At 67.3% G+C, this 55446-nt stretch carries 54 protein-coding genes and 4 tRNA genes (1 of these 58 only partly in view); 30 read left to right on the top strand and 28 right to left on the bottom strand.

The features are described 5' to 3' along the window. On the top strand, positions 1-596 hold the 3' portion of the coding sequence (locus tag H4O10_RS19120) for a UbiH/UbiF family hydroxylase (protein WP_049453909.1). Its footprint begins 586 nt before the window's first position; the window shows 596 of its 1182 coding nt (coding positions 587-1182); its start codon lies off the left edge, out of view; it ends in the stop codon at positions 594-596. 310 nt (positions 597-906) lie between these two features. On the opposite strand, the gene H4O10_RS19115 is transcribed toward H4O10_RS19120, so the two are convergent. The 6 genes from H4O10_RS19115 to H4O10_RS19090 form a co-directional block, all read right to left on the bottom strand. Beyond that, positions 907-1302: a hypothetical protein gene (locus H4O10_RS19115; protein WP_005408148.1), complete on the bottom strand. Its 396-nt coding sequence runs from the start codon at positions 1300-1302 to the stop codon at positions 907-909. Positions 1303-1353: 51 nt separating this feature from the next. After that, positions 1354-2421 (bottom strand): 23S rRNA (cytidine(2498)-2'-O)-methyltransferase RlmM, encoded by a 1068-nt coding sequence (gene rlmM / locus H4O10_RS19110; RefSeq protein WP_033834177.1) that lies wholly within the window; start codon positions 2419-2421, stop codon positions 1354-1356. Continuing rightward, positions 2405-2965, bottom strand: a complete 561-nt coding sequence (locus H4O10_RS19105) for a nucleoside deaminase (RefSeq protein WP_033834176.1) — start codon at positions 2963-2965, stop codon at positions 2405-2407. Before H4O10_RS19105 ends, rlmM begins: the two co-directional genes overlap by 17 nt. Before the next feature lie 97 nt (positions 2966-3062). Then, positions 3063-3785: a DUF6348 family protein gene (locus H4O10_RS19100; RefSeq protein ID WP_033834175.1), complete on the bottom strand. Its 723-nt coding sequence runs from the start codon at positions 3783-3785 to the stop codon at positions 3063-3065. 51 nt (positions 3786-3836) lie between these two features. Beyond that, the gene (locus tag H4O10_RS19095; protein ID WP_033834174.1) at positions 3837-4490 is read right to left on the bottom strand and encodes a membrane protein; all 654 of its coding nucleotides are present in this window, start codon (positions 4488-4490) and stop codon (positions 3837-3839) included. Between the two features lie 43 nt (positions 4491-4533). Then, the gene (locus H4O10_RS19090; RefSeq protein ID WP_049454333.1) at positions 4534-6282 is read right to left on the bottom strand and encodes a glutamine--tRNA ligase/YqeY domain fusion protein; all 1749 of its coding nucleotides are present in this window, start codon (positions 6280-6282) and stop codon (positions 4534-4536) included. 258 nt (positions 6283-6540) lie between these two features. On the opposite strand from H4O10_RS19090, the gene H4O10_RS19085 reads away from it, so the two are divergent. The 3 genes from H4O10_RS19085 to H4O10_RS19075 all read left to right on the top strand — a co-directional run bounded on the left by H4O10_RS19085 (position 6541) and on the right by H4O10_RS19075 (position 8169). Continuing rightward, complete coding sequence (locus H4O10_RS19085; RefSeq protein WP_005408153.1) at positions 6541-6804, top strand: DUF2007 domain-containing protein; 264 nt, start codon at positions 6541-6543, stop codon at positions 6802-6804. A 30-nt stretch (positions 6805-6834) separates the two neighbouring features. After that, the gene (gene msrA / locus H4O10_RS19080; RefSeq protein WP_033834185.1) at positions 6835-7500 is read left to right on the top strand and encodes a peptide-methionine (S)-S-oxide reductase MsrA; all 666 of its coding nucleotides are present in this window, start codon (positions 6835-6837) and stop codon (positions 7498-7500) included. A gap of 291 nt (positions 7501-7791) precedes the next feature. Further along, positions 7792-8169, top strand: a complete 378-nt coding sequence (locus H4O10_RS19075) for a hypothetical protein (RefSeq protein ID WP_152904947.1) — start codon at positions 7792-7794, stop codon at positions 8167-8169. Positions 8170-8205: 36 nt separating this feature from the next. On the opposite strand, the gene H4O10_RS19070 is transcribed toward H4O10_RS19075, so the two are convergent. From H4O10_RS19070 to ahpC, 5 genes are all read right to left on the bottom strand, one after another. Then, positions 8206-9162 (bottom strand): transaldolase, encoded by a 957-nt coding sequence (locus H4O10_RS19070; RefSeq protein ID WP_033834172.1) that lies wholly within the window; start codon positions 9160-9162, stop codon positions 8206-8208. Between the two features lie 50 nt (positions 9163-9212). Continuing rightward, positions 9213-9617: a nucleoside diphosphate kinase regulator gene (gene rnk / locus H4O10_RS19065; protein WP_005408156.1), complete on the bottom strand. Its 405-nt coding sequence runs from the start codon at positions 9615-9617 to the stop codon at positions 9213-9215. Positions 9618-9740: 123 nt separating this feature from the next. Further along, complete coding sequence (locus tag H4O10_RS19060) at positions 9741-10703, bottom strand: LysR substrate-binding domain-containing protein (protein WP_049453900.1); 963 nt, start codon at positions 10701-10703, stop codon at positions 9741-9743. An 85-nt stretch (positions 10704-10788) separates the two neighbouring features. After that, entirely contained in the window at positions 10789-12381 is a 1593-nt protein-coding gene (gene ahpF / locus H4O10_RS19055) for an alkyl hydroperoxide reductase subunit F (protein ID WP_033834171.1), read from the bottom strand. 223 nt (positions 12382-12604) lie between these two features. Then, complete coding sequence (gene ahpC / locus H4O10_RS19050; RefSeq protein WP_005408159.1) at positions 12605-13168, bottom strand: alkyl hydroperoxide reductase subunit C; 564 nt, start codon at positions 13166-13168, stop codon at positions 12605-12607. Between the two features lie 354 nt (positions 13169-13522). On the opposite strand from ahpC, the gene prmC reads away from it, so the two are divergent. Together prmC and pip are read left to right on the top strand one after the other, a co-directional pair. Next, positions 13523-14380, top strand: a complete 858-nt coding sequence (gene prmC, locus H4O10_RS19045; RefSeq protein ID WP_033834170.1) for a peptide chain release factor N(5)-glutamine methyltransferase — start codon at positions 13523-13525, stop codon at positions 14378-14380. 48 nt (positions 14381-14428) lie between these two features. Beyond that, positions 14429-15370, top strand: coding sequence for a prolyl aminopeptidase (gene pip, locus H4O10_RS19040; protein WP_014646006.1), 942 nt, complete (start codon positions 14429-14431; stop codon positions 15368-15370). A 274-nt stretch (positions 15371-15644) separates the two neighbouring features. Here pip and H4O10_RS19035 read toward each other — a convergent pair whose 3' ends face one another. Beyond that, positions 15645-16529: a LysR family transcriptional regulator gene (locus tag H4O10_RS19035; protein WP_033834184.1), complete on the bottom strand. Its 885-nt coding sequence runs from the start codon at positions 16527-16529 to the stop codon at positions 15645-15647. A 105-nt stretch (positions 16530-16634) separates the two neighbouring features. Here H4O10_RS19035 and H4O10_RS19030 point away from each other — a divergent pair, with 105 nt between their 5' ends. Then, a complete protein-coding gene (locus H4O10_RS19030; RefSeq protein ID WP_049402842.1) occupies positions 16635-18053 on the top strand; it encodes an MFS transporter in 1419 nt (472 codons plus the stop codon). Between the two features lie 138 nt (positions 18054-18191). Here the strand turns inward: H4O10_RS19030 and H4O10_RS19025 are convergent, their stop codons facing one another. From H4O10_RS19025 to H4O10_RS19010, 4 genes are read right to left on the bottom strand one after another with little or no spacing between them, the layout of a single operon-like run. Then, positions 18192-18989 carry an N-formylglutamate amidohydrolase gene (locus tag H4O10_RS19025; protein ID WP_049402841.1) on the bottom strand — a complete coding sequence of 266 codons (798 nt, stop codon included), beginning with the start codon at positions 18987-18989 and terminating at the stop codon, positions 18192-18194. Next, positions 18982-19536, bottom strand: a complete 555-nt coding sequence (locus H4O10_RS19020; RefSeq protein WP_005408165.1) for an NUDIX hydrolase — start codon at positions 19534-19536, stop codon at positions 18982-18984. Before H4O10_RS19020 ends, H4O10_RS19025 begins: the two co-directional genes overlap by 8 nt. Next, on the bottom strand, positions 19533-20468 hold the full coding sequence (locus H4O10_RS19015) for a 5'-3' exonuclease H3TH domain-containing protein (RefSeq protein WP_005408166.1): 936 nt from the start codon (positions 20466-20468) through the stop codon (positions 19533-19535). Before H4O10_RS19015 ends, H4O10_RS19020 begins: the two co-directional genes overlap by 4 nt. After that, positions 20465-21046, bottom strand: a complete 582-nt coding sequence (locus tag H4O10_RS19010) for a nitroreductase (RefSeq protein ID WP_005412319.1) — start codon at positions 21044-21046, stop codon at positions 20465-20467. The genes H4O10_RS19015 and H4O10_RS19010 overlap by 4 nt, the downstream gene beginning before the upstream one ends. A gap of 331 nt (positions 21047-21377) precedes the next feature. On the opposite strand from H4O10_RS19010, the gene H4O10_RS19005 reads away from it, so the two are divergent. Both H4O10_RS19005 and H4O10_RS19000 read left to right on the top strand, forming a co-directional pair. After that, a complete protein-coding gene (locus H4O10_RS19005; protein ID WP_033834166.1) occupies positions 21378-23699 on the top strand; it encodes a DUF1631 domain-containing protein in 2322 nt (773 codons plus the stop codon). Positions 23700-23750: 51 nt separating this feature from the next. Beyond that, positions 23751-24830, top strand: a complete 1080-nt coding sequence (locus tag H4O10_RS19000) for an NAD(P) transhydrogenase subunit alpha (protein WP_033834165.1) — start codon at positions 23751-23753, stop codon at positions 24828-24830. Positions 24831-24951: 121 nt separating this feature from the next. Here H4O10_RS19000 and H4O10_RS18995 read toward each other — a convergent pair whose 3' ends face one another. Genes H4O10_RS18995 through H4O10_RS18985 form a run of 3 tightly spaced genes read right to left on the bottom strand, consistent with a single transcriptional unit; the run spans position 24952 to position 26324 of the window. Continuing rightward, complete coding sequence (locus H4O10_RS18995) at positions 24952-25413, bottom strand: DUF3106 domain-containing protein (protein WP_012479217.1); 462 nt, start codon at positions 25411-25413, stop codon at positions 24952-24954. 3 nt (positions 25414-25416) lie between these two features. Beyond that, positions 25417-25743 carry a hypothetical protein gene (locus H4O10_RS18990; protein WP_012479218.1) on the bottom strand — a complete coding sequence of 109 codons (327 nt, stop codon included), beginning with the start codon at positions 25741-25743 and terminating at the stop codon, positions 25417-25419. Then, on the bottom strand, positions 25740-26324 hold the full coding sequence (locus H4O10_RS18985; protein WP_005408172.1) for an RNA polymerase sigma factor: 585 nt from the start codon (positions 26322-26324) through the stop codon (positions 25740-25742). The genes H4O10_RS18990 and H4O10_RS18985 overlap by 4 nt, the downstream gene beginning before the upstream one ends. Positions 26325-26422: 98 nt before the next feature. On the opposite strand from H4O10_RS18985, the gene H4O10_RS18980 reads away from it, so the two are divergent. Together H4O10_RS18980 and H4O10_RS18975 are read left to right on the top strand one after the other, a co-directional pair. Beyond that, the gene (locus H4O10_RS18980; protein ID WP_033834162.1) at positions 26423-26743 is read left to right on the top strand and encodes an NAD(P) transhydrogenase subunit alpha; all 321 of its coding nucleotides are present in this window, start codon (positions 26423-26425) and stop codon (positions 26741-26743) included. Further along, positions 26740-28200, top strand: coding sequence for an NAD(P)(+) transhydrogenase (Re/Si-specific) subunit beta (locus H4O10_RS18975; RefSeq protein ID WP_005408174.1), 1461 nt, complete (start codon positions 26740-26742; stop codon positions 28198-28200). The genes H4O10_RS18980 and H4O10_RS18975 overlap by 4 nt, the downstream gene beginning before the upstream one ends. A 211-nt stretch (positions 28201-28411) precedes the next feature. Here the strand turns inward: H4O10_RS18975 and H4O10_RS18970 are convergent, their stop codons facing one another. Further along, positions 28412-28831, bottom strand: a complete 420-nt coding sequence (locus H4O10_RS18970) for a hypothetical protein (protein WP_033834160.1) — start codon at positions 28829-28831, stop codon at positions 28412-28414. Positions 28832-28953: 122 nt separating this feature from the next. Between H4O10_RS18970 and sufT the strand changes: the two genes are divergently transcribed. The 3 genes from sufT (at position 28954) to H4O10_RS18955 (ending at position 32853) form a co-directional block, all read left to right on the top strand. Beyond that, the gene (sufT, locus tag H4O10_RS18965; RefSeq protein ID WP_012479222.1) at positions 28954-29505 is read left to right on the top strand and encodes a putative Fe-S cluster assembly protein SufT; all 552 of its coding nucleotides are present in this window, start codon (positions 28954-28956) and stop codon (positions 29503-29505) included. Positions 29506-29564: 59 nt separating this feature from the next. Beyond that, positions 29565-30659, top strand: a complete 1095-nt coding sequence (locus tag H4O10_RS18960) for a branched-chain amino acid aminotransferase (protein WP_033834158.1) — start codon at positions 29565-29567, stop codon at positions 30657-30659. A 451-nt stretch (positions 30660-31110) separates the two neighbouring features. Continuing rightward, positions 31111-32853 (top strand): S8 family peptidase, encoded by a 1743-nt coding sequence (locus H4O10_RS18955; RefSeq protein ID WP_005408178.1) that lies wholly within the window; start codon positions 31111-31113, stop codon positions 32851-32853. A gap of 121 nt (positions 32854-32974) precedes the next feature. Here H4O10_RS18955 and H4O10_RS18950 read toward each other — a convergent pair whose 3' ends face one another. The 3 genes from H4O10_RS18950 to wrbA form a co-directional block, all read right to left on the bottom strand. Next, entirely contained in the window at positions 32975-33460 is a 486-nt protein-coding gene (locus H4O10_RS18950) for an asparaginase domain-containing protein (RefSeq protein WP_010481766.1), read from the bottom strand. Between the two features lie 79 nt (positions 33461-33539). Then, positions 33540-33875, bottom strand: coding sequence for a DUF2069 domain-containing protein (locus tag H4O10_RS18945; RefSeq protein ID WP_005408180.1), 336 nt, complete (start codon positions 33873-33875; stop codon positions 33540-33542). Continuing rightward, positions 33872-34465, bottom strand: coding sequence for an NAD(P)H:quinone oxidoreductase (gene wrbA / locus H4O10_RS18940; protein WP_005408181.1), 594 nt, complete (start codon positions 34463-34465; stop codon positions 33872-33874). Before wrbA ends, H4O10_RS18945 begins: the two co-directional genes overlap by 4 nt. A gap of 77 nt (positions 34466-34542) precedes the next feature. Here wrbA and H4O10_RS18935 point away from each other — a divergent pair, with 77 nt between their 5' ends. Then, positions 34543-35817, top strand: a complete 1275-nt coding sequence (locus H4O10_RS18935; protein WP_005408182.1) for a YihY family inner membrane protein — start codon at positions 34543-34545, stop codon at positions 35815-35817. Next, entirely contained in the window at positions 35814-36383 is a 570-nt protein-coding gene (locus H4O10_RS18930; RefSeq protein ID WP_049453185.1) for a TlpA disulfide reductase family protein, read from the top strand. Before H4O10_RS18935 ends, H4O10_RS18930 begins: the two co-directional genes overlap by 4 nt. A gap of 517 nt (positions 36384-36900) precedes the next feature. Here the strand turns inward: H4O10_RS18930 and ppk2 are convergent. From ppk2 to hemA, 4 genes are all read right to left on the bottom strand, one after another. Next, entirely contained in the window at positions 36901-37683 is a 783-nt protein-coding gene (ppk2, locus tag H4O10_RS18925; protein ID WP_033833057.1) for a polyphosphate kinase 2, read from the bottom strand. 218 nt (positions 37684-37901) lie between these two features. Beyond that, positions 37902-39614 (bottom strand): tetratricopeptide repeat protein, encoded by a 1713-nt coding sequence (locus H4O10_RS18920; protein WP_049454311.1) that lies wholly within the window; start codon positions 39612-39614, stop codon positions 37902-37904. A gap of 5 nt (positions 39615-39619) precedes the next feature. Continuing rightward, a complete protein-coding gene (gene prfA / locus H4O10_RS18915; protein ID WP_024957328.1) occupies positions 39620-40702 on the bottom strand; it encodes a peptide chain release factor 1 in 1083 nt (360 codons plus the stop codon). Beyond that, positions 40680-41963, bottom strand: coding sequence for a glutamyl-tRNA reductase (gene hemA / locus H4O10_RS18910; RefSeq protein WP_005408187.1), 1284 nt, complete (start codon positions 41961-41963; stop codon positions 40680-40682). The genes prfA and hemA overlap by 23 nt, the downstream gene beginning before the upstream one ends. 63 nt (positions 41964-42026) lie before the next feature. Between hemA and H4O10_RS18905 the strand changes: the two genes are divergently transcribed. From H4O10_RS18905 to ychF, 8 genes are all read left to right on the top strand, one after another. Beyond that, positions 42027-43712: a tetratricopeptide repeat protein gene (locus H4O10_RS18905; protein WP_172958434.1), complete on the top strand. Its 1686-nt coding sequence runs from the start codon at positions 42027-42029 to the stop codon at positions 43710-43712. Next, positions 43709-44368, top strand: a complete 660-nt coding sequence (gene lolB, locus H4O10_RS18900; RefSeq protein ID WP_033833052.1) for a lipoprotein insertase outer membrane protein LolB — start codon at positions 43709-43711, stop codon at positions 44366-44368. Before H4O10_RS18905 ends, lolB begins: the two co-directional genes overlap by 4 nt. Next, positions 44365-45234 carry a 4-(cytidine 5'-diphospho)-2-C-methyl-D-erythritol kinase gene (gene ispE / locus H4O10_RS18895; protein ID WP_033833051.1) on the top strand — a complete coding sequence of 290 codons (870 nt, stop codon included), beginning with the start codon at positions 44365-44367 and terminating at the stop codon, positions 45232-45234. The genes lolB and ispE overlap by 4 nt, the downstream gene beginning before the upstream one ends. An 11-nt stretch (positions 45235-45245) precedes the next feature. After that, positions 45246-45322: transfer RNA gene (locus H4O10_RS18890), tRNA-Gln, on the top strand. Positions 45323-45462: 140 nt separating this feature from the next. Beyond that, positions 45463-46422 (top strand): ribose-phosphate diphosphokinase, encoded by a 960-nt coding sequence (locus tag H4O10_RS18885; protein WP_005415400.1) that lies wholly within the window; start codon positions 45463-45465, stop codon positions 46420-46422. 109 nt (positions 46423-46531) lie between these two features. Continuing rightward, entirely contained in the window at positions 46532-47149 is a 618-nt protein-coding gene (locus H4O10_RS18880; RefSeq protein ID WP_005415401.1) for a 50S ribosomal protein L25/general stress protein Ctc, read from the top strand. Between the two features lie 48 nt (positions 47150-47197). Beyond that, a complete protein-coding gene (gene pth / locus H4O10_RS18875) occupies positions 47198-47776 on the top strand; it encodes an aminoacyl-tRNA hydrolase (protein WP_049454315.1) in 579 nt (192 codons plus the stop codon). Between the two features lie 141 nt (positions 47777-47917). Beyond that, positions 47918-49009, top strand: coding sequence for a redox-regulated ATPase YchF (gene ychF / locus H4O10_RS18870; protein WP_005408193.1), 1092 nt, complete (start codon positions 47918-47920; stop codon positions 49007-49009). Between the two features lie 592 nt (positions 49010-49601). Here the strand turns inward: ychF and H4O10_RS18865 are convergent. Continuing rightward, positions 49602-52340: a TonB-dependent receptor gene (locus H4O10_RS18865; protein ID WP_049454317.1), complete on the bottom strand. Its 2739-nt coding sequence runs from the start codon at positions 52338-52340 to the stop codon at positions 49602-49604. A 170-nt stretch (positions 52341-52510) separates the two neighbouring features. Here H4O10_RS18865 and H4O10_RS18860 point away from each other — a divergent pair, with 170 nt between their 5' ends. From H4O10_RS18860 to H4O10_RS18835, 6 genes are all read left to right on the top strand, one after another. Further along, positions 52511-53530: a cyanophycinase gene (locus tag H4O10_RS18860; RefSeq protein ID WP_005408200.1), complete on the top strand. Its 1020-nt coding sequence runs from the start codon at positions 52511-52513 to the stop codon at positions 53528-53530. Positions 53531-53635: 105 nt separating this feature from the next. After that, complete coding sequence (locus tag H4O10_RS18855) at positions 53636-54652, top strand: isoaspartyl peptidase/L-asparaginase (RefSeq protein WP_049430290.1); 1017 nt, start codon at positions 53636-53638, stop codon at positions 54650-54652. A gap of 137 nt (positions 54653-54789) precedes the next feature. After that, positions 54790-54875, top strand: a tRNA-Tyr gene (locus tag H4O10_RS18850). Positions 54876-54899: 24 nt separating this feature from the next. Beyond that, a tRNA-Gly gene (locus H4O10_RS18845) sits at positions 54900-54973 on the top strand. A gap of 49 nt (positions 54974-55022) precedes the next feature. Further along, a tRNA-Thr gene (locus H4O10_RS18840) sits at positions 55023-55098 on the top strand. 41 nt (positions 55099-55139) lie between these two features. Next, the coding region (locus H4O10_RS18835; protein ID WP_235304032.1) for a GTP-binding protein at positions 55140-55446 on the top strand (307 nt) is incomplete at its 3' end.

Genomic DNA, 55446 nt, shown 5'->3' with positions numbered 1-55446 from the left:
ATCTTCCCAACCAGGCCACCGCCTGGCAGCGTTTCCTGCCGAGCGGGCCGCTGGCGCTGCTGCCGGTGGCCGAGCGCCGCAGCTCGATCGTCTGGACCCTGCCCGAGGACGAGGCGGCGCGCGTGCTGGCGCTGGACGAAGACAGCTTCAACCGCGAACTGACCCGCGCCTTCGCGGCGCGGCTGGGTGAGCTGCGGCTGGCATCACCGCGCGCAGCCTTCCCGCTGCGCCGCCAGCTGGCACGTCACTACGTGGCCGGCCGTGTGCTGGCATTGGGTGATGCCGCGCACGTGGTGCATCCGCTGGCCGGGCAGGGCGTGAACCTGGGCCTGCGCGATGTGGCCGCCCTGCAGCAGTGGCTGGCGCCGTCGGCCGAGCGCCGTGGCCAGCCGCGGCTGTCGCCGCAGCGCCTGCAGCGCTGGGCACGCGAACGGCGCAGCGACAACCAGATCGCCGCCTACAGCTTCGATGCGATCAACCGCCTGTTCTCCAACGACGAAATGCACCTGACCCTGGCCCGCGGACGCGCGCTGGGCTGCGTCGGCAAATGGCCGCCGATGGTGCAGGCATTCTGGAAGCGCGCCGCCGGGGTGTAGCCGGAGAGCGAACCGCACGTTGCTGGGGGGCACCGCTGGCGCGTTAGCAACCACGGGATCCCGCTCTGGTAGGTGCCAACCTTGGTTGGCACGTCTGCCAGGTCACGTCGGTCCAGATGGGGCGACGGCGTTTCCGATGCTGTGCCAACCAAGGTTGGCACCTACCGGAAGCGGACTCCGCTACCGCTACCGCCGTTGCTCCAGTAGATCCACGCCATGCGTGGATGAAGATCGCGCTGGATCAAAAAAGGGGACGGAGGGGATTAAGTCGTTTGTGCCACAAACGACTTAATCCCCTCCGTCCCCTTTTTCAGTCGACCAGCCAGCCGGCCAGGTCGGCACGATCCAGCTTGCCGCGACGCTTCACGTCCAACGCATTGAACTCATCGGCCAGCGCGGGATTCGCCTGCGCTTCCTCGCGGCTGATGAAACCATCGCCGTTCACATCCAGCGCAGCGAAGTGGATGCGGTACTGGCCAACCACGCTGCTCGGTTCCAGCGAACGCACGGTCACCTGCGCCTCGCCGGCCGGCTGCGGAATCTCGACGCTGCCGCTGACCCGGCCCGCATCCAGCGGTTGCTGGCGGATCGCGCCGCCGGTGGGGCCCAGCGGCTGGCTTTGTGCCGGGGTGTGCGGCAATTGCTGGGCCACCGCTGGTGCGGCGGCCAGCAGGGTGATCAGCAGCGGAATCGTTCGATGTCGCATGGATGCTCCTCCCTCTGCAGCGCCGGGGTATGCCCGGCGGACGTGATGGCCTCAGCGCAACGGCGAGGCCAGTACGGTGATCTCCTCACGGTCGTGATAGAGCTGCTTGGCACGCACCACCAGCGGTTTGCCGGCCTGGTCCTGGAACAGGTCCAGGCACAGGCGGGTTTCGTCCCAGCGCTTCTTCATCGGCAGCTTCAGGTTGAAGATCGCGTGCCGGCACCAGCCTTCGCGGAACCAGGTGGCCATGCGTTCGGCCACGCGGCGCGGCTGCTCGACCATGTCGCAGACCATCCAGTCCAGCGGCTGTTCCGGGTGCCAGTGGAAGCCATCGGCGCGCAGGTGCTCGACCAGGCCGGTGTCCAGCACGTGCTGGCGCAGTGGGCCGTTGTCGATGCTCAACACGTGCATGTGCTGGCGGGTCAGCACCCAGGTCCAGCCGCCGGGGGCGGCGCCCAGGTCGGCTGCACGCATGCCGGGCTTGGCCAGTGCTTCGCGTTCTTCCGGCGTCAGCAGGGTCAGCAGTGCTTCGTCCAGCTTCAGCGCCGAACGCGAGGGTGCTTCGGGCAGCAGCTTCAGGCGCGGGATGCCCAGTGCCCACGGCGCGCTGTCGGTCGGGTCGGCCACGCAGACGAAGGCGTGGGTGCCGTCGACGAACACCACATGCAGGCGCGGCAGGCGGTTGTTCGGCTTGTCAGTCAGCTTGCCGGCCTTGCGCAGCGCCGGGCGCAGTGCGTTGCCGAAGGCGCGGGCCAACCCGGACAGCGGCTTGCCGGCGTCCGAGTCCGGGTGTTCCACCCACAGGTCGCCGAAGCGCGGCGCATCGGCCAGCACGTCGAGCATCGGGGTAATACGGTCGGCCGGGTCCAGCTGCGGCAGCTCGGCCAGCACCACCAGCTTCTGCCGCGCGAAAATCAGCTCGCGCCAGCGCAGGCGCGGCGCCAGCGCGGCGGCTTCGTCGCACATGAAAAGCACGTAGCCATCATTGCGCTGGGTGCGCGCGTAGCCGGCGAAACCGGCTTCACCGGCGCGGAACTGCAGCTCGCCGGCCAGCTCGGGCTCGAAGCCCTGCCGGCACAGGCACAGCAGGCCGATGCCGGTCTCAGTAACGGGCGCCATCGCTTTCCCCGTAGGTGCGCAGCACGCTGCGCGCGGCGTCGCGGTTCAGGCCCTGCACCACTTCGATGCCACGCTTGTTGAGCTCGCCCACCCAGTCGGCCGGCAGCGGGCCTTCATCGAACGGGGTCAGTTCCTCGACGTCGGCCGAGTTGGCACCGATCAGCAGGCGGTCGATGCCGGCCCACACGGTAGCGCCATAGCACTGGCAGCACGGCTGCGAACTGGTGGCCAGGGTGACCGGCGACAGCACCGCGTTCAGGCGCGGGGTCTGCAGGCGCTGCTGGGCCAGCATGTAGGCCATGTTCTCGGCGTGCGCCAGCGAGGTCGCGTGCGGCATCACCCGGTTCACGCCGGCGGCGATGACCTTGTCGTCCGGTCCGAACACCACGGCACCGAACGGACCGCCACTGGCGTGCTCGACGTTCAGCCGCGACAGCTCGATCGCCAGCGCGACCTTGGCCTCATCGCTCGGATATCGACGATCCAGGTCGATCTGGTCGTGGATCCAGGCGGGAAGGGTCAGGTGGACTTGCGCGTACAGCATCGCGGGGGTGCCTCGTGTGGGATGGGAAAAAGTGAGGTTGCTTGGGGAACCGGCGCGCAGTGTAGCCGCACGGGCCTGTACCGGGTGTGGGCGTGGGTCAGCCCGGCGAGCCGGTGCGGATCACCACGTACTGCTTACGGAACTCCAGCCCGGCCTGCGGCCAGCTGGCCGCGTAGGCGCGCAGCAGGGGCAGGGCGGCGGCGAAGTCGTGGCCGTTGACCCGGCAATCGGCCTCGCACAGGCCGTCGGCATCGCGCGAGGCGAACAGGCGGATGGCGAGGAATTGGCGGGCTTTCAGCAGCTCGTCGAAGGCCTCCATGCTGCGGGTGAACAGGCAGCAGGGGCAGGAGCCATGATCGTCTTCGCTGCAGGTGGAGGCATCCACTTCCTGTGCACGGTAGTGCGCCAACGGCCCCAGCACTACAGTGCGCTCGTGTTCCTCGCCATTGTCACCGGCCGGATAGGTCAGGCCCATCATCGGCAGGCCCTGTGCGTCTTGGGCGCCGATCGCGGTCTGCAGGGTCACCAGGTCCACCCGGGCCCAGGCCTGGAAGCCGGACAACAGCGATGCCTGCTCATCGGCACCATTTGCGTGCTGGTACTCGAACAGACCATCGGCGAACAACTGCGGATGCTGGCTTTCAATGACGGTGGAGGTCTGCCAACCACCGTTGTCGCGCGCGTGTGCGGCCATTGCATGCGGGGTCAGGCGCAGGCCGCTGTCCAGCAGCAGCGCGTTGCCGTCGACGTGGCTGGCGACGCCCGCGTCCTGAAGGACCTGCTGCAGCAGCGGGAGGAGAGCGGCGGAGGTCGTGGTCATGTCAGGCCTGTGGGGTGGATGGGGTGGAACATCCAGGCAGGGCCTGGGCATCTAGCGGTCGAGCGCGTCGAGTTCGGCGCGATATCGCTGCGCGTCGGATTGCTGCTGCGGATCGTTGCCGTGGTCGCGCAGCCAGCTTTCCAGCTCGCGGCGATAGTCCGCGCGGAACTCGGCATTGCCCGGGCTGAAATGCAGCTTGCGTGCCGCCACCTCCACCCGCTCGCGCGCGCTGGCCCGGGCCTGGGCGACGCCGTGCGGGGATTCATTGGTGAGGATGACGAAGTTGCGTGGGAAGCCCGGCGTGTACTTGACCACGAACGGCTGGTCGCGCGCCGGGATACGGATGGCGTTTTCCAGCGGCCACAGCGAAGCGGTGTTGGTGTGGAACACCACGTCCACGTCGCGGCCCTCGGCGGTACGCAGCACCCCTTCGTAGCGCCAGATGTACTGCTCGTTGAGCGTGGAGCTGGTTCGCTCGGCCTTGACGATCACCGCTTCACCACGCTCGCCCACCACGTTGAGGAAGGTGGCGTTGAGGAAGTGGCCGAAGAACATGTTGAGCATCGCCAGCGGGAACACCACGATGGCGTAGCCCGGAAAGCGCCGCCACCACGAGACCAGCCCGGCCAGCACCATCGCTGCAAAGAACGTCAGCAGCGGATGCTGCGAGATGAACCAGAACAGGACGGAGAGGGCGGTGATCATTGTCGATGGCGTGCGGGCGCCGTGCTGGCGCCCGCGCAGGTCCTCAGGCCGACCAGGTATCGCGCAGGGTCACGCTGCGGTTGAACACCGGCGTGGCTTCGGTGTGGTCGCGGCGGTCGGCGACGAAGTAGCCGGTACGTTCGAACTGGAACGACTGCTCCGGCGCGGCGCTGGCCGCGGCCGGCTCGACATAGCCGGTGACGGTGCGGCGCGATTCCGGATTGAGGTAATCGCGGTAGGTCTTGCCTTCCGATTCATCATCCGGGTTCGGCACCGAGAACAGGCGGTCGTACAGGCGGATCTCGGCCGGCACACCATGCACGGCGCTGACCCAGTGGATGGTGCCCTTGACCTTGCGGTTGGCGCCTTCCATGCCCGGACGCGATTCCGGATCCAGCCAGCCGCGCAGCTCGGTGATGGTGCCGTCGGCATCCTTGATCACTTCGTCGCAGCGGATGATGCCGGCGCCGCGCAGGCGCACTTCGCCACCCGGCACCAGGCGCTTCCAGCCCTTCGGCGGCACTTCGGCGAAGTCCTCGCGGTCGATCCACACTTCGCGTGCGAACGGCACGTCGCGGCTGCCGAAGCTCTCGTCCTTCGGGTGGTTGCTGAAGGTCAGCTGTTCTTCATGGCCCTCAGGCAGGTTGGTCAGCACCAGCTTGACCGGATCGATCACTGCCATGCGGCGCGGCGCGGCACTGTCCAGGTCTTCGCGCAACGCGCCTTCCAGCACGCTGAAGTCGATCAGCGAGTTCTGCTTGCTGATGCCCACGCGCTCGGCGAACAGGCGCATCGCGGCCGGGGTGTAGCCACGGCGACGCAGGCCCTGCAGGGTCGGCATGCGCGGGTCTTCCCAGCCGTCCACCAGCTGCTCGGTGACCAGCGCCATCAGCTTGCGCTTGCTCATCACCGTGTAGTTGATGTTCAGACGCGAGAACTCGATCTGGCGCGGCTTGGCGGCTTCGCGCGGCATGCCGGCATCGACCAGCGGCTGGGTCAGCGCGTCGTCATGGGCGAAATCGACGTTGTCCACGCACCAGTCGTACAGCGGGCGGTGGTCTTCGAACTCCAGCGTGCACAGCGAGTGGGTGATGCCCTCGATCGAATCACCCAGCGCGTGGGCGAAGTCGTACATCGGGTAGATCGGCCACGCGTTGCCGGTGTTCTGGTGCTCGACGTGCTTGATGCGGTACAGCGCCGGATCGCGCAGGTTGATGTTGCCGCTGGCCATGTCGATTTTCGCGCGCAGGGTGCGCGCGCCATCCGGGAACTCGCCTGCGCGCATGCGGCGGAACAGATCGAGGTTTTCCTCGACGCTGCGGTCGCGCCACGGCGACGGGCGGCCCGGTTCGGTGAGGGTGCCGCGGTAGGCGCGCACTTCCTCGGCCGACAGGTCGCAGACGTAGGCCTTGCCCTGCTCGATCAGCTTCTCCGCGGCCAGGTAATAGGCCTGGAAGTAGTCCGAAGCATGGCGCAGCTCGTTCCACTCGAAGCCCAGCCAGCGCACGTCGTCCTGGATCGCGGCCACGTATTCCGGGTCTTCCTTGGCCGGGTTGGTGTCGTCGAAGCGCAGGTTGCAGACGCCGCTGAATTCGCCGGCGATGCCGAAGTTCAGGCAGATCGACTTGGCGTGGCCAATGTGCAGGTAGCCGTTCGGCTCCGGCGGGAAGCGGGTCTTGATCGCCTGGTGCTTTCCGCTGGCCAGGTCCTCGCGCACGATCTGGCGGATGAAATCGCGCTTCTCGTGGCTGTCGGCGGGGGTCTCGGGGCTGGCGGGGGTGTGCTCGGACATGAGTCTGGGGCGAAAAAGGGCAGAAAGACCAACAGTCTAGCGCGTACGGGGCAGGGCTGCCCGGTGGGGTGTGGGGATGCCGGCCAGCGGCCGGCACTACCCAACTGCACGGCGATCCACATTCCGCAGGCCCGCTGCCGGCGCTACCGGAAGGTGGATGGGTAGTGCCGGCCGCTGGCCGGCAGAACGGTCATGCGCCGTCACCACCACCATTCAGCCCCCGGGCGTATGCTGGAACCCTGTCCCACGGAGCCGCGCATGCACATCGTGTACAAGGCCGACAACCTGTTCGACGCCCACCTGGTCAAGCACGCGCTGGAAGATGCCGGCATCCCGGCCTTCGTGTTTGGCGAGCAGCTGCTGGGCGGCATGGGCGAGCTGCCGCTGTTTGGTGTGCTGCGGGTGGGAATCCCCGATGCGGCACGCCCGCAGGCCGAGGACATCGTGGCGGCGCTGGACTTGGGCCACGCGCCGGACGCCCCCATTTCAGATGCAGACGACATAGCCGGACTTCCGGCGTAGGAGCGCATCATGTTGGGAATTGGCCAGGGCATCCTCGGCATCGGCGCCTTCAAGCAGCGCCTGCCACGCCCGGAAGAGGCGCTGCCGGGGCGTGACCAGCCGCTGCCGCTGCACAGCAACCAGCACTTCGTGAACAGCCATCCGCTGAAGGACCGTTTTGCCGGCCTGCAGCAGATCCGTTTCGCGCTGGGCTGCTTCTGGGGCGCCGAGCGCAAGTTCTGGACCGAACCGGGCGTGTACAGCACCTCGGTGGGCTATGCCGGGGGCATCACCCCGAACCCGACCTATGAAGAGGTCTGTTCGGGCCTGACCGGCCACACCGAAGTGGTGCAGGTGGTGTTCGACCCGGCGGTGGTGAGCCTGGAGCGCCTGCTGCAGCTGTTCTGGGAGAGCCACGACCCGACCCAGGGCATGCGCCAGGGCAACGACACCGGCACCCAGTACCGCTCGGCGATCCACGCTACCGACGAGGCGCAGTACAAGGCCGCGCTGGCCAGCCGCGAGGCCTACCAGGCGCAGCTGGATGCGGCCGGCTACGGCCCGATTACCACTGAGATCATGTACCCGGCACCGGCGTACTACTACGCCGAGGATTACCACCAGCAGTACCTGGCGAAGAACCCGAACGGCTACTGCGGCATCGGCGGCACCGGCGTGAGCTGCCCGATCGGGTTGGATGTGGAGGCGCCGCGCTGACGCGCGGTGGTCCGCCTGCGGCGGGCAACGTCAACGGCTGAAAGCCAAAGCGGCTCTGGGTTTCTGCGGGTTGGGTGGGGCGGTGTGGGTTGGCAGGACACGCCGTGAACCCCGCTCCGCGGTCCGGCCCAGCCGCTGGCGGCTGGGCGTTCGGGCGCTTGCGAAGCAGTGCTTCGCAAGCAAAGCGCCCTCACCCCTGGGGGCTCGATGGCGCCATCCATGGCGCCAACGGTCCTGCCAACCCACACCGCCCCACCTCCGAGAGTTTCCCGGTGACGGTGGGCGAGAGCATTGGTTACTGACGAACTGAAGAAAAACAAAAAGGACGCGGCGTTCGCCGTGTCCTTTTTGTTTGGTCCTGCAGTGCTTTCTGTAGAGCTGAAGGCAGCGGCAGGAGCCGCTGCCAACGTCGCTTGCGACGGCCCGGAGGGTGCCGGTCAGGACGACCGGCATAGCCATGCTCCGATCCAAGCAAGCGAAGCGCGCGACCCGCTTTTGCTCTTCTTTCTTTCTCCCGTGGCGGGCGGCCACAGGAAACTGTCAGAGGGCGGGCGGGTTGGGTTCGCGGGAGTGTCCGCCGCATGGATGCGGCGGCCAAGCCTCCAGGGATGGATTCACGGCGTCTCCCGCGAACCCAACCCGCCCGACCCAGCACGGCTTTTGCTCTGAGCCCCCCGCCACGAGGGGCTCAGCCGTTGGCCGGAATCACAGTGCCGCGCGGATCCGCTCGCGCAGTGCTTCCAGATCCTTGGCAAACGCCTCGATGCCGGTCACCAGCTTCTCGGTGGCCATCGGATCGGCCGCCAGGTCCGCCGCGAACTTCGCCGCATCGATCGGTGTCACCACCGTGCCATCGGCGGCGCCGGCCACCAGCTTGCGCGGCAGCTCGCCGTGGTCGGCGTCCAGCTTTTCCAGCAGGTCCGGCGAAATCGTCAGGCGGTCGCAGCCGGCCAGCGCTTCGATCTGCGCGGTCGAACGGAACGAGGCGCCCATTACCACCGTCGGCGAACCGCGGCGCTTGAACTCGGCGTACACGCCACGCACGAACTTCACGCCCGGGTCTTCGTCGATGGTGGCCGGGGTCTGGCCGTTGGCCACGTACCAATCGAGGATACGGCCGACGAACGGCGAGATGAGGAACGCGCCGGCTTCGCTGCAGGCCAGCGCCTGGGTCGGGTTGAAGATCAGGGTCAGGTTGCAGTCGATGCCCTCGGCCTGCAGGATGCGCGTGGCTTCCACGCCTTCCCAGGTCGCGGCGATCTTGATCAGGATCTTCTCGCGCGGCACGCCGGCATCGGCGTACATCTGGATGAACTGGCGGGCCTTGGCCACGGTGGCGGCGGTGTCGTGGGCCTGGTCGGCGTCCACTTCGGTGGACACGCGGCCCGGCACCAGCGTGCTCAGCAGCGCGCCGACGCCGATGGTCAGGCGGTCGGCCACGGCGTGCACCACGGCTTCGCGGTCGCCACTCTGCTGGCGGCCCCAGGCCAGTTCGCGTTCGATCAGCTCGGCGTAGACCGGCAGGTCCAGCGCCTTCTTCACCAGGGTCGGATTGGTGGTGCAGTCCACCGGCTGCAGGCGCTTGATCGCCTCGTAGTCACCGGTATCGGCAACGACCACGGACAGTTCGCGCAGCTGGGACAGTTTGGACGGGGTACTCATTACGGCTCCTGGTGCAGGGGGATCGAATCGCGCGCGGTGCGCAGCGGTAATCAGGGGCGGTCGTTGTGGACCGCAGTCACGCGCAGGCGCAGCTTGCGGCCGCCGGGCGCGTTCCAGTCGATGCTCTGGCCGATCGAAAGGCCGAGCAGGGCACTGCCGACCGGGGCCAGCACGGAAACCTTGCCTTCATCGACGTTGGCTTCGCGGGGGAAGACCAGGGTCAGGACGTGCTTCTCGCCCGACACTTCATCTTCGCACTCCACGCGCGAATGCATCATGACGATGCCTTCGGGAATCTGGTCCGGTGCCAGCACGGTGGCCCGGTTGAGTTCTTCAGCAAGCGCGAGCGCGGCAGGCGTCTGGCTCAGCGCAGGGGATTCGAGCATGGCGTCCAGGCGGTCCATGTCGAAGGTGGAAACGGTGATCGACGGCGGCAGGCCGCTGGCGGTACTCATGGTGAAGCTCCTTGGTTGAAAGCCATGCAAAAGGCGGCACCTGCTGGCGCCGCCTGTCTGTATTGTGGGGACAAATGCGGCCGGAATCGACTCCTGCCGATTCCAGGCCGGTGCTGCGGGGGTTCAGCCGTTCAGGGCGGGGCCGGGCAGGGCGGTCGCTTCGCCGGTGGCATTCACCGCATCAAGGGTGAACAGCGCCTGCGGCAGGCGCTTGAACTGGTCGGCCAGTTTCATCAGGAAGTCGTTCATGGCCGAGCTGCGGCGCCAGATCATGGCGATGCGACGGCTGGGACGGCCCTCGCCGGTGAAGTCGAGCAGGCGGATGTTGTTCGAGCGCGGCACCGGCGGCTGCACCGACAGGCTGGGCAGCAGGGTGATGCCGACATCGGCGGCAACCATCTGCCGCAGCGTCTCCAGGCTGGTGGCGCGGAACTCGGACTTCTCGTTGGCGCCGAACAGGCGGCACACTTCCAGCGCCTGGTCGCGCAGGCAGTGGCCATCTTCCAGCAGCAGCAGCTTCTGCGTGGCCAGTTCCTGCACATCCAGGTGTTCGCGGCGGGCTAGCGGGTGGCGCCCGGACACCGCCAGCAGGAATGGTTCCTCGAACAGGAACTCGGCGTGCAGCTGGTCGTCGATTACCGGCAGCGCCAGCAGCGCGGCGTCCAGCTTGCCTTCGCGCAGGCGGTCCAGCAGCACATCGCTCTTTTCCTCGACCAGCAGCAGTTCCAGCTCCGGGAAGCGCTCGCGGATGCGTGGGATCACATGCGGCAGCAGGTACGGACCGAGGGTCGGGAAGATCCCCAGGCGCACCGTCCCGGCTTCCGGGTCGCGGCTGCGTCGCGCCGCTTCCTTCAGCTGCTCCACTTCGGACACGATCACCCGTGCCCGTGCCGCCGCTTCCTGGCCGGCCGGGGTCAGCATCACCTTGCGCGGTGCGCGTTCCACCAGCGGCAGGCCCAGTTCTTCTTCCAGCTTGCGGATCTGCGTGGACAGCGTGGGCTGGCTGACAAAGCAGGAGGCGGCAGCCCGGCCGAAATGCTTGTGGTCGGCCAGGGCTACCAGGTACTTCAGATCACGTAGGTTCATCCTTACACCCCAAGGGTAACGGACCGGCTGACGGCGTGGTTACCCGACAGGCAGACAATGTTCCCGGTGATCTGGGAACGGTGGATCAGGCCGCTTCAGCAACGGCACCGCTGCTGTTGCTCACCGACGAGCGGATCAGGTGGTCGAACGCGCTCAGTGCGGCGGTCGAACCGGCGCCCATGGCAATGATGATCTGCTTGTAGGGTACCGTCGTGCAATCGCCAGCAGCGAACACACCCGGCAGGTTGGTCTGGCCGCGGTCGTCGATGACGACCTCGCCACGCGGCGACAACGCCACCACATCCTTCAGCCACTCGGTGTTGGGCAGCAGGCCGATCTGCACGAAGATGCCTTCCAGCTCGACGCGGTGGGCGTCGCCGCCGACGCGGTCCTTGTAGACCAGGCCGGTGACACGGCTGCCGTCGCCCAGCACTTCGGTGGTCTGTGCGCTGGTCAGCACGGTGACATTGGCCAGGCTGCGCAGCTTCTTCTGCAGCACTTCATCGGCGCGCAGGCTGGAATCGAACTCCAGCAGGGTTACATGCGACACGATGCCGGCCAGATCGATGGCCGCTTCCACGCCGGAGTTGCCGCCGCCGATCACCGCCACGCGCTTGCCCTTGAACAGCGGGCCATCGCAGTGCGGGCAATAGGCCACGCCCTTGTTGCGGTACTGGTCTTCGCCCGGCACGTTCATCTGCCGCCAGCGCGCGCCGGTGGACAGGATCACCGAACGCGACTTCAGCACCGCGCCGTTCTCCAGCTGCACCCGCACCAGGCCGTCTTCGCCGGCCGGCACCAGCGCGCTGGCGCGCTGCAGGTTCATGATGTCCACCTCGTACTCGCGCACGTGCTGTTCCAGTGCCGTGGCCAGCTTCGGGCCTTCGGTCTCCTTCACCGAAATGAAGTTCTCGATCGCCATGGTGTCCAGCACCTGGCCACCGAAACGCTCGGCGGCGATGCCGGTGCGGATGCCCTTGCGTGCGGCGTAGATCGCCGCTGCAGCACCGGCCGGGCCACCGCCCACCACCAGCACGTCGAAGGCGTCCTTGGCGGCGATCTTCTCGGCATCGCGCTTGCTGGCATTGGTGTCCAGCTTGGCCACGATCTGCTCGAGGGTCATGCGGCCCTGGTCGAACACTTCGCCGTTGAGGTACACGGTCGGCACCGACATGATCTCGCGCTTCTCGACTTCGTCCTGGAACAGGGCACCGTCGATGGCCACGTGCTGGATGCGCGGGTTGAGCACCGCCGCCAGGTTCAGCGCCTGCACCACGTCCGGGCAGTTCTGGCAGGACAGCGAGAAGTAGGTTTCGAACCTGTACTCGCCTTCCAGGTTCTGCACCTGCTCGATCAGCTCGGCGGTGGCCTTGGACGGATGACCGCCCACCTGCAGCAGCGCCAGCACCAGCGAGGTGAACTCATGGCCCATCGGCAGGCCGGCGAAGGTCAGGTGGATGTCCTGGCCCGGGGTGCCCAGGTCGAAGGACGGCACGCGGCCCTGGCCATCGCGCAGCACCCGCAGCGAGATCTTGTCCGACAGACTTTCCAGGGTCTGCAGCAGTTCCAGCATCTCCTGCGACTTGGCGCCGTCGTCGGCGTGCGCGGTGATCTGGATCGGGCGGGTCACGCGCTCCAGATAGGTCTTCAGCTGCGACTGCAGGTTGGCGTCCAACATCGGTCTTCTCCTGGCTTCAGGCAAACAGGGGGCGTGGCACCGCTGTACAAGGTAGCGGACCAGCTGGGGGTAGGGGTGAACCCAAGACAGCGACCGTGGAAGGGGCTGGCTGGCCAAGGCGGGCGAGCATTGGCTGTCTTGGGTTCACCCCCACGCCGGTAGGGCACCGGCATGGGGATGATGGGCGCGCCGTGGCGTGGGGCCACGGCAGGCCGGTACTGCGTTAGATCTTGCCGACCAGGTCCAGCGACGGGGTCAGGGTCTTCTCGCCTTCCTTCCACTTGGCCGGGCAGACCTGGTTCGGGTTGGCGGCGGTGAACTGGGCAGCCTTCAGCTTGCGCAGGGTCTCGGAAACGTCACGGGCGATCTCGTTGGAGTGGATCTCCAGGGTCTTGATCACGCCTTCCGGGTTGATGATGAAGGTGCCACGCAGGGCCAGGCCTTCTTCCGGAATGTGCACGCCGAAGGCGTTGGTCAGCTGGTGGGTCGGGTCGCCGACCAGCGGGAACTGGGCCTTGCCGACGGCCGGCGAGGTTTCGTGCCACACCTTGTGCGAGAAGTGGGTATCGGTGGTGACGATGTAGACCTCGGCGCCAGCCTTCTTGAACTCGGCGTAATGGTCAGCCGCGTCTTCGATCTCGGTCGGGCAGTTGAAGGTGAAGGCGGCCGGCATGAAGATCAGGACGGACCACTGGCCCTTCAGGCTGGCGTCGGAAACCTTGATGAACTCGCCATTGTGGTAAGCGTTGGCTTCGAACGGCTGGATCTGGGTGTTGATCAGGGACATCGTTTTTCCTCTGGTGAAGGGGAGTGGGTGAATCGACAGGAGCTAGGTTACCGACTCGCTGGCGATAAGAACAATCCATTGATTGCATCTATTTGATAGATGAAGTCTATCATTTGGCCATGAGCAGGCACTGAACCTTGCCGCTCCCATCCTGCAACTGGCTGTGTGACAAGGGAAATCTCCCGGAGGCGCGAAAAGGGGCCGATAGCCCCTCCTTATTCCCTCCGGCAGAACCTGAACGGATTGCAGCTTTTTGTAGTGTCGAGCCACGCTCGACTGCGGATCTCTGGAACCGAGCCCATGCTCCGCTGTTCCAGAAGCAGCCGAGCATGGGCACGGCTCTACAATTGCGGAATGTCTTTCCAAACCGAACCCACCCTGCGCCAGATCGTGGCCGAGGCCAGTGCCCGTCTCGGCGGCATCGAAGCCCGCCACGAGGCTGAACTGCTGCTGCTTCACGTACTGGACCGCCCGCGCAGCTGGCTGTTCGCCCACGCCACCGATCCGCTGGCCGCCAATGACCAGGCCGCCTTCGAGGCGTTGCTGGCCCGCCGCGTGGCCGGTGAGCCGGTGGCCTACCTGACCGGCCGTCGCGGATTCTGGACGCTGGACCTGGAGGTCGACCCGGCCACGCTGATCCCGCGTCCGGAAACCGAGCTGCTGGTCGAGCTGGCGCTGGAGCGCCTGCCGCCAGACCAGTCGCTGCAGCTGGCCGACCTGGGCACCGGCAGTGGTGCGATTGCACTGGCACTGGCCAGCGAACGGCCGCAGGCGCAGGTGCTGGCCACCGACGCCAGCCCGGGCGCGCTGGCCGTGGCCGCGCGCAATGCCGCCCGCCATGATCTGCGCAACGTCCGCTTCGCCGAAGGCGGGCACGACTGGTATGCGCCGCTGCAGGGCGCGCGTCTTGATCTGATTGCCAGCAACCCGCCGTACATCGCCAGCGACGATCCGCATCTGGAGCAGGGTGACCTGCGCTTCGAGCCGGCCACCGCACTCGCCTCGGGTCCGGATGGCCTGGATGACATCCGCCGCATCGTCGACGGTGGCCAGGCCCACCTGCTGCCCGGCGGCTGGCTGCTGATCGAGCACGGTTGGGACCAGGGCGAGGCGATCCGCGCGCTGTTCGACGCGGCGGGTTTTGCCGAGGTGCAGACCGTGCAGGATCTGGAGCAACGCGACCGCATCACCCTGGGCCGGCGTCCGGCCTAGAATGGAGGTTCTCCTGCCACAGCAGGGCATCACCCTGGAGCTGCAAGCATGCGTACGCTGTACCCCGCCATCACCCCCTATGACGTCGGCACCCTGAAGGTCGACGACCGCCACACGCTGTACTTCGAGCAGTGCGGCAACCCGGACGGCAAGCCGGTGGTGATGCTGCACGGTGGCCCGGGCGGTGGCTGCAGCGACAAGATGCGCCAGTTCCACGACCCGTCCAAGTACCGCATCATCCTGTTCGACCAGCGCGGTGCCGGCCGTTCCACCCCGCACGCCGACCTGGTGGACAACACCACCTGGGACCTTGTTGCCGATATCGAAAAACTGCGCGAGCACCTCAAGGTCGATCGCTGGCAGGTGTTCGGCGGCAGCTGGGGTTCGACCCTGGCGCTGGCCTATGCCGAAACCCATCCGCAGCGCGTGACCGAACTGGTCCTGCGCGGCATCTTCATGCTGCGTCGCTGGGAACTGGAATGGTTCTACCAGGAAGGCGCCAACCGCCTGTTCCCGGATGCGTGGGAGCATTACCTGAAGCCGATCCCGTCGGTGGAGCGCCATGACCTGATCTCGGCCTTCCACCGCCGCCTGACCAGCGACGACGAAACCACCCGCCTGGAAGCGGCCAAGGCCTGGGCGGTCTGGGAAGGCGCGACCAGCTTCCTGCATGTCGATGATGACTTCATCAACAGCCACGAAGACCCGCACTTCGCGCTGGCGTTTGCCCGCATCGAGAACCACTACTTCGTCAACGGCGGCTTCTTCGAGGTGGAAGACCAGCTGCTGCGCGACGCGCACCGCATCGCCGATATTCCCGGCGTGATCGTGCACGGCCGCTACGACGTGGTCTGCCCGCTGGCCAACGCCTGGGACCTGACCAAGGTCTGGCCGAAGGCGAAGCTGGAAATCACCCCGGCCTCGGGCCACTCTGCGTTCGAGGCCGAGAACGTGGACGCGCTGGTACGCGCTACCGATAGCTTCGCCTGATCGGTAGTGCCGGCCGCTGGCCGGCAACGCCGCACCGGTAGCGCCGGGTCATGCGCGGCGCTATCAACCCTCATCCACGCATGGCGTGGATCGACCACAGCCTGGTAGTGCCGGCCGCTGGCCGGCAACGCCGCACCGGTAGCGCCGGGCGATGCGCGACGCTACCAACCCTCATCCACGCATGGCGTGGATCTACCACAGCCTGGTAGTGCCGGCCGCTGGCCGGCAAACCTGAAACGGGTGGATTCCTGCAGACGCCGGTCAGTGGCCGGCGCTACCAATCCCCGGCCAGCAACGCGTCGGCCAGCACCTGCAGCTTCGGCGAATGCTGGCGCGACGGCGGGTAGATCAGTGACAGCGCGCGGCTGCGGCCTTCGAAAGGCTGCAGCACGCGCTGCAGGCGGCCGTCGGCCAAGGCATCAGCCACCGCGAAATCCATCACCTGCACGATGCCGATGCCAGCGATGGCCGCTTCCACCAGCGGATCGCCGCTGTCGAACACCATCCGCGTCGGCGGCGTGAACTCGCGCAGTTGCCCGTCCTGCAGGAACTGCCAGTCCACCAGCCGGCCACTGCGCAGGTTGCGCACCGCCAGGCAAGCATGATCCTGCAGCGCGGCCACATCGTCCGGTGCGCCACAGCGGGCCAGATAAGCGGGGCTGGCCACCGTCACCCAGCGCAGCGGCCGCAATGGCCGCGCGACGATGCGCTGGTCGGCGATGACGCCGGTGCGCAGCGCGGCATCGAAGCCTTCCTCGACCAGATCGACCAGGCGGTCGCTGAGCACGGCTTCCACCTGCAGTTGCGGATGCTGTTCCAGCAATGGCGCCAGCATCGGCACCAGCACCTTGCGCCCGAACATCGACGGCGCACTGATCTTCAACGTACCCGAGGGCGTGCACGGGCGGTCGGCCAGTTGCCGCTCGGCATCGTCCAGGCCGGCCAGCAGCGGTGCCACCTGTTCCACGAACTGGCGGCCATCCGGGGTCAACGCCACGTTGCGGGTGTTCCGCTGCAGCAGCTTTACCCCCAGCGTGGCTTCCAGCCGCCCGATCGCGCGCGACAGGCCGGACTGGCTCAGGCCGAGTTGGCCGGCGGCCACGGTGAAACTGCGCGCTTCGGCCACCTGCACCAGCATGCGCACCGCATTGAGGTCCATCGAGGCTGCATTCATGCGGAAAATCATGACAGAAATGGTGGGCAGGGGGTTTATTGATTCGGTCGCATCAATGAGACTGCGCTCCCCCATCGATCCAGACCGCCGATGCCTCCCCTCAAATACCCGCGCTGGGCGTTGACCCTGCTGGCCACCGCGCAGCTGATCATCGCGCTGGACGCCACCATCATCTTCGTCGCCCTGCATGACATGGGCCGCGCGCTGCAGATCAACGCGCAGCAGCTGCAGTGGGTGGTCAGTGCCTACACCGTGGCGTTCGGTGGCAGCCTGCTGCTGGGCGGCCGCGCCGCCGACCTGATCGGCCGTCGCCGTTTCTACCGGCTGGGCATGCTGCTGTTCGCACTGGCGTCGCTGCTTGGCGCACTGGCGCCGAATGCGACCTGGCTGATCATCGCGCGCGCCGCGCAGGGCGTCGGTGCCGCGTTGCTGTTCCCCGCCACGCTGGCACTGATCAACACGCTGTACGCCGAAGGCCCGGTGCGCAACCGCGCGCTGGCGATCTGGAGCATGGCCAGCGCGGTCGGCCTGGCGCTGGGCACGCTGCTCGGCGGCGTGCTGACCCAGGCGTTCGGCTGGCCGGCGGTGCTGGCGGTGATCGTGCCGCTGGCCACGGCGTGCGCGGTCGCAGCCGGTGCGTGGTTGCCGTCCGATGGTCCACGGGTGCAGGGCCGTTCATTCGATCTGGCCGGTTGCCTCACTGTCACCGCCGGCGGCAGCCTGCTGGTCACCACCCTGGTGCAAGGACCGGAGTGGGGCTGGACGGCACCAGCCACGCTGATCTGCCTGCTGCTTTCAGCCGTGCTGTTGACGGTGTTCGTACAGATCGAAAAACGCAGCCGTGACCCGCTGATGCAGTTTTCGCTGTTGCGCCTGTCGGGCCTGCGCGCGGCACTCGGCCTGACCTTCGCCTTCATGAGCAGCTATGGCGTGCAGTACTACTTCCTGGCGCTCTACTTCCAGGATGGCTATGGCTGGAGCCCGCTGCAGGCCGGCATGGCCTTCCTGCTGCCGACGTTGGTGTGCACCTTCGGCATCCGTATTGCCGAACGCATGCTGCGGCGCCGTTCGCCACGGCAGGTACTGGCCTGGGGCTTCGCCGCCGGTGCCATCGGCATTGCCGCGGTGGCGCTGGCGATGCCGCACGGTGCCAGCTACTGGCCGCTGCTGCCGGGCATCGTGGTGCTCAGCATCGGCCAGGGCATGAGCTGGACAGCGATGTGGATCGTGGCCGGGCAGGGCGTGCCCGGTCCGCAGCAAGGCGTCGCGTCCGGCATGGCGGCCACCGCCCAGCAGATCGGCGGCGCGTTGGGACTGGCGGTGCTGGTGATGGTGGCCAACGCCGCGCGGGGCACGCAGGCCGCAACCAGTGCCGACGCCCTGCAGGGCATGGTCAATGCACAGTACGGCGCCGCGTTGTTCGCCGCGCTCGGCGTGGTGATCGCGCTGGGCCTGCGCCCGGCGCCGGTCGAATCGGCCGCCACCGTCTGCCCGGTCAGCGAGGCATGATTGAAGGCGCTGGCGTGGGTGGTGGATGTGCCACGCCTGCGGTAGTGCCGGCCGCTGGCCGGCAATGCAATGATCCAACTACCCTGAGGTTGCCGGCCAGCGGCCGGCACTACCGATCCGGAATGGATCCACGCGCGTTCAACCGAACGCCAGCAACTGCGGCTGCAATGCGCTGAAGATCCGCGCCAGCCGCTCCGCCCACGCCTGCTGCCCAGCCACATCGGCGATCAGGTCCTGGCGGATCTCCAGTTCCACGTGCACCAGCCCGCGGCCTTCGCCATGCACCGGCACCGCGTAGTCGCTGGTGCTGCTCACCGAATACGGTTCGTTGTCACCGACCACCAGGTCGCCTTCGTCGCGCAGTGCCTGCAGCAAGGCATGGGCGAAGCGCGTGTCCTGGTGGTACAGCACGCCGGCATGCCACGGTCGCTGCGCGCCGTTCATCGCCGGAGTGAAGCTGTGCATCATCACCAGCAGGGTGGGGCGGCCGGCATCTCGGCGCGCATCCAGTTCCGCGTCGATGCGCGCGTGGTAGGGCGCGTGGATCGCATCGATACGCTGCTGCCGCTGTGCCGCCGACAGCCCGGCATTGCCCGGCACCACGGTGTGGTCGCTCACCTCCGGAATCAGCGTCGGCGAGGCCAGCGGGCGGTTGCAGTCGATCAGCAGCCGCGAATAGGTCTGTTCGATGGCCCAGGCATCCAGCCGTTCGGACAGTGCGCGGGTGGTGCCGGCAATGCCGATGTCCCAGCCGATATGGCGGTCCAGTTCGGCCTGCGGCAAGCCCAGGCCTGCGAGGACACGCGGCACCTGCTGGCCGGCATGATCGGCCAGCAGCAGGTACGGCGAGGCGCCATGCGGCCGGTGGAGGGTGTAGATCGCTGGGTCGTCGGCGCCGAGCAGCGCCGGCAGCGCATGCAGGTCGGCGTCAGCCACGCGGGCGTCCGTCCAGGTGATGCTCGATCATCCACAGCCCGGCCCAGAGCTTGGCGTCCAGCTCGTAGCCTTCGCCCATCTTCTGCACCAGCCAGGCCGCTGCCTCACTGCGCGGAATCTCGTGCACGATGATGTCTTCGCTGTCGTCACCACCGCCCTCGCCAACGCGGCGCAGGCCGGTCGCGCGCACGAAGGCGATCTTCTCGCTGCTGGCGCCGGAAGAGGTCGGGCCGATCAGCAGCACTTCGGCGTGATCGGCGGTCCAGCCGGTTTCTTCTTCCAGTTCGCGCACGGCCGAGACTTCGATCGATTCGCCGGCGTGGATGTCCCCGACCAGGCCGGCCGGCATCTCGATGGTGGGTGCCTGCAGCGGCACGCGGAACTGCTCTACGAACAGCACCTTGTCCTCGGGGGTGACGGCGATGATGATCGCGGCCAGGCCACCGGCGTGGGTACGTTCGCTGTATTCCCAGGTGCCGCGCACCAGCATGCGCTGGTACTTGCCTTCATAGACGACACGCGGGGCTTCGGTGTTGCGCTGGCTCATGCGGGCTCGCTGTGGGTGGGAAGAATATCGGGCACGCCGGCGGCATCGAACAGCCGGCGGCGGGTCATCGGGCCGAAGCGCAGGGTCTGGCACAGGCCGCCGAGCAGCTCGGGATCGGCCGCCTGGCGCAGCAGGCCGGGCTGGCTGCCTTCCAGTGGCGCGTCCAGCGCGATGGTGGTCAGCTGGCGCCAGAGCTGGGCGTGCTCGCGCTGCTCGCGCAGGCGCACCGCCATCTGGGCGGCGCCGCGCAGGCGCAGGAAAGGCACTTCGTCCAGGCGTTCGTACAGTGCATCCATGCTGCCGAAATGGGCCAGCAGCACGGCGGCGGACTTGCTGCCGACGCCACTGATACCGGGAATGTTGTCCACCGCATCGCCGCACAGCGCCAGGTAGTCGGCAATCTGGTGCGCGTGCACGCCGTGCCGCGCCTTCACTCCGGCCACGTTCCAGCGCTGGTTGCGTGCGTAGTCCCACTGCTCGTCGTGATCCAGCAGCAGCTGCGACAGGTCCTTGTCGGCGGAGATGATCACGCCGCGGTGGCTGCCACGATGCACATGCAGGGCGCTTCCGATCAGGTCGTCAGCCTCGTACTCGTGGTGCGCCAGCACCGCCAGGCCCAACGCCGCGCACAGCGCCTTGCAGTGCACGAACTGGCGCTTGAGCGCCTCCGGCGCCGGGTCGCGGTTGGCCTTGTAGGCGGGGTACAGGCGGTGGCGGAAGCCACTGTCCAGCGCTTCGTCGAAGGCGATGGCGATGTGACGCGGGCGTTCGCGCTCGAGCAGGTCCAGCAGGAAGCGGGCGAAGCCGTGCACGGCGTTGGTCGGCCAGCCCTGCGCGTCCTGGAACTGGTCGGGCAGGGAATGCCACGCGCGGAACACATAGATGCTGGCGTCGACCAGGTACAGCGACGGCGGTGGTACCGGCAGGGTCATGCCGGAGGCGTCCAGTCGCGCAGCAGGGTGGCAGGGTCCGGACGCTCGCGCTCTGGCACGGCGGCCTTCGGCGTGCCGATATGGATGAAACCGGCGATGCCTTCGCCCTCGGCCAGGCCCAGGTAGGCGTGCACGGCGGGGTCGAAGGCCATCCAGGCGGTCAGCCACTGCGCGCCGAAGCCCAGCGCCTGTGCGGCCTGCAGCAGGGCGAAGCAGACGCAGCCGGCGGTCATCAGCTGCTCCTGTTCGGGGACCTTCGGGTCCGGGCGCGGGCTGGCCACCACCACGATCACCAGTGGCGCATGGCTGAAACGCTGGCGATCCTTCTCGAACACGGCCTCGCCCGCATGCGGGTCGCGTTGGCGGCTGCGCTCGGCCAGGAAGTCGCCCAGAGTGTGACGTGCATCGCCAGCGATCTTCAGGAAGCGGAACGGTACGCGCTTGCCGTGATCGGGCACGCGCACTGCCGAAGCCAGCATCCGCTGCAGGGTGGCCGGGTCCGGGCCGGGCTCGGCCAGTTGCCGCGAAGGCACTGAGCGGCGGGCATCCAGGGCGAGCAGGGCGGCGGGATCGGGCATGGAGTCTGAACCGGTCATCACGAAGGTTTGATTATAGTCGGGGTGGTCAAAGACACCGTCTGTGTCGCGTCTGGCCTTTGAATACCAAACTGTGATGAACGTCATGCCACTGGCGGGAAACGGGCGGCCGCTTCCCCTCGCCTCGCAGGCCTTGCACGGCTTACGATATCTACCTTGCCGGGCCGCCGGTCATGAGGTTTGAAGTGAGGACTGTTTCACTGTCCGTGACGGGCTGGCCGGCCTACCATCGACGTACCGGTACATGGGGTGTGCCGGTTGTCGCGATGTCCACGTTGTCTGTCGTACCAGAGAAGGTGGGGAGCCTTCCCGAATGATGAGCGCGCCCACACCGATGGGATCGCCGGGCCGTGACCCGGCCCAGCTCCAGCGTGCCCGGGACATGGTCCTGCCCGCGCTGTGCCAGGCCTTTGGCGCGGCACTGGCGCGCTTCGACGATGCCCTGTTCGACCGGGCCGGCAATGCCGGTTCGTCGCAGCTGCTGTTCCTGGATGCGATGCGCGAACTGCGCCGCCGCCGCGAGGACATTGCCGGTGCCTTCTCTGGCCACCTGCAGCGGGCCTGGGATGCGCTGGCCAGTGGTGAGCCCATGTCGGCCGAATCGACGCTGTCCGGCCCAGCCGAGGATGGCTTGAGCCTGCTGGCCGAGCACGTGCTGGAGTCGCGGCTGGCGGTGCGCAATTTCGCTACGGTGCTGCTGCGTGACTTCAAGCCGGTGCTGGCGCGGCTCGACCGTCGCCTGGGCCGTCTGGTCGGTGGCGCCGAACTGGATGCCGACCATAATCCCATCAGCCCCGAACACCTGGGCGTGGCCATCCACGAAGCCTTTGCCGGCTGTGAACTGGCCCCGGAAGTGCACCTGGTGCTGATCAAGCTGTGCGAGCGTGACCTGCGCGCGCCGGTGGGTCGCATCTACGAGAAGCTGGACGAGCAACTGGCCGCGGCCGGGGTGATGTCGCAGATGGGGGCGCCGCGGCGTCCACCGTCGGCCGCGCCCGACCCGCGCATGGCCTCGGGCCTGGATGACCTGGTGGAGCAGCGCCCGGGCTCGGGCCTGGACGGCGAATTCGGTGATGACGAGCAGGCCGCGCCGGCCTGGGCGCAGCGCTTTGCCGCACGCTGGTCCGAGCGGCGTGGCCACATGCAGCAGCACCTGGGCGCCGAAGGCAGCGGCACCGCCGAGGCCCATGCGGGCCAGCAGGGCATGCTGCTGGAGGCGCTGCACGAACTGCTGCAGCAGACCCGCCACGTGCGCGAGGACGCGACGTCGGCCGCACAGGTGGCGATCGGCCAGCAGCGTCCGCTCAGCCAGCGCGAGATGATGTCGGTGCTGTCGCTGCTGCAGGCCACGCCCAGTGCGACCCTGCGTGCAGCGATCGGCGAGGACGGCGAATCACTCGCGCAGCGGTTGAAGAGCGAAGTGCTGTCCAGCGCCACCCGTCTCGGTGTCGACCCGGGCCAGACCCGGCTGGACCCGCAGGACGAGGATGCGATCGACCTGGTGGGCATGCTGTTCGACGTGATGCTGGACGAGCGCGAACTGGAAGGCCGCTCCCGCGAGTTGATCGGCCGCCTGGTGGTGCCGTTCGTCAAGGTCGCCATGCTCGACCGCCGCATGTTCGTGCAGAAGACCCATCCGGCGCGCAAGCTGCTCAACTCGCTGGCCGAGGCCTGCGAAGGCAACACCGGCGAAAGCCAGGCCGAGCGCATGCTGATGGCCAAGGTCGAGGAGATCATCGAGCGCCTGGTCGCCGAGTTCAACGAGAACCTGGCGATCTTCCTGACCCTGGAAGAAGAATTCCGCGAGTTCCTCGTGCAGCATCGTCGCCGCGTGGAAATCGCCGAGCGTCGCGCCGCCGAAACGCAGCGTGGCCAGGAAAAGCTGGAAATGGCCCGTACCCGTGCCGGTGCCGAGCTGGACCGCCGCATTGGTGATGCCACCCTGCCGCCGGCCATCGCTGAATTCCTGCGCCAGCCATGGCAGCACCACCTGACCCTGGCGCTGCTGCGCGAGGGCGAGGAGGGCGCATCGGTGGCCGAAGCGCTGAGCCTGGGCGACGGGCTGCTGGAGGAAGTTGCCGAGGCCCGCCGCCAGATCGTCGGCAAGCCGTGGCTGCAGGCCTGGCAGCCGGTGCTGGCCAAGGTGTTCGCCAGCGTGGGCGTGCATGGCGACGCCGCCACCGGCGCCATCGATGCCCTGCATGACACCCTGCAGGGCATTGCCGAATCGCGGCCGGAACTGCAACGCGCGCTGCCGGAACTGCCGCAGGTGGCACTACCGGCCCCGCCGGTGGCCGAATCGCCGGCGGTCGAGCTGGGCGGGCAGATCGATGCCGATGATTTCGACAATGCCGACGCCGATCGCTTCCGTCGCATGGAGATCGGCAACTGGCTGGACTTCGTCGACAAGGACGGCAAGGTGCAGGCCGGCAAGCTGTCCTGGGTCAGCCCGATTTCCTCGCGACTGCTGTTCGTCAACCGTCGCGGCGTGCGCTTCTGCGTGGCCTCGCCGGAGGAACTGGCGGTGATGGTGCGGCTGGGACGTCTGCGCGCCCATGTGGATGACGGTGCGTTCGACAGCGCGATGCAGGGTGTGATCGATCGGCTGGACCCGGGCAGCGCCACGCTGCACTGAGTGGAGCCGCCTGCTAGGATCGGGAAAACTCACCGATCAGCGGGGACCTGCATGGCCGTGGCGTTGCTGGGGATCAAGGAGACCGCGCCGGGCGAACGGCGCGTGGCGCTGACGCCGGAAACCGCGCGCAAGCTCGGCGCCCTCGGCATTACCGTCTGGTACGAGGCCGGTGCCGGTCTGGCCGCAGGTTTCACCGATGCAGCCTATGACGATGCCGGTGCCCGCGCATTCGACGCCGGCCGCTGGGCCGAAATCGACATCCTGTTGTGCGTGCAGGCGCCGCCGGCGGCGGTGCTTGAACAGCTCAAGCCGGGTGCCACCGTGGTTGGCCTGTTGACCCCGGCCAGTGATCCGGGCCTGACGGCACTGGCTGCCGATGACCGCCTGCACCTGTTCCCGCTGCAGCAGCTGCCGCGCACCACCCGTGCGCAGGCGATGGACGTGCTCAGTTCGCAGGCCGGCATGGCCGGTTACAAGGCCGCGCTGATCGCCGCCGAACGCGCACCACGGTTCTTCCCGATGTTGACCACCGCTGCCGGCACCGTGCGTCCGGCCAAGGTGCTGGTGATCGGTGCCGGCGTGGCGGGGCTGCAGGCCATTGCCACTGCCCGGCGTCTCGGTGCACAGGTGGAAGGTTTCGACGTGCGTCCGGAAACCCGCGAGCAGATCCAGTCGCTGGGCGCGCGCTTCCTCGACCTGGGGGTGAGCGCGGCGGGCGAAGGCGGGTACGCGCGCGCGTTGACCGATGAAGAGCGTGCCGAGCAGCAGCGCCGCCTGGCCGACCACCTGCGCAGCGTGGATGTGGTGATCTGCACCGCAGCGGTACCGGGGCGACCGGCGCCGACGATCGTGACTGCCGCGATGGTGGAAGGCATGGCCACCGGCAGCGTGATCGTGGACCTGGCTGCCGAGAGCGGCGGCAACTGCGCACTGACCCAACCGGGGCAGTGCATCGAGCATCAGGGCGTGACCATCGACGGCCCGCTGGGCCTGGCCAGCCGGGGCGCGACCCAGGCCAGCGAGATGTATGCGCGCAACCTGCTCAACTTCGTCGCGCTGTTCGTGCGCGAGGGGCAGCTGGCGTTCGACTGGGACGACGAGCTGCTGGCGAAGACACGCTGGCAGGCATGAACGACATGGGGTCAGATCCCTTTGCCTCTGGCAAAGGGATCTGACCCTGGTTCCCGGAATCTGCCAGGGGGCGGATCCCTTTGCCTCAGCAAAGGGCTCTGACCCCGTTCCCCGCGGCGTTTCAGCGCGGCTTCGCCGGCGGTGGGTTGTCGCGCACCCAGTCCTTGCGTTGTTCCGGCGTCATCTGCGACCAGCGCTCGCGCAGTGCATCGCGCTGCGCGGGCGGCAGTTCCCGCATCTGGCCGAACAGGGCCCGGGCCTGCTCACGCTGTTCCGGGCTCATGTGCTCGAAGCGGCGCAGGCCACGGCGGGCCTTGTCGCGCTCCTCCGGGCTCATCGTCTGCCAGCGCTGGCCATGCGAGAGCATGCGCTGGCGCTGGCCGGCATCGGCGCTGTTCCAGCGGTCGCGCAGTGGCGCCAGCAGCGATTCCCGCTGCGCTTCGCTCAACTGTTCCCAGGCCGGCAGCGGCGTGGCCGGCGCAGGGCGTGCCGCAGGGGCGGGGGCGGCGCTCTGCGCCAGCGCCGGGAGGGCCGGCAGCAGCAACAGGGTCATCAGCAGGGGCAGGGTGTGCAGTCGGGACATGATTCACTCCATCGCCAGGTCGGTATCGCCCAGCCACAGGTACAGATCGGGATTTTCGTCGTAGAGCGCGCTGTTGTCTTCCACCGAGGCCAGCACAGGTGCCGGCGCGGGGCCCGTCAGCGTGCCATGGCCAGTGAACTGCAGGCCGATACCCAGCGCCACCACCAGTGAACAGGCGCTGGCCAGCCACCAGCGCAGGCGCCCGTGCCGGGTCGCGCTGGCGCCGTGTCGGGCCTGGCGCAGGCGTGCCAGTGTGGCCGGCGACAGCGCGTGCAGCGACTGCGCGTGCAGGCTGCGCAGGGTGTCATCGGAAGGCAGGGAGCGGTTCACGGGTGGATCTCCAGGTAGTCCTGCAGCGCCTGCCGGGCGCGTGCCAGATGGGTTTTTACCGCGCCTTCGCTGCAGCCCATGGCGCGGGCGGTGGTGGCCCCGTCCAGGTCCTGCAGCACGCGCAGGGTGAAGGCCTCGCGCTGGCGGGCGGGCAGGCGGCGCAACGCGTCCACCAGCTGCTGGTACTGCTGGCGCTGTTCGTGCGCCTGTGCCGGGTCCGGGCCGGGATCGGCCCAGTCGATCTCGCCGCCTTCCGCGTCCTGGTTGTCGCGCCAGAACGGCAGGCGGAAGCGGCGCCGGCGCTGCACGTCGATCACGCGCCGGCGCAGGATGCTCCAGAACAGCGGCGCCCATTCGGCTGCCGGCTTGTCGGCGTAGTCCAGCATGCGCAGCAGCGCGTCCTGCACCGCGTCCATGGCGTCTTCGCGCTGGCGCAGGCCGGCCTCGGCGAAGCGGAACGCACGCGGGCCAACACTGGCCAGGAACGCTTCCAGCGATGCCGGCAGGGCATCGGTCTCGGCGCTCGGGGGGACGGGGCTGCTCACCAGCACAGGGTACGGTTCCTCGCTCGGGGTCACCATCGACAACGCGTGAGCGCCGCTTCGGTTGACGCCGGGTGCACGCCGGGTTCAGCCCATGGTTATGATGGGCCGACGAAGACAGAGCGGGAGCGTTGCCAGTGAGTGACGGGTTCGTAGCGCTGTACATCTTCATGCTGGCCGCCATCGCCGGCCACGTGATCATTTCGCGGGTGCCGGTAATCCTGCATACCCCGCTGATGTCGGGCTCCAATTTCATCCACGGCATCGTGCTGATCGGCGCGATGGTGGTGCTGGGGCACGCACAGACACCGTTGGAGAAGGCCCTGGGCTTCCTCGCCGTGGTGCTGGGTGCCGGCAATGCCGCCGGTGGCTACGTGGTCACCGCGCGCATGCTGGAAATGTTCAAGCCGAGCGCGCCCAAGGCCGGCAAGGACGAGCCGAAGGAGCCGCAGGCTTGAACATCAGCACCGTCGAACTGCTCGACTGGCTGGTCAAGGCCAGCTACCTCGTCGCCGCCACGCTGTTCCTGCTGGGCCTGCAGCGCATGGCCTCGCCACTGACCGCGCGCAGCGGCATCCGCTGGGCCGGGCTGGGCATGCTGCTGGCCACGGCGGCCACTTTCTTGCTTCCCGAACTGCACAACGTGCCGCTGATCCTGGTGGCGCTGCTGCTGGGCGCGGGCCTGGCCTGGTGGTCGGCCGGCAAGGTTGCCATCACCGACATGCCGCAGATGGTGGCGCTGTACAACGGCATGGGCGGTGGATCGGCGGCGGCGATCGGCGCGGTGGAGCTGCTGCGCTACGCCTTCCTTGCCAACCGCGATACCAGCCACTGGAGCGCACAGGCGCTGGCCGATCTGGCCGCGCGCCAGCCGTCGGGCACGGTGCTGCTGCTGGCGGTGGTCGGCGCAGCGATCGGCGCGGTGTCGCTGTCCGGCTCGGTGATCGCCTGGGCCAAGCTGGATGGACGCCTGGACAAGCGCGTGACCTGGCCGGGCCAGCAGGTGATGAACCTGCTCGTGGCGCTGGCGGTGGTGGTACTGGCGATCATCGCCGCCAGCACGCTCAGCACTTGGGCGATCGTTGCCTTCTTCGTACTTGCGCTGGCGCTGGGCGTGCTGATGACGCTGCCGATCGGTGGCGCCGACATGCCGGTGGTGATCTCGCTGTACAACGCGTTCACCGGCCTGGCGGTGTCGTTCGAAGGTTACGTGCTGGGCAACGAAGCATTGATCATCGCCGGCATGATGGTCGGCGCGGCGGGCATCCTGCTGACCCGGCTGATGGCCAAGGCGATGAACCGGCCGATCCGCAACGTGCTGTTCTCCAACTTCGGCGGTGGTGCTGGTGGCGAAGCGCAGGCGATCAGCGGCTCGCAGAAGCCGATCGAAGCGGCTGACGTCGCCGCGATGATGGCCTTCGCCGAGCGCGTGGTGATCGTGCCCGGCTACGGCATGGCCGTGGCGCAGGCGCAGCACAAGATATGGGAACTGGCGCAGCGGCTGGGCCAGCGCGGGGTCAAGGTGAAGTTCGCGATCCACCCGGTGGCGGGGCGCATGCCGGGGCACATGAACGTGCTGCTGGCCGAAGCGGGCGTGCCCTACGACCTGATCGCGGACATGGACGACATCAACCCGGAGTTCGCCAACACCGACGTGGTGCTGGTGATCGGCGCCAACGACGTGGTCAATCCGGTCGCACGAACCGATCCGGCCAGCCCGATCTACGGCATGCCTGTGCTGGACGTGGTCAATGCGCGCAACGTGGTGGTGATCAAGCGCGGCAAGGGCACGGGCTTCGCGGGCATCGAGAATGCGCTGTTCTACGCCGACAACACCCGCATGCTGTATGGCGACGGTGCCGAAGCGGCAGCCTCGCTGGTCAGCGAGTTGAAGGCGCTCGACGGCGGGCATTGAGGACCGGGGGCGGATCCCTTTCCGCAGGAATGGGCTCTGACCCCTTTGCCGGCCAGCGGCCGGCACTACCGCATGCGCGTGTGGCCGCTGCATCGGGTAGGTGCGGGCCCTGGTCCGCACGCGTTTGCCGGCCAGCGGCCGGCACTACCATCCCATCCACGCATCCGTGGATCTACCTGCATGTCCCCGGCGGGCGTGGCAACCGGCGCGCTCAGCGCGCCAGCCAGGCGCCTACGGCCACGGCCACGGCCAGCCACAGCCACTCCACCGCGCCATTGGCCAGGGTGATCAGGGTCCAGGCCAGGCGCGGGCCCATCCGCATCGTGGCGTCCCACAGGTCCAGCCCGATCGAGCCGCCCATCCAGGCGCTGGCGATGGTCCAGTTGGCCACGGCGGCCACCAGCAGGGTGCCCACCACGACCAGCACGATGCGCAGCCGGCCCGGGCCGAGCGTACCCATGCGCAGCATGAACACCAGTTCCAGGGCGGTCAGTACCGCCATCCAGCCGACCTGCCGGCCGGTCATCAGCGCCAGCACCATCCAGGCAAGGGGAGCAACAACCAGGCCCAGCAGCAGCATGATGGGCCAAAGCCAGGTCACGGTCCTGGCACGCGCGGCATTGGAGGACATCGAAGCTCCCTGAAGATCACCCACAGGATACTGTGGTTTGCGGCGGTGCACCGGCGGTGCCGGAGCGGCTGGGCTAGAATGCCGTCTTGCGTGGCCCCGGCCACGGCCCCATATCGGTCCCCATGTATTCCCGTAGCAGCGAACCTGTCCACTTCGAGCGCGATTGCGAGGCCGTGATGGTCCCGCAGGGCGATACCGTGACCCTGCCCGCCGGCAGCTATGGGTACATCACCCAGGCGCTGGGCGGCAGTTATTCGGTGTTCGTCGAGGGCAACCTGTTCCGCATCGCCGGCAAGGACGGCGACGCCATCGGCAAGGAGGCACCGGCACCGCTGGAACTGCCGGCCGACGCCACTGATGAACAGGTGGAACAGCTGGTGTGGCAGCAGCTGCGCACCTGCTTCGACCCGGAAATTCCGGTGAACATCGTCGAACTGGGCCTGGTCTACGAGGTCGAGATCAAGCACCTGGACGAAGGCCAGCGCGAGATCGACGTGAAGATGACCCTGACCGCACCGGGCTGTGGGATGGGCGACATCCTGGTCGACGACGTGCGCAGCAAGCTTGAAATGATCCCGACGGTGGCCGAGGCCGACGTCGACCTGGTGTTCGACCCGCCGTGGAACCAGCACATGATGTCCGAGGCGGCCCGGCTCGAGACCGGCATGCTTTGACCCAGGGCCCGCAGTGACGCGGGCCCGGCACTACCCGCAACCAGAACAGGAATCCTCCGGTGTCCCAGTCCATCCCCAGCTTCGCCGTTACCCGTTCGGACCACCCGCGCAGCGCTGAAGAGCGCGCCAAGATCCTGGAGAAGCCGGGCTTCGGCCTGCACTTCACCGATCACATGGTGGAAGTGCGCTGGGACAAGGATGCCGGCTGGCACAACGCCAACGTGCGTGCCTACGGCCCGTTGCAGCTGGATCCGGCCGCGGCGGTGCTGCACTACGGCCAGGAAATCTTCGAAGGCATCAAGGCCTACCGCCATGCCGATGGCTCGATCTGGACTTTCCGTCCGGATGCCAACGGCCGTCGCCTGCAGCGTTCGGCGCAGCGCCTGGCGCTGCCGGAACTGCCGGTGGAGATCTTCGTCGAATCGCTGAAGCAGCTGATCGCGGTCGACAGTGACTGGGTGCCGTCGGCCGATGAGTCCAGCCTGTACTTCCGTCCGTTCATGATCGGCGACGAAGCCTTCCTCGGCGTGCGCGGCGCGCACAAGGCCGGCTACTACGTCATCGCCAGCCCGGCCGGCCCGTACTTCGCCAAGGGCGTTGCCCCGGTGTCGATCTGGCTGTCCACCGAATACGCGCGTGCGGCCAAGGGCGGCACCGGTGCCGCCAAGTGCGGTGGCAACTATGCGGCGTCGCTGCTGCCGCAGCAGAAGGCGCAGGCGCAGGGCTGCTCGCAGGTGCTGTTCCTCGACCCGGTCGAAGGCAAGTACCTGGAAGAACTGGGTGGCATGAACGTGTTCCTGGTCTACAGGGACGGCACGCTGGTGACCCCGGAACTGTCGGGCAGCATCCTCGAGGGCATCACCCGCGAGAGCATCCTGCAGCTGGCCCGCGACCGCGGCATGAAGGTCGAAGAGCGCAAGGTCAGCATCGACGAGTGGAAGCAGGGCGTGGCCTCCGGCGAGATCGCCGAAGTGTTCGCCTGCGGCACCGCCGCGGTGGTCACCCCGATCGGCCAGCTGAAGGGCGAGGGCTTCTCGGTGGGCGACATCAACGCCCCGGCCGGCGAAGTGACCATGTCGCTGCGCAAGGAACTGACCGACATCCAGTACGGCCGCTTGCCGGACCGCCACAACTGGCTGGTCAAGCTGGGCTGATCGCCCACGCTGAACTGTAGCGTCTAGCCACGCTCGACTGCGCTTCCGGAAAGCCCGTCCCCCGTGACGGGCTTTCTGCGTTATCGGCCTGGGGTCAGATCCCTTTTCCATGGGAAAAGGGATCTGACCCCGAATCAGCGAACGCCGATGTCGGCATAGTCATTCCGGGACACGTGACGGCCCAGTCAGGTCTGTGCAGGACACGAGAAAGTTCCTTCACCTTCACAAACCCTCGACCCGAAAAGTCTCAGAACGAACATTTCATCTTGCTGAAAAGACGCTGAAAATCTTGTGGTGTCCGGTTTCGGCCATTAGCGTCATGTGCACGGCGGATCGTTAGGGGGATCCGCTGACTCACCGGACTTCGAACCTCGCCAATGCAAGCCAGCCCAGGGTTCGGGCCGGTGCTTCTGCCGATTCCGGCATTCACACCACAAGAAAGGGAAATACGATGTCCCAGGTAACGCAACCGCGTGTGCGTCGAGTGTGGGTGGTCCTTGGTGCGTCCGTTCTGTCATCGCTGCTGCTGGCCACGCCTGCGCTGGCCGGTGATGTCCAGCTCAGCGGCCTGCAGTCCGCGCCGACGCACCAGCGCTTCATCGTCAAGTACCGCGACGGCAGCGCCGCCGTGGCCAACACTACTGCGCTGGCTTCGTCGCTGAAGACGGCCGCCGCCGGCCTGGCCAGCAGCCAGGGCCGCGCGCTGGGCCTGCAGCAGGTCCGCAAGCTGGCCGTCGGCCCGACCCTGGTCAAGACCGACCGTCCGCTCGACCAGGCCGAATCCGAACTGCTGATGCGCAAGCTGGCCGCCGACCCGAACGTGGAATACGTCGAAGTCGACCAGATCATGCGCGCGACGCTGACCCCGAACGACACCCGCTTCAGCGAGCAATGGGGCTTCGGCACCTCAAATGCCGGCATCAACATCCGGCCGGCCTGGGACAAGGCCACCGGCACCGGCGTGGTGGTGGCCGTGATCGATACCGGCATCACCAACCATGCCGATCTCAACGCCAACATCCTGCCGGGCTATGACTTCATCAGCGACGCCGCGATGGCGCGTGATGGCGGCGGCCGCGACAACAATCCGAACGACGAAGGCGACTGGTACGGCGCCAACGAGTGTGGCTCGGGCATCCCGGCCTCCAACTCCAGCTGGCACGGCACCCACGTTGCCGGCACCGTGGCGGCGGTGACCAACAACAGTACCGGCGTGGCAGGTACCGCGTTCAATGCCAAGGTCGTGCCGGTGCGCGTGCTCGGCAAGTGCGGCGGCTACACCTCCGACATCGCCGATGCGATCGTGTGGGCGTCCGGTGGCACCGTCAGCGGCGTACCGGCCAACGCCAATCCGGCCGAAGTCATCAACCTCTCGCTGGGCGGCGGTGGCAGCTGCTCGACCACCTACCAGAACGCGATCAACGGCGCGGTCGGCCGTGGCACCACCGTGGTGGTCGCCGCCGGCAACAGCAACACCAACGTGTCCTCGTCGGTGCCGGCCAACTGCCCGAACGTGATCGCGGTGGCGGCGACCACCTCGGCCGGTGCACGTGCCAGCTTCTCCAACTACGGTACCGGCATCGACATCTCGGCACCGGGCCAGAGCATCCTGTCCACCCTCAACACCGGCACCACCACGCCGGGCAGCGCGACCTACGCGTCGTACAACGGCACCTCGATGGCGGCGCCGCACGTGGCCGGCGTGGTCGCGCTGATGCAGTCGGTCGCTCCGAGCCCGCTGAGCCCGGCGCAGGTCGAGAGCATCATCAAGAGCACGGCACGTCCGCTGCCGGGCGCCTGCTCGGGTGGTTGCGGCGCCGGCATCATCGACGCCAATGCCGCCGTGGCCGCGGCGATCAACGGTGGCGGCAACCCGAACCCGGGTGGCAACGTGCTGCAGAACAACGTGCCGGTGACCGGCCTGGGCGCTGCGACCGGTGCCGAGCTGAACTACACCGTCGCGGTTCCGGCCGGCAGCACCCAGCTGCGCGTCGCGATCAGTGGCGGCAGCGGTGATGCCGACCTGTATGTGCGCCAGGGCAGTGCCCCGACCGATACCACCTACACCTGCCGTCCGTACCTGAGCGGCAACAGCGAGACCTGCACCATCAACAGTCCTGCCGCTGGCACCTGGTATGTGCGGGTGAAGGCCTACAGCACCTTCTCGGGCCTGACCCTCAACGCCCAGTACTGAGCCCAAGCCCCTCTCCATGGGCACGCCCCGGCTCAGGCCGGGGCGTTTTCTCTTTAAGCAGGTGCCGGCTTTGCAGGGGCAGCGCTTTGGTGGGTGCCGACCTTGGTCGGCACGCTGTTCCTCAGACCGACTCGAAGCGGTTCGCGGCCACGTTCTTGCGCACGTGCTGCGGATCGAAGATACGACCGTTCATGGCGATGTATACGCCGCTCGGCAGCGACTGCACCGCACCGATCGCGCAGCCGATGTTGAACTCCGCATCCGACCCACGGAACCGCGCCGGGCTGAGCGCGCCGGTCATCACGATGGTCTTGTCCGGGATCGTCGCCAGCACCTTGCCGGTCTGCACCATCGAGTCGGTGCCGTGGGTCACCAGCACGTGGCGGGTCGGCTGCGCGGCGATGGTGGCGCGGATCAGTTCGCGGTCTTCATCGTTGATGTGCAGCGAATCCTTGCGCAGGATCGGAATCACGTTGAAGCGGAACGTCACGCCCAGCTCGCGCAGGATCATGCCGATCTGGGGGTCGCCGATCTGGTAGTCCGACTTGTCGTCGAAGTAGATCTTGTCGATCGTGCCACCGGTGGTGACGACCAGGAGCTCTTCCATCATGTGCATGCGCGAAACCAGGACAGGTACAGCGGCGCGGGGCCAGGGACACAGATGATACGGCCCGGCGGGCGCAGCGTCAGCGTCGCTTGCCGAAGCGGGCGCGCAGCCCCGGCAGGCTGGCGCTGAAGATCACCAGCAAGGCCAGGGCGATTTCGATCAGCGCCAGCCAGCGCGTCTCCGGGTGGCTCCAGGCGCTCATCACGCCGTGGCTGAACCAGCCCAGCGCCAGCACCGAGGCCCAGAACCCGGCCTTGCGCCAGCCCAGGCGCAGCGCAAAGGCCAGCGCCAGCGGCGGCGCGGTGAACACCAGCTGGGTGGCCAGCCAGTGCTTGTCATTGATGAACCAGCCGGCGAACAGCGCGGCCAGCCCCATCAGGGCCAGCAGCAGGACCGTGCGCGGCGGGCGGCTCATCGGGCCAACCGCTGCGCGATGTCGGCCACCCGGCGGCCCAGCGCGCGGGCCAGCACGGCCTCGTCGTCGGTCGGCTGCGGGTCATCGGCGGCACCGGCCACGTGGCTGGCGCCATAGGGCGTGCCGCCGCTGGTGGTGTGGCTCAACGCCGGTTCGGTGAACGGGATGCCGACGATCACGCAGCCATGGTGCAGCAGCGGCACCTGCATCGACAGCAGGGTCGATTCCTGCCCGCCGTGCATCGAGGCGGTGGAGGTGAACACGCCGGCCGGCTTGCCGGACAGGGTGCCATTGACCCATTCGGCGCCCAGTCCATCCAGGAAGTGCTTGACCGGGGCTGCCATGTTGCCGAAGCGGGTCGGGCTGCCGAGCAGCAGGCCCTGGCATTCCACCAGGTCCTGCACGCTCACATAGGGGGCGCCGTCGTCGGGTACCGGCGGCTGCGCGGTCTGGGTCACGGCGGCCACTGGCGGCACCGTGCGCAGGCGCGCGCTCATGCCCGGCACTTCGCCAATGCCCCGCGCGATCTGGCGCGCCAGCCGTGCCACCGAACCGCCCCGGCTGTAGTACAGCACCAGAATCTCGCCCATCGTGCCCGCTTCTCCTCGTCGTGTGGTCGCCAGTATGGCTATCCTGCCAGCATTCCGCATCGGGTACCCTTCCACCGATGGAACCTTTGGATACGCTCAACCTGTGGATGGAGCGCGCGCGGGATCGCGCACGGGCCATCAGTTTCGGCCGCTTCCTGTGGCATCGCTTCCTCGACGACCGCCTGTTCCAGGCAGCGGCGGCGCTGGCCTACACCACGGTGTTCGCGCTGGTACCGCTGGCGATCGTGGTGTTCGGCGTGCTGTCGGCCTTCCCCGTCTTCGACCGCTGGAGCGACCAGCTCAGCGATTACGTCTTCTCCAACTTCGTGCCCAATGCCGCGCGCGCGGCCGAGGGCTACCTGCGGCAGTTCTCGGCCAGTGCCGGTCAGCTCACCGCCGCCGGCTTCATCGCGCTGGTGGTGTCGCTGCTGATCACGCTCAACAGTGTTGAAGAAACCTTCAACCAGATCTGGCGGGTCGGCTCGACCCGGCCCAAGCTGACCCGCTTCCTGGTCTACTGGACTGTACTGACGCTGGGCGCGATGCTCGCGGCGGCTTCGCTGGCGGTGTCGGCGCGGGTGTTCGCGATGCCGCTGTTCGGCACCCAGGAGGGCCGCTGGCTGGCCGAACTGGCACTGCGGCTGGCGCCGATCCTGATCGAGTTCGTCTGCATCACGCTGATGTTCCGGGTGGTGCCGCACCACACGGTGAAGTGGCGGCATGCAGTGCCTGGCGCCATTCTGGCCGCGGTGATCCTGGAGCTGGTGAAGTGGGGTATCGGCGCCTACCTGGGCAGCTTCCAGTCCTACCAGAAGCTGTATGGCACGGTGGCCTTCGTGCCGATCCTGCTGCTGTGGATCTACCTGTGCTGGGTGGCGGTGCTGCTGGGCGCATCGTTGTCTTCGTCGATGGCGGCCTTCCGCTACCAGCCGGTGGAACTGCGCCTGCCGCAGGGCTACGAGTTCTATGGCCTGCTGCGCCTGCTCGGCCGCTTCCACCACGCCCGTGCCAAGGGCAAGGGCCTGGCCGACGATGAAATCCTGCGGCTGGAGCCGATGCTGACCGATTCGCTGCTGCAGGACCTGGCCTGCAACCTGCAGGAGATCGGCCTGCTGCGCCGCGATGAACGCGGCGAATGGCTGCTCTCGCGCGACCTGGACCAGGTCAGCCTTGCCGATCTTTACGAATGTACCCAGTTGCGCATTCCGGTAGCCGAGCAGCATCTGCCGTATCGCGACGACAGCCTGGGCCGTGCCGCATTGGCGGCGCTGGATGATCTGCGACTGCCCCTGCGTGAACGCCTGAAGCGCAAGGTCAGCGATATCTATACCGACTCTGGAGACATGCCATGACCCGCAAGACCCCGTTGCTGCTCCCGCTGGCCCTGCTGCTGGCACTGTCGGCCTGCAAGCCGGCCCAGGAGCCGACGCCGGCCAGCAGCCAACCGCCGGCGCAGGCACCGACGCCGACCGCACCGGCACCGGTCGAGGAAACCCCGGCCGAGCGCACCACCGCCGAGTTCCCGACGCTGAAGATGAAGGCGGTGGATGGCAGCGACTACGACCTGGCCGCGCGCCGCGGCAAGTGGGTGGTGGTGAACTTCTGGGCGACCTGGTGTGCCCCGTGCCGCAAGGAGATGCCGGAGTTGTCGGCGCTGCATGCGATGCGCAGCAACATCGAAGTGGTCGGCCTGGCCTATGAGGACATCGAAGTGCCGGAAATGCAGTCGTTCCTGACCAAGCATCCGGTCACCTATCCGATCGTGATCGTGGACCCGTTCGATCCGCCGGCCGATTTCGCCACGCCGCGCGGCCTGCCGCTGACGCACCTGCTGGATCCACAGGGCAAGCTGGCGCACACCTTCCTCGGCCCGGTGACGGCCGCCGACATCGAAAAGCAGATCGCTGCTGCCAAGTAATGGGGTTGGGCGGCAGGGCCTGCGGCCCTGCACCCGCCGAAACATTCAAGCAACGGCAACAGCAACAGCCAAAGTGCGATTTCCGTGTTGTGGCGGGGCGGTGTCGGAGTGCGGGGACGCCGCAAGTACGTCCATGTAGGCTTGGCAGCCGCATCCATGCGGCTGACACCCCGCACTCCGACACCGCCCCGCCTCTGACAGATTTCTCATGTCTGGTAGATCCACGCCATGCGTGGATGATTCTCCAGACAAATCGAATATTTCGACAATCGAATGAGGAGCATCCACGCATGGTGTGGATCAACGACAGATCGCGAGAATCTGTCGAAGGCGGGGTGGGTCCGGGTGCGGGGGCGTGAGCCGCATGGATGCGGCGACCGAGCTTACATGGACGTACTTGCAGCGCCCCCCGCACCCGGACCCGCCCCGCCATCCCTCAGGAAGCCCGCCGTTGCTGTTGCTGTTGCCGTTGCTCTGGCCCCTGCAGGTGCAGGGCCGCAGGCCCTGCCGACCCACCCTAATCCTCGACCGGGAAGTCCTCGATCGGCTTCAGCACATCGTAGTGCTCGCGATGCAGCTTGCCCTTCAGCTTCGGCAGCTCCGGCAACGGCGCATCCACGCGCGTGTCCGGCAGCCGGTCCAGCAGGTTGCGCACCAGCGTCAGCCGGCCCAGCCGCTGGTCGTTGAAATCCACCAACGTCCACGGTGCCGCCTCCCGATGCGTCGCGCGCAGCATCGCCTCGCGGGCCTCGGTGTACGCGCTGTACTTGCTGCGGGATTTCAGGTCCACCGGGGAGAGCTTCCAGCCCTTCAGCGGATCGAGATGGCGCTCGGCGAAGCGCTTCTCCTGCTGCTCCTGGTCCACGCACAGCCAGTACTTGAACAGCAGGATGCCGTCGTCCACCAGCAGCTCTTCGAACACTGGCGCCTGGCGCAGGAACTGCTGGTACTCGGTCTCGCTGCAGTAGCCCATCACCCGTTCGACGCCTGCGCGGTTGTACCAGCTGCGGTCCATCAGCACGATCTCGCCGGCGGCGGGCAAGTGCGAGGCGTAGCGCTGGAAGTACCACTGCGTGGCTTCGCGGTCGGTGGGCTTGGGCAGCGCGACCACCCGGCACTGGCGCGGGTTGAGGTGCTGGCTGATGGCCTGGATCGCGCCGCCTTTACCTGCGGTATCACGGCCTTCGAACAGCACCAGCAGGCGCTGTCCGCTGTGCTGCACCCAGCGCGCCATGGCGGTCAGTTCCAGCTGCAGCGGCAGCAGCAGTTCGTCGTAGTCCTTGCGCTTGAGCTTGGCCATCGTCACACCACGCGGGGAGGAAGCCCGAGCGTAGCGCAGGGGCTGCCCAGGCGATGTCGACGCCGGGTAGAGTCGACGGTCAGTCGACTATCGCGCGCAGCGCGGGGTTTTCGGCTTCCTGCCGAGGGCAGTCGACCAGCAGTCGACTCTACCCAGTCGACGTCATCCAATGGACGTTACCCAGTCGACGTCATCCAATCGACATTACCCAGCCGACATTACCCAGTCGGTTCGGTTGTTCCCAGCCAGCCGTGTTCGCGCGCCAGCTGCTGCACCAACGTCGACAGATCGCGGGCAAACCCGTCCATGTCGAACAGCCCGCTGCGCTCGCGCGCCTGTGCCAGTTCAGCGCGCAACGCCGCCAGTGCTGCAGGGTCGTTGCCCAGCGTGCTGGCGGTGGTGATGAACGCCGCATCGTCGGCGACATTCATCCGTGCCATTCCCAGATGGTGGTTGAGGCTGCCGGCCACGCGCGCGGCGAAGGTGTCACCCGGGCAGGTCAGCACCGGGCAGCCGGCCCATAGTGCGTCGGACGCGGTGGTGTGCGCGTTGTACGGATGCGTGTCGAGGAACAGGTCGGCCAGCGGGTAACGGGCCAGGTACTGCGGATGCGGCAGCTTGGCCATGAACACCAGGCGCGCCGGGTCCAGGCCGGCAGCCTGCGCGGCAGTGCGCAGGCGGGCGTCGGCCTGGCCCGGTCCGGACAGCAGCCACAGTACGCTGCCGGGCACTGCCTGCAGCACTGCGAAGGCACGGCCCATGCTGCGCGGGTTGAGCTTGTAGCTGTTGTTGAAACAGCAGAACACCACGCCCTGCGCGGGCAGGCCGCAGTCCGCACGGGTCGGCGCAGGCTCCAGCACGCGCGTATTGTCTGACGGCTGGAAGGCTCGTGGCAGGCGCAGCACGCGTTCGCTGTAGCACGGCTCCAGTGCCGGCGGCAGGGCGAAGGCATCGCCGACCAGCGCGTCCATCCACGGCGCCCCCGACGTGCCCGGATAGGCCAGCCAGTTCAATTGCAGCGGGGCAGGGCGCATCGCCAACACTTCCGGCGTGCCGCCACCGCCCCAGCCGCGCAGGTCGAACAGCAGGTCGATGCCCTGTGCGCGGATGCGTGCGGCGGTATCGGTGTGTCGCAGGCCAGCCACATCATGCAGCTGCGCCGCTGCCTGCAGGCGCTGGCGAATGCGGCTGCCGTCGTCGCGGTTCAGTGCGAACAGATGCAGTTGCAGTGCGGGGTCGCGACGCAGCTGCTCGAACAGCGCCACGGTCAGCAATCCGGTCGGATGTGCGCCGAACCCATTGGAGAGGAAGCCGACGCGCAGCGGGCCGTGCGGGCACACCGTTGCCGGCGGCAATGGCCGCACCGAGGCAGCCACGGCCAGCGCACGGGTGTGCGCGCAGGCCAACTGTTCGGCAGCGCTGGCGTCCTCGCTGAGGAAGGCGAACGGCTCGACCACGCCCTGGCCGCTGGCAACGGCGGCGCGCACCTGTGCCGCCAGCGTGTCCAGGTCCTGCCAATCGCACAGGCGACGCTGCCAGGCCAGGCGCTGGGCGGCGATGTACGGCTCGGCCGGCATCAGCCCATGCGCGCGTCGATAGGCCGCCGACGCGCCTTCGGCATCATCGGCATCTTCCAGTGCATGGCCCAGCCACAGCGCAATGCCGGGATGCTGCGGTGCCAATGCCGAGGCCTGGCCGAGCAGCTTGGCCGCATCGCCATGTGCACCGGCCATCCACGCCACGCGGCCCAGCCGTGCCAGCGCTTCGGGGTGATTCGGGCGCAGCTGCAGCGCACGTCGCGCGGCCTGTTCGCCGGCAGCGATGTCGCCGGCTTCCAGTTCCACGTCGGCCAGCATCACCCAGGCGACGAAGTCGTCGGGCTGGCGGGCGATCGCTTGCTGCAGTTGCTGTCGCTGCTGCCAGGCCGACATCGTGCTCAGCCTGCCGACAGCTGGGCCAGGGCGTCGACCTGGTGTTCGTGGCTGAGCCGCTGCAGCAGCGGATCGAGGTCGCCGGCCAGGATGTTGGGCAGGTCGTACAGGGTCAGACCCTCCACGCGGTGATCGGTGATGCGCCCCTGCGGGAAGTTGTAGGTGCGGATGCGCTGGCTGCGATCACCACTGCCGACCTGCAGGCGCCTCGACTCGGCCTGGGCCGCGTCCTGGCGTTGGCGCTCGGCGTCGAGCAGCTGCGCTTTCAGGCGCTTCATCGCCTTGTCGCGGTTGGCGTGCTGGCTGCGTTCGGTCTGGCATTCCACCACCACGCCGGTCGGTACGTGGGTGATGCGGATCGCCGACTCGGTCTTGTTGACGTGCTGGCCACCGGCGCCGGAGGAGCGGAACGTATCCACCTTCAGGTCGGCCGGGTTGATGACGATGTCATCGACTTCGTCGGCCTCCGGGATGATCGCCACGGTGGCCGCCGAGGTATGGATGCGGCCCTGCGATTCGGTGGCCGGCACGCGCTGCACTCGGTGCGTGCCCGATTCGAACTTCAGGCGCGAGAACGCACCACGGCCGACCACCCGTGCCACCACTTCCTTGTAGCCACCGTGCTCGCCGGGATTGTCCGATTCGATCTCGACCTTCCAGCCCTGGCGCTCGGCATAGCGGGCGTACATGCGGAACAGGTCGCCGGCAAAGATCGCCGCTTCATCGCCGCCGGTACCCGCGCGCACTTCCAGGAACAGGTTGCCTTCGTCGCGCGGGTCGCGCGGTACCAGCAGCAACGCCAGCTCCTGCTCCAGTTCCAGCAGGCGCGCCTGCGCGGCGGCGATTTCCTCGTCGGCCAGCTCGCGCAGGTCGGGGTCGGCGCGCATGCCTTCGGCGGCGGCCAGATCGGCCTTGGCACGTGCTTCATCGGCCAGTGCAGTGGCAACCGGTTCAAGTTGGGCGAATTCGCGCGAAAGGTCGCGGAAACGGGTGTTGTCGGCGACCACGTCGGGTTCGGCGAGCAGGCGTTCCAGTTCTTCGCGGCGCTCGGCCAGCGCTTCCAGCTTACGGCGCAGGGTCGGCGTCATCGGGTCTCACGGGTGGGTGGCGGTAACCCGGCGTAGCCGGGAACAGGCGCTCGGCGGCGCGGGTCAGGTCGGCATCGCCGCTCAGTGCGGCAGCGCGCAGGGCAGCGGTAGGAGGATGCAGCAATCGATTGGTCAGGCCGTGGGCCAGCAGTTCCAGCACTTCGTCGGCCGGCTTGCCGTTGGCCAGCTGCTGGCGCGCGCGTTCCAGCAGTTCAGTGCGGGTGGCCTCGCCGAACGCACGCAGCTGTCGTAGCGGCGCCTGGTGGGCGCTGGCCTGCTGGGTCTCGATAAAACGCGATACCTGAAGGTCGATGATCGCCTCGGCCTCGGCGGCCGCCTCGCGGCGTCCGCGGCGGTTGTCTTCCACCGCGCGCTCCAGGTCGTCGACGGTGTAGAGGAAGGCGTCGTTGAGCGTGCCGACCTCCGCCTCGATGTCACGCGGCACGGCCAGGTCGAACAGCAGCATCGGCTTGTGCCGGCGCGCGCGCAGGGCCTTGGCCACCATCTCGCGGTGGATCACCGGTTCGCGCGCAGCGGTGGCCGAGAACACCACGTCGGCCTCGCCCAGGTGGCGGTCCAGTTCGGTCAGCGGCAGGGCTACGCCACCATGGCGGCTGGCGAGTTCCTGCGCGTGGGCGAGGGTGCGGTTGGCGATCAGCAGCCGGCGTACCTTGCCTTCGCTCAGGTGCCGTGCAGCCAGTTCGATGGTCTCGCCGGCACCGACCAGCAGCACGGTGGAATCGTCCAGCCGCGCGAACGCGTTCTGCGCCAGGCGCACCGCCGCCGACGCCACCGATACCGGGTTGGCGCCGACCTGGGTATCGGTGCGCGCACGCTTGGCCACCGAGAAGGTCTGCTGGAACAGGCGGTCCAGGCGCTGGCCGAGCAGGCCGTGGTCACGCGCGGTCGACCATGCGTCCTTCACCTGGCCGAGGATCTGCGGTTCGCCCAGCACCATCGAGTCCAGGCCGGTGGCGACCCGGAACAGGTGGCGTACGGCTTCTGCATCGGCATGCTGGTACAGGTAGCCCTGCAGGTCGCCGGCCTGGGCCTGCAGCCACTGGTCCAGTGCCTGTGCCGAATCGGCCACGGCATACAGCTCGGTGCGGTTGCAGGTGGACAGCAGCACCGCCTCGGCGATCTGCGGAGTGTCGCGCAGCGAACCGAGCGCGCGCGGCAACGCCTCACCGGCGAAGGCCGCGCGCTCGCGCAGCTCCACCGGTGCGGTCTGGTGATTCAGTCCGAGCACCCACAGGGTCATTGTTCAGTTGCTTGCGATAAGCTGCTGGCCATTGGACGATATTTTAAGGCCCCGATGCCGACGATGCCCGCATTGATTCGCATCCCCAGTGTTCTGCTGCTGTCCCTGGCCTGCAGCCAGGCCCTGGCGGCGGTGCCGGCCAAGGCCCCCGTACGGGCCCCGGCCACTGAGGAACTGGCGCTGGAACCGGTGATGGCCGGTGAGTTCGCGCTGCAGGCCGGCAAGCTGGCCGAGGCGGCCCGCTGGTACCTGCAGGCCGCCCAGCAGACCGACGGCGACGCCGGCCTGGCCGAGCGCGCGACCCGCATTTCCATGCTCGCCAACGATGACTCCAGCGCCGCCAAGGGCCTGGCCCTGTGGCAGCAGCGCGCGCCCAGCTCGTTGACCATGCGCAGTGCCGCTGCCGCGCTGGCCATGCGCCAGGGCGATGTGAAGGCAGCGCGTGGCGATCTGCAGGCCTTGCTGGCCGACCCGGATGAACGTGGCTGGAAGTTCGCCCTGGCCGCCCTGATCGGCGGCGGCCGTGACCCGGCAGTGCCGGCGCAGGTGCTGGGCGAGCTGGTCGACGCCAACGCCATTCCGCCGAAGATCGAGGCGTGGCAGGAGTTCGGACGCCTTGCCCTGCGCATGGACAAGCCCGAGCTGGCGCGGCGCATGATCGATGAAGTGGTCAAGCGCTTCCCCGAGGAACCGCGTGTGGCGCTGCTGCGCGCCAGCCAGCTGCAGCAGGCCGGGGAGACCGGCAAGGCGCTGTCGCTGCTGCACGATGTGGAGCCGAAGACCCGACAGGACCCGGAACTGCGCAATGCAGTGGCCATCGCCTACGACAGCCTCGGCCAGCCGTCCGCCGCCGAGCGCGTGCTCGCGTTCGGCCCGCAGGACGTGCAGACCTGGGGCATGCGCGCCTCGCTGCTGGCCAAGCAGGGCGACAAGGCGGCGCTGTCCAACCTCTACAACGAACTGTCGCGGCAGGCGGCCAAGCCGGACCCGGCGCAGCGCCTGCTGCTGGGCAAGATCGCCGAATACCTGAAGCGTTATCCCGAGGCGGTGCAGTGGTACCACAGCGTGCCCGGTGGCGATGAACTGAGCGAGGCGCGCCTGCGCGCGGCCAACGCCCAGGCCCTGGCCGGGCGCCTGCCGCAGGCATTGGATGAAGTGCACGCGATCCAGTCCGATGCGGTGGTCGACGACGATGTGCGCCGCGATGCCTACCTGCTGGAGGCCGAACTGCGCCAGCGTGCTGACGACAGTGCCGGGGAGCTGGATGCGCTGGCCCGCGGCCTGGCCGCCTACCCGGATGACAACGGCCTGCTGTACGCCCGTGCGCTCACCTGGGAACGCCGCGACGAGATCCCGCGCGCCGAGGCCGACCTGCGCAAGATCCTGGTGACCGACCCGGAGAACGTGCCGGCATTGAACGCGCTGGGTTACACCCTGGCCGATCGCACCGGTCGCCTGCAGGAAGCGCTGGAGCTGATCGACCGCGCCCGCGTAGCCGAACCGGACAACGCTGCCATCGTCGACAGCTATGGCTGGGTGCTGTACCGCCTGGGCCGCAAGGAAGAAGCATTGGTGCAGCTGCGCCGTGCCTGGACCCTGGCCAAGGACCCCGAGATCGCCGCCCATGTCGGCGAAGTGTTGTGGGTGCTGGGCAAGCATGACGAGGCCCGCCATTTCTTCGACGAAGCGGCCAAGCTCGACCCCGAAAACCGCGCGCTGCTGCGCGCCCGCGAGAAATTCAATCCATGAGTGTTTCCCTGATCCGGCCGCTGCTGTTGGCAACTGCGGCCCTGGCGTTGACCGCCTGTACCAGCGTGGGCACGCAGAAGACCCCGGCGCCGGCGGTGGTCGAGGTTGTTTCGGCCGAGGCGGCGCAGGCCGAGGCGGCGCGCGTGGCCGCGCTGCAGGCACAGCCGGACTGGACTTTCCAGGGCCGGGTCGCGGTCAGCAAGGGCAAGGACGGCGGCAGCGGACGCATCGACTGGAAGCAGGAAGGACGCCGCTATGTGGTTGAGCTGAGCGCGCCGGTGACCCGACAGAGCTGGAAGCTGACCGGCGATACCCATTCCGAAGCCGGTCGCCTGGAAGGACTGGCCGGCGGGCCGCGTGACGGCGAAGACGCCCAGCAACTGCTGCTGGAGGCGACCGGCTGGGACATCCCGGTCAACCAGCTGCCGGCGTGGATCCGTGGCCTGGTGGCCGGTGATGCGGCCGGTCCGGAGAAGGTCGAGCGTGATGGTGAAGGCCGGCCGCGTCGCATGCAGCAGATGGGCTGGCAGGTGCAGTACCTGGACTGGTACCCGGCCGAGGCCGGGCGCCCGGCGCTGCCGCGCCGGATCGAGGCCGGCAATGGCGACGCCAAGGTGCGCCTGCTGGTCGACCAATGGGGGCAGGGCACCCCATGAGTGCCGGGCGCGATGATAGGGGCTGGTCCTGGTGGCCGGCCCCGGCCAAGCTGAACCTGTTCCTGCACATCAACGGCCGCCGTGCCGATGGCTACCACGAGCTGCAGACCGTGTTCCGCCTGCTGGACTGGGGCGATCGCATCGGTCTGCGCCTGCGTGAAGACGGCCAGGTGCGCCGGCAGGGCGAGGGGCTGGCTGGCGTGGCCGAGGCGGATGACTTGGCGGTCCGCGCCGCGCGGCTTCTGAAAGATGTGGCCAATATCGTGCAAGGCGCAGACATCATCGTCGAAAAACACGTTCCTGCAGGCGGTGGCTTTGGCGGCGGTTCGTCCGACGCGGCTACCGTACTGGTGGTGCTGAACCGGCTCTGGCGTGCCGGTCTGGATGAGGACGCGCTTGCTGCGCTGGGCCTGCGCCTGGGCGCTGACGTGCCGGTGTTCGTGCGCGGGCGCAATGCCTGGGCCGAAGGGGTGGGTGAGCGCCTGCAGCCGATCGTGCTGGAGCCGGCCTGGTATGTGGTGGTTGAACCGGGTGTTCATGTTCCCACCCCGGCTCTGTTCGCAGACCCGGATTTGACGCGCGGCAGCCCAGTGGCGAAAATAGAGGACTTCGCTTCCGGGACCCTGGTCGGGAACGCGTTCGAACCGGTGCTGCGCCGCCGTGAGCCTGCCGTCGAGGCAGCGTTCGCCGCGTTGAGCAATATCGGCACGGCGCGGCTGACCGGTTCGGGAAGTGGTTGTTTCGTCGAGTTCGCATCGCAGTCTGCCGCAGAGCAGGGACGGTCGAAGTTGCCGAAGGAGTTGCGGGCAAGGGTGGCAGCGGGCGTTGCGCGTTCGCCACTGCTGGATGCACTCGAGCAACACTGATTTATCAATGCAGGGGCGTCGCCAAGAGGCCCAAGGCACCAGGTTTTGATCCTGGCATTCGTAGGTTCGAATCCTACCGCCCCTGCCAATAGCGGCTGTGTCCGCGCCTTCCAGCGCATCGCCCGCGCGGGACGTGGAAACAACCGCGGTGTTGTCAGCAGCAAGGGTCCATCGGGGTCCTTGCCGACTCCGGATCCCCGCCACTCGTCCCCGCCCGAGACAATCATGATGCAAGAGTCCCCGAACCTGCTGGTCTTTTCCGGCAACGCCAACAAACGTCTGGCGCAGAACATCTGCAAGGAACTGGGGGTTCGCCCGGGCAAGGCGCTGGTCTCGCACTTCTCCGATGGTGAAGTGCAGGTGGAGATCGAAGAGAACGTCCGCAAGCAGGACGTGTTCGTGATCCAGCCGACCTGCGCGCCGAGCGCGGAAAACCTGATGGAACTGCTGGTGCTGATCGACGCGCTCAAGCGCGCATCGGTGGCCAGCGTGACCGCCGTGGTGCCGTACTTCGGCTACTCGCGGCAGGATCGCCGCATGCGTTCCTCGCGCGTGCCGATCACCGCCAAGCTGGCGGCGAAGATGTTCAGCACCGCTGGCGCTGATCGCGTGCTGACCGTCGACCTGCACGCCGACCAGATCCAGGGCTTCTTCGATATTCCGGTGGACAACGTGTATGCGTCCCCGCTGCTGCTGGCCGACATCTGGCGCGCCTACGGCACCGAGAACCTGATCGTCGTGTCGCCGGACGTGGGCGGCGTGGTCCGCGCCCGTGCCGTGGCCAAGCGCCTGGATGACGCCGACCTGGCGATCATCGACAAGCGCCGCCCGCGCGCCAACGTCTCCACCGTGATGAACATCATCGGTGACGTCGAAGGCAAGACCTGCGTGATGGTCGATGACATCGTCGACACCGCCGGCACCCTGTGCGCCGCTGCCGCTGCCCTGAAGGCGCGCGGTGCGCTCAAGGTCGCCGCCTACTGCACCCACGCGGTGCTGTCGGGCCCGGCGGTGGACAACATCACCAATTCCCAGCTCGACGAGCTGGTGGTGACCGACACCATCCCGCTGAAGGACGCGGCGCGGGTGTGCAGCAAGATCCGCCAGCTGAGCGTGGCGGAAATGCTGGCCGAAACGATGCGCCGCATCGCCTTCGGCGAGTCGGTCAGCTCGCTGTACGTCGACTGATTTTTTCGCCCCTGCCGGCAACGGCGGGGGCATACCCGGATGCTTCTGGTCGCGGAAGCATCTTCAACCGCCACGCCGCAGGGCGCGGCAACAACCTGAGTAGTCGAAAATGTCGAAGACCCATGAAATCAAGGTCACCAAGCGTGAACTGCAGCGTAAGGGTGCGAGCCGCCGCCTGCGTCACGCCGGTGTGATCCCGGCCATCGTGTACGGCGGCAACGCCGAGCCGGTCGCCATCAGCCTGGACCACAACGAAATCTGGCTGGCCCAGCAGAACGAGTGGTTCTATGCCTCGATCCTGGACCTGAACCTGGATGGCCAGGTGCAGAAGGTCCTGCTGCGTGACATGCAGCGCCACCCGTACAAGCAGCTGATCATGCACCTGGACTTCCAGCGCGTGAACGAGAACGAAGCCCTGACCGCTTCGGTCCCGCTGCACTTCGTCAACGAAGACACCTCGCCGGCCGGCAAGGCTGCCGACGTCGTGGTCACCCACGAACTGAAGGAAGTGACCATCACCTGCCTGCCGAAGGACCTGCCGGAGTCGATCGAAGTCGACCTGGGCGAGCTGAAGGCCGGTGACGTGGTGTACCTGTCCGACATCAAGCTGCCGAAGGGCGTGGAAATCCCGGCGCTGGCGCTGGGCAAGGACCACGACGACGCCATCGTCACCGCCAAGGCCGGCAAGGCCGACGCGGCTGACGAAGAAGCGGCTGCCGCCGAGTAATACCGTTACGGTGCCTGCCTCCGGGCAGGCACCGTACTGGAAGGAACCATGGCAGGACTGCGACTGATCGTCGGTCTGGGCAACCCCGGATCTGAACACGCCCGGACCCGGCACAATGCCGGGTTTCATTTCGTTGAGGCCCTGGCGGAAAAAGCCGGTGCGCGATGGAATGTGGACAGCAAGCTGTTCGGCGAGACCGCCAAGGTCGAGATCGCCGGGCAGACGGTGTGGCTGCTCAAGCCCGCCACCTTCATGAACCTCAGCGGCAAGTCGGTCACCGCCGCACAGCGGTTCTGGAAGATCGAACCGGAAGAAACCCTGCTCACACACGACGAACTGGACCTGGCGCCCGGCGTGGCGCGGCTGAAGTTCGACGGTGGCCACGGCGGCCAGAACGGCCTGCGCGACACCATCCGCCTGCTCGGCCACGGCAAGTTCCATCGCCTGCGCGTGGGCATCGGCCATCCCGGCCACAAGGACCGCGTAGTGGGTTGGGTGCTGGGGCGCCCGTCCAAGGAGGACGACGTGCTGATCGCACGCGCCATCGACGATGCGGTCGACGTGATGCCGCTGGCGGTACAGGGCGATTTCAGCGAAGCGATGAAGCGGCTGCACACCCCGAAATAAGCTGTAGGTACCGACCGTTGGTCGGTGTGGAACCATCCAATCCGGTAGGTACCGACCGTTGGTCGGTACGGAGAATGATTGGAAAAGCAGCGCCCAGGCCGCTGTTTCCCCAATCACTTTCACCCCAGAGAGCTGTCACCCATGGGTATCAAATGCGGCATCGTCGGCCTGCCCAACGTCGGTAAGTCGACCCTGTTCAATGCGCTGACCAAGGCGGGTATCGCCGCGGCGAACTTCCCGTTCTGCACCATCGAGCCGAACGTCGGCATCGTGCCGGTGCCGGACCCGCGCCTGAACGAGCTGGCGGGCATCATCAATCCGCAGAAGGTCATCCCGACCGCGGTCGAGTTCGTCGACATCGCCGGCCTGGTGGCCGGTGCCGCCAGCGGTGAAGGCCTGGGCAACAAGTTCCTGGCGCACATCCGCGAAGTCGACGCGATCACCCACGTGGTGCGCTGCTTCGAGCACGGCGACATCGTGCACGTGGCTGGCAAGGTCGATCCGATCTCTGACATCGAAACCATCGACACCGAGCTGGCGCTGGCTGACCTGGACAGTGTCGAGAAGGCGCTGAACCGTGCCGAGCGTGCGGCCAAGGGCGGCGACAAGGACGCAGCGGCGCGCAAGCCGGTGCTGGCCAAGCTGCAGGCTGCGCTGTCGGACGGCAAGGCCGGTCGCTCGGTCGGCCTGGACGAGGAAGAGAAGGCGCTGGTGCGCGACCTGTTCCTGCTGACCCTGAAGCCGGTGATGTACATCGCCAACGTGCTGGAAGACGGCTTCGAGAACAACCCGCACCTGGAAGCCGTGCGCGCGCACGCCGCCGCCGAGGGCGCGCAGGTGGTGCCGGTGTCGGCCGCGATCGAGGAAGAGCTGTCACAGCTTGACGACGAAGACCGCGACACCTTCCTGGCCGATCTGGGCCTGAGCGAGCCGGGCCTGAACCGCGTGATCAACGCGGCCTACAGCCTGCTCGGCCTGCAGACCTATTTCACTGCCGGCGTGAAGGAAGTCCGCGCGTGGACCGTACGCAAGGGCGCCACCGCCCCGCAGGCTGCCGCCGTCATCCACACCGACTTCGAGAAGGGCTTCATCCGCGCCGAAACGATCGCGTATGACGACTTCATCAAGTACAAGGGCGAAGCCGGCGCCAAGGAAGCCGGTCGCCTGCGCCTGGAAGGCAAGGAATACCGCGTGCAGGAAGGCGACATCCTGCACTTCCGCTTCAACGTCTGATCCAGCGGCATCGGATCGACCCCGGACGCCCCGCCCAGTGCGGGGCGTTCGCGTTTCCAGCGATGGACAAAAAAACACCACGCTGCGAAACGCTTGCGGTGTGATGTTCGCCGGTACTTGTCCACAGCAAACTCCCATCGCTTTCCACGTCGGGTGTGGAAAACCCTGCGTATCGCTGCAGAGCCGAGCCCATGCTCGGCTGATGCCAGCAGGAGCCGAGCGTCGGCTCGGCTCTGCAGGGATTGCCCGCGCAGCGCGGACAAATTTTCGCCGTGCTTCGAAACGCTTGCGTGGCAACACTCCCACCTACTTGTCCACACCTAGTTCCCATCGCTTTCCACGGCGCATGTGGAAAACCCGGATTCTGTCTGGACAAAAAATTGCCACCCTTCGAAACCATTGCAATGCGTGGCTCGCAGGGACTTGTCCACACCAAACCCCCATCGCTTTCCACGTGCGGTGTGGAAAACCCAGGGCGGGTGCGCTGCAACGAATGCCCACCAAGGTGGGCATCTACCGGGTGCAGTGTGCATGGACAACAAGGCCCGCCAGTGGCGGGCCTTGTTGTCCACGTTCTGCAATACGGTGTGCCTTACAGCGCGCTGCCACCGAACTTGTGGGTGTACTGCAGGTTGATGGTGCGGCCGACGCTGTCGAACCAGGACACGTCGTAGTACGGATACGCGGTGTAGGTGGCATCCTTCGGCGGCATCTTGTTGAACACGTTGACCACCGACAGCGACAGGCGCGAATGGTCGTCGAAGCGATACTGCACCGAGGCGTTGTAGCGGTAGGTCGCCTTCACGTAGGGGCTGTCACCGCTTTCCCAGTCGAACGACTGGTCGTAGTTGTCCGAGGTCGGCAGCTTGCCCAGGCGCGAACCGTAGACCGTGGCCGCCCACGCGTCCTTCTCCCAGGTCACGCTCAGGCTGGTCTTGGTGCGCGGGATGTCGAATCCGCTGTTGACCGCGAACTGGTCCAGGGTCGGATCGCCGGGGTAGCGCTGGAAATCGTGCTTCTTCACCCAGGTGTGGGTGCCATTGAGGATGAAGTCGCCGATACCGGTCTGCAGGCGGTAGCGCAGGCCGACGTCGATGCCGGAGGTCGACTCGCGGGCGACGTTGATCGGCGCCACGCGCACGCCGTACAGGCGGCCGTCGCTGGTACGGGTGATGCGGTCGAGCGCGTCCACGCAGGTCGGCGAATTGATGTCGGCACTGCCGAGCCGGCAGTTCGCTTCGTTGGCCAGGAGGGTGCGCACATCCATGTCCTGCACCTGCTTGCGCATGTCGATGTCGAACCAGTCCACCGACAGGTCCAGGCCGATCGCCGGCGACCAGACGAAGCCTGCACTCCACGAGGTGCTGGTTTCCGGGTCGAGCTGGCGGTTGCCGGTGCGGCTGCGGATCAGGTTGCGCTCGTAGTCGGAACAGTCGCTAGCGCCATCGGCGCGGCAGCTGTACAGGTCTTCGGCGGTGGTCTCGTCGTTGCCCGGTCCGGCGAACACGTAGTGCAGGTCCGGCGCGCGGAACGCGGTGCCATACGAACCGCGTACCAGCAGCGTGTCGATCGGGCGCCATTCCAGACCGCCGCTCCAGGTCGCCTTGCCGATGGTGTGGCCGGAATAGCGGTACTGGTCGTAGCGGCCGGCCACGCTCAGGTTGACCGTCTCGTGCAGCGGCATGCGCAGCTCGGCGGCGGTCGCCCAGCGGTTGCGCGAGCCCTGGCCGTCCGAATCCTTCCAGCTGTAGTAGTAGTACTGGGTGGCCAGCGGATCGGGATTCAGTGCATAGGCCTGCTGGCCCACTTCCACGGTCGCGGCGAACCCGGCATCACCGCCTGGCAGGCCGAACAGCGCGGAATTGGTCAGCGTGAATGCAGCCGTCTCGGTGCGCGACTTCGGCGAATAGGTAGTGCGTGCGGCAATCGAATCGTACTCGGCGCGGGTCAGCGGCCGGTACAGCCGCGACGGGTCCGCGTTGTAGATCGGGAAACCGTCGTCGTCCACGCCCAGCTGCGGGCCAAGGAACAGGTCATTGGCCTTGGCGGCGATGATCTGCGCCCAGCTGATCCGCGACTGGTACTGAGAATGGCTCAGCGCCGCTTCGTAGTCCCAGTTGCCGGCCAGATTGCCTTTGAAGCCGGTGGTCACGCTGAAGGTCTTCTGCGTGCTGCGTACCATCGCATTGCGCAGGCCCCCCATTTCCTCGGGTGAGAACTGGCGCTGCCAGAACTCGATCTCGCCGGTGGCCTGGTTGTTGAAATAGCCCGACTCATCGCCATTGGCGTCCATGCGGCCCCACTTGGTGACGTCGCGCATCAGCGACATCGTGTGGTAGCCCAGCTGCACATCGGCGAACCATTGCTGGCCGTTGTCGAAGTCGTAGCTCAGCGAGGCGTAGCCATTGGCGCCGCGGCGCTTGCTGAGGATGGTGCCGTAGCCGATCGAGCCGTCGCTGCCGCAGTAGTAACCGTAGCGCGGGCGGTAGGCGCGGTAGGTGCTGCCCTGGTTCTGCCCGGCCAGCGCTTCGCAGGTGGCCGCGCCCGGATCCAGGTAGTCGTCGTTGTAGTCCGTACGCAGGTAAGCGCGGCGGGCGATGCGAGAGCCCTCGGTGGGGCCGTCCTGGGTCGAATCCTGGATGTCGCGCTCATAGGCCCACAGCGGGGTCTGCGACTGCAGCTCGACGCTGTACACGGCGTTGAAGTTGCCGCGGCTGAAGCCGCTGGCCAGGCTCATGTCGAACGACTCGCCACCGCCTTCGCTGGTGGTGCCCATGCGCATGTCGATCGTGGTGCCGTCGGCCTTCTTCTTCAGGATGAAGTTGACCACGCCGGCGATCGCGTCCGAGCCGTAGATGGCCGAGGCGCTGCCGGTCAGCACTTCGATGCGCTCGATCATCCCCAGCGGGATGTTGGAGACATCGGTGAAGTTGCTGCGGCCCTTGAACGGCATCGGGAAGTCGGCGATGCGGCGGCCATTGACCAGGACCAGCGTGTGGTTCGGGCCCAGGCCGCGCAGGTCCACCTGCTGGGCGCCCGGCGAGAAGTCGGCGCCGCTGGAAGACTGCTGGCTCTGGGTCTCACCGCCGTTCTGGGTCATTGCACGCAACACGTCCGGCACGCTGGTGAAGCCGCTGGAGCGGATCTGTTCGGCGTTGATCACCGTGATCGGGGCGGGGCCTTCCACCTGGGCGCGCGGAATGCGCGAACCGGTGACCTGCACCGCATCCAGTTGTTGAACCGAGGAGGAAGCCGGTGCCTGGGCCGCCGCGGAAGCAGCCACGCCCATCAACGCCAGCTGGATCGACCACGCCATCGCCTTTCTACGCATGAGGAATTCTCGGAAATGAAGCCGGCCCGCAGAGGAGGGGCCCTGTCCCCCATTCAGATTTCCGGAACGGGCGCGCGCATTTAACGCCTTTTTCATGTCCTTGACTACTGGGTCCCTATCTGGCAAAGAGTGGAAACGCTTGCAAGTCGATTTTGTTCAGGGAGATCAAGATGCGACGCCTCCATCGGACCCTGCGTGCCCCCTTCGCCTGGCTGGCGCTGCTGGTCTTGGCCGTGCCGTTGGTCGCCCTTGCGCAGGACCTGCAGGGCCCGGGCTTCGCCTACTACGAAGCCGGCGATCTCGACGCGCCCCGGCCCGGCCCGCGCGCACCGGCCATGATGCTGATGGGCGGTGGCGAATGGGTGCCGGAGGCTTTCCACTGGTGGCTGAAGCAGGCTGGCAATGGCCGCGTGCTGATCCTGCGCGCTTCTGGCAGTGATGAGCTGCAGGACCGCCTGTACCGCGAGATCGGCGGTACCACCGCAGTGCAGACGCTGGTCTTCGACAGCCGCCGCGGCGCCGACGATCCGGCCGTGCTGCGCGTGGTTGCCGCAGCTGATGCCATCTTCATTGCCGGTGGTGACCAATCGCGCTACATCCGCTTCTGGAAGGGCACTGCGCTCAACCGCGCGCTGAACGCCCACGTGCGCGCTGGCAAGCCGATTGCCGGTACCAGTGCGGGGCTCGCCATCCTCGGTGGCTATGCCTACGGCGCGATGGACGGTGGCAGCATCACCTCTGCCGGTGCCCTGGCGGACCCGATGGGCAGCGCGGTGACCATGGACAGCGGCTTCCTGCAGATGCCCTACCTGCAGCGCGTAGTCACCGACACGCACTTCGACAAGCGCGACCGGCTCGGTCGCCTGATCGTGTTCGTGGCGCGCGCCGCACAGGACAGTGGCGACCCCGACATCGTCGGCATCGGCGTCGACGAGGACACCGCCCTGTGCGTGGAGCCCGATGGCCAGGCGCAGGTCTACAGCGCTGATGGCGAGGGCAAGGTCTGGGTGGTCAGCCCCGGTCGCGATGCCGACCGCCTGGTCGAGGGCGAGCCGCTGCGCTTCCGCGCGGTGCCGGTAACGGTGGTCGCCAGCGGCAGCCGCATGCGCCTGGATGACGTCCAGGCCGAGGCCGACTATCAGGCCGTGGCCGACGTCAGCGATGGCGAGCTTGAGTTCACGCTTCGGTAGTGCCGGCCGCTCGCCGGCAACCCACCTTTCCTGATGCGCCCCTCGCCGGCCAGCGGCCGGCACTACCCTGCAATCCATTCCCCGTTACTGCTGGAGACGTATCCGATGAAACTGCGCCTGGCGCTGTCTATGCTGCTGTCCCTGCCCATGCTTGCCCAGGCCGCACCGGCCACTTCACCGCTGCTGGTCATCCACGGCGGCGCCGGCGTCGAGCGCAAGGACCTGTCGCCGGCCGAGGAAAAGGCCGCACGTGACGCGCTGCGGGCGGCACTGCTGAAGGGTCATGCGGAACTGGCGGCGGGGCGCCCCGCGCTGGCCGCAGTCACCGCCGCGATCACAGTGCTGGAGGACGATCCCACCTTCAACGCCGGCAAGGGCGCAGTGTTCACCCATGACGGCCGCAACGAGCTGGATGCGGCGGTCATGGATGGCGCGAACCAGGCGGCGGGCGCGGTGGCGGGCGTGCAGCGGGTGCGCAACCCGATCCTGCTGGCGCAGACCGTGATGCAGAAATCCCGCCACGTGATGATGGTCGGGCAGGGCGCCGAAGCCTTCGCGGCCGAGCAGGGCATTCCTCTGGTCGATCCCTCCTACTTCCGTACAGAGAAGCGCTGGCAGCAGCTGCAGCGCGCGCTGAAGGAAGAGGCCAGCGGCCAGGCGCATGCCGACCTGGAGACTGCAAAGCACTTCGGTACCGTTGGTGCGGTCGCATTGGACGCGCAGGGGCATCTGGCCGCCGGCACCTCCACCGGGGGCATGACCAACAAGCGTTACGGCCGGGTCGGTGACTCGCCGATCATCGGTGCCGGCACCTGGGCCGACGCACGCTGCGCGGTGTCCGGCACCGGGTGGGGCGAGTACTACATCCGCACTGCGGCCGCGCACGAGATCTGTGCGCGCATGCGCTACCAGGGGCAGAGCCCGGAGCAGGCCGGCAAGGGCGTGATCAACGAGACGATTCCGCAGATGGGCGGCGACGGCGGTGCGATCGTGCTCGGCGCAGACGGAAAAATGGCCACGCCGTTCAACACCCAGGGCATGTATCGGGGCTGGATCGGCGGCGACGGCGTCCCTCATGTCGCAATTTTCGCCAACGAGACCCTGCCGCTTCCCGGGCAATAACCTTGCGTATCAATGGGTTTGCGACAGCGTGTGAAAAAAATGGAAAAAAGCGTTGACAGCCCCCCGTCCCATCAGCAGAATAAGCGGCTCACCACCACGCACCGCAACGCTTCGGCGGCAACGGGATGGGGTGGTAAGGAGGGATACCCAAGCGGCCAACGGGGGCAGACTGTAAATCTGCTGGCTTACGCCTTCGGTGGTTCGAATCCACCTCCCTCCACCAGTTTCACGTTGTGACATTCCCGGCGCGGGAGTAGTTCAATGGTAGAACCTCAGCCTTCCAAGCTGATGGTGCGGGTTCGATTCCCGTCTCCCGCTCCATTGAATGAACTTTGAATATTATCGAGTTCATGTCATAATGCAAAACTCGGCTCACGTAGCTCAGTCGGTAGAGCACTTCCTTGGTAAGGAAGAGGTCGAAGGTTCGATTCCTTTCGTGAGCACCATCTTAAGCATCACCTCTCAGACGAATTCGAGATAAGCAGCCATGGCCAAGGGTAAGTTCGAGCGCACCAAGCCGCACGTCAACGTCGGCACCATCGGTCACGTCGACCACGGCAAGACCACGCTGACCGCCGCACTGACCAAGATCGGTGCCGAGCGCTTCGGTGGCGAGTTCAAGGACTACTCCTCGATCGACGCCGCTCCGGAAGAAAAGGCTCGTGGTATCACGATCTCGACCGCGCACGTCGAATACGAATCCCCGATCCGTCACTACGCCCACGTTGACTGCCCGGGCCACGCCGACTACGTCAAGAACATGATCACCGGTGCCGCCCAGATGGACGGCGCGA

This window comes from Stenotrophomonas sp. I18B00994, assembly GCF_014145825.1.
GTDB classification, from domain to species: Bacteria; Pseudomonadota; Gammaproteobacteria; order Xanthomonadales; family Xanthomonadaceae; genus Stenotrophomonas; species Stenotrophomonas maltophilia.
The sequence above is the reverse complement of the archived record's forward strand: the minus strand, read 5'-3'. Positions and strand labels throughout refer to the sequence as shown.

Bases quoted from the DNA above. Each gene is read 5' to 3' on its own strand.
- H4O10_RS19115 (WP_005408148.1), bottom strand. From the start codon at position 1,302: ATGCGACATCGAACGATTCCGCTGCTGATCACCCTGCTGGCCGCCGCA.
- rlmM (WP_033834177.1), bottom strand. From the start codon at position 2,421: ATGGCGCCCGTTACTGAGACCGGCATCGGCCTGCTGTGCCTGTGCCGG.
- H4O10_RS19105 (WP_033834176.1), bottom strand. From the start codon at position 2,965: ATGCTGTACGCGCAAGTCCACCTGACCCTTCCCGCCTGGATCCACGAC.
- H4O10_RS19100 (WP_033834175.1), bottom strand. From the start codon at position 3,785: ATGACCACGACCTCCGCCGCTCTCCTCCCGCTGCTGCAGCAGGTCCTT.
- H4O10_RS19095 (WP_033834174.1), bottom strand. From the start codon at position 4,490: ATGATCACCGCCCTCTCCGTCCTGTTCTGGTTCATCTCGCAGCATCCG.
- H4O10_RS19090 (WP_049454333.1), bottom strand. From the start codon at position 6,282: ATGTCCGAGCACACCCCCGCCAGCCCCGAGACCCCCGCCGACAGCCAC.
- H4O10_RS19085 (WP_005408153.1), top strand. From the start codon at position 6,541: ATGCACATCGTGTACAAGGCCGACAACCTGTTCGACGCCCACCTGGTC.
- H4O10_RS19070 (WP_033834172.1), bottom strand. From the start codon at position 9,162: ATGAGTACCCCGTCCAAACTGTCCCAGCTGCGCGAACTGTCCGTGGTC.
- rnk (WP_005408156.1), bottom strand. From the start codon at position 9,617: ATGAGTACCGCCAGCGGCCTGCCGCCGTCGATCACCGTTTCCACCTTC.
- H4O10_RS19060 (WP_049453900.1), bottom strand. From the start codon at position 10,703: ATGAACCTACGTGATCTGAAGTACCTGGTAGCCCTGGCCGACCACAAG.
- ahpF (WP_033834171.1), bottom strand. From the start codon at position 12,381: ATGTTGGACGCCAACCTGCAGTCGCAGCTGAAGACCTATCTGGAGCGC.
- ahpC (WP_005408159.1), bottom strand. From the start codon at position 13,168: ATGTCCCTGATCAACACCCAGATCCAGCCGTTCGAAGCCAACGCTTAC.
- prmC (WP_033834170.1), top strand. From the start codon at position 13,523: ATGTCTTTCCAAACCGAACCCACCCTGCGCCAGATCGTGGCCGAGGCC.
- pip (WP_014646006.1), top strand. From the start codon at position 14,429: ATGCGTACGCTGTACCCCGCCATCACCCCCTATGACGTCGGCACCCTG.
- H4O10_RS19035 (WP_033834184.1), bottom strand. From the start codon at position 16,529: ATGGACCTCAATGCGGTGCGCATGCTGGTGCAGGTGGCCGAAGCGCGC.
- H4O10_RS19030 (WP_049402842.1), top strand. From the start codon at position 16,635: ATGCCTCCCCTCAAATACCCGCGCTGGGCGTTGACCCTGCTGGCCACC.
- H4O10_RS19020 (WP_005408165.1), bottom strand. From the start codon at position 19,536: ATGAGCCAGCGCAACACCGAAGCCCCGCGTGTCGTCTATGAAGGCAAG.
- H4O10_RS19015 (WP_005408166.1), bottom strand. From the start codon at position 20,468: ATGACCCTGCCGGTACCACCGCCGTCGCTGTACCTGGTCGACGCCAGC.
- H4O10_RS19010 (WP_005412319.1), bottom strand. From the start codon at position 21,046: ATGCCCGATCCCGCCGCCCTGCTCGCCCTGGATGCCCGCCGCTCAGTG.
- H4O10_RS19005 (WP_033834166.1), top strand. From the start codon at position 21,378: ATGATGAGCGCGCCCACACCGATGGGATCGCCGGGCCGTGACCCGGCC.
- H4O10_RS19000 (WP_033834165.1), top strand. From the start codon at position 23,751: ATGGCCGTGGCGTTGCTGGGGATCAAGGAGACCGCGCCGGGCGAACGG.
- H4O10_RS18995 (WP_012479217.1), bottom strand. From the start codon at position 25,413: ATGTCCCGACTGCACACCCTGCCCCTGCTGATGACCCTGTTGCTGCTG.
- H4O10_RS18985 (WP_005408172.1), bottom strand. From the start codon at position 26,324: ATGGTGACCCCGAGCGAGGAACCGTACCCTGTGCTGGTGAGCAGCCCC.
- H4O10_RS18970 (WP_033834160.1), bottom strand. From the start codon at position 28,831: ATGTCCTCCAATGCCGCGCGTGCCAGGACCGTGACCTGGCTTTGGCCC.
- sufT (WP_012479222.1), top strand. From the start codon at position 28,954: ATGTATTCCCGTAGCAGCGAACCTGTCCACTTCGAGCGCGATTGCGAG.
- H4O10_RS18955 (WP_005408178.1), top strand. From the start codon at position 31,111: ATGTCCCAGGTAACGCAACCGCGTGTGCGTCGAGTGTGGGTGGTCCTT.
- H4O10_RS18950 (WP_010481766.1), bottom strand. From the start codon at position 33,460: ATGGAAGAGCTCCTGGTCGTCACCACCGGTGGCACGATCGACAAGATC.
- H4O10_RS18945 (WP_005408180.1), bottom strand. From the start codon at position 33,875: ATGAGCCGCCCGCCGCGCACGGTCCTGCTGCTGGCCCTGATGGGGCTG.
- wrbA (WP_005408181.1), bottom strand. From the start codon at position 34,465: ATGGGCGAGATTCTGGTGCTGTACTACAGCCGGGGCGGTTCGGTGGCA.
- H4O10_RS18935 (WP_005408182.1), top strand. From the start codon at position 34,543: ATGGAACCTTTGGATACGCTCAACCTGTGGATGGAGCGCGCGCGGGAT.
- H4O10_RS18930 (WP_049453185.1), top strand. From the start codon at position 35,814: ATGACCCGCAAGACCCCGTTGCTGCTCCCGCTGGCCCTGCTGCTGGCA.
- ppk2 (WP_033833057.1), bottom strand. From the start codon at position 37,683: ATGGCCAAGCTCAAGCGCAAGGACTACGACGAACTGCTGCTGCCGCTG.
- H4O10_RS18920 (WP_049454311.1), bottom strand. From the start codon at position 39,614: ATGTCGGCCTGGCAGCAGCGACAGCAACTGCAGCAAGCGATCGCCCGC.
- prfA (WP_024957328.1), bottom strand. From the start codon at position 40,702: ATGACGCCGACCCTGCGCCGTAAGCTGGAAGCGCTGGCCGAGCGCCGC.
- hemA (WP_005408187.1), bottom strand. From the start codon at position 41,963: ATGACCCTGTGGGTGCTCGGACTGAATCACCAGACCGCACCGGTGGAG.
- H4O10_RS18905 (WP_172958434.1), top strand. From the start codon at position 42,027: ATGCCCGCATTGATTCGCATCCCCAGTGTTCTGCTGCTGTCCCTGGCC.
- lolB (WP_033833052.1), top strand. From the start codon at position 43,709: ATGAGTGTTTCCCTGATCCGGCCGCTGCTGTTGGCAACTGCGGCCCTG.
- ispE (WP_033833051.1), top strand. From the start codon at position 44,365: ATGAGTGCCGGGCGCGATGATAGGGGCTGGTCCTGGTGGCCGGCCCCG.
- H4O10_RS18885 (WP_005415400.1), top strand. From the start codon at position 45,463: ATGCAAGAGTCCCCGAACCTGCTGGTCTTTTCCGGCAACGCCAACAAA.
- H4O10_RS18880 (WP_005415401.1), top strand. From the start codon at position 46,532: ATGTCGAAGACCCATGAAATCAAGGTCACCAAGCGTGAACTGCAGCGT.
- pth (WP_049454315.1), top strand. From the start codon at position 47,198: ATGGCAGGACTGCGACTGATCGTCGGTCTGGGCAACCCCGGATCTGAA.
- ychF (WP_005408193.1), top strand. From the start codon at position 47,918: ATGGGTATCAAATGCGGCATCGTCGGCCTGCCCAACGTCGGTAAGTCG.
- H4O10_RS18865 (WP_049454317.1), bottom strand. From the start codon at position 52,340: ATGCGTAGAAAGGCGATGGCGTGGTCGATCCAGCTGGCGTTGATGGGC.
- H4O10_RS18860 (WP_005408200.1), top strand. From the start codon at position 52,511: ATGCGACGCCTCCATCGGACCCTGCGTGCCCCCTTCGCCTGGCTGGCG.
- H4O10_RS18855 (WP_049430290.1), top strand. From the start codon at position 53,636: ATGAAACTGCGCCTGGCGCTGTCTATGCTGCTGTCCCTGCCCATGCTT.